Genomic DNA, 56,412 nt, shown 5'->3' with positions numbered 1-56,412 from the left:
ATCCGTGTCCTGTACGTCACAGCGGGACATCGGTTGAATGACGTACATTGCCAATATGATCGGGATGTGATTACTACGCGCTCCGGCGTCGAGCATTCGGCTCCGCCGCACAGGAGAGAGACGATGACTGCGATCATCCGTTGCTCCGCCAGGAGCCGCCGGGACTGATCCTCGCGTGAGGCGAGGCTTGGTCTGGCATGCGTGCGTCCGCGCGCGCTGATCGTCCCTGACCAGTTCTCCCTATCTTTCTCCAAGGTATTTACATGGGCAATTCCCATCGCGTGGACGGCCGTGCGCCGGTCCACGGCTTCTACTCGTCCAGCTCCTGGATCGAGGGCGCCGCTGCGCGCCAGCTCGAAACGGTGGCTGACATCTGTGGCGTGCGTGCTGTCGCCGGCATGCCGGACCTGCATCCCGGCAAGTTCGGTCCCGTCGGCTGCGCCATCCTCGCCGACCATATCCACCCGGCCTTCGTCGGCTCCGATGCGGGCTGCGGCATGGCGCTGTATCAGCTCGACCTCGCTTCGCGCCGGATTCGCGTCGACAAGGCGGCCGACCGGCTGCGCGACGTCGCCACACCCTATGACGGCGACATCGTGAGCGAGCTCGCAGCTCATCAGCTTGCGCCGTCCGACTTCGATGCGTCGCTCGGCACGATCGGCGGCGGCAATCACTTCTGTGAGCTGCAGGCGGTCGAGGAGGTGTTCGATCCGTCCTGCGGCATCGATCGCGACCGCGCTCATCTGCTGGTGCATTCGGGCTCGCGCGGCCTCGGCCATGCGCTGCTCGAACGGCACGTTGCGGAGGATCTCAAGCCGCTCGCGCCGGACAGTGAGGCTGGCCACGCCTATCTCGCAGCACATGATCACGCGCTGCGCTGGGCGTCGCTGAACCGGCAGGTCATCGCGCAGCGGGCCGCGACGGCCTTGCGCTGTGAGGCCGATCCGGTCTGTGCGTGCTCGCACAATTGCATCGAGCATCGCGCAGACGGCGTGTTGCACCGAAAGGGGGCTGCGCCGTCCGACCAGGGTCTCGTCGTCGTGCCGGGCTCGCGCGGCGCGCTGTCCTATCTGGTCGCGCCGCTCGCGTCAGCGCCAAAGGAGGCGTTGTGGTCGATCGCGCATGGCGCCGGTCGCAAGTTCGACCGGAGCTCGATGATCGGCCGTGTCGGCGCCACGCGATCGGATCGCGAGCGTCTCGCGCGCAATCCGTTCGGCGGCCGCGTGATCTGCGAGGACCGCGCGCTGCTCGCCGAGGAAGCGCCGGAGGCCTACAAGCCGATCGTCGGCGTGATCGCCGATCTCGAAGCATTCGGGCTGGCGCGCGTCGTCGCCAGCTTCCGCCCGCTGGTGACGGTGAAGAAGATCGCCGTCCAGCGGCCGCGCAGGGAGGACCGGCGATGAGACGGCTGCTCCTCACGGCGGGGCGCGGTCCGGCCGAATGCCGGCTCGCGGTCGCGCATGCGCTGCAGCGGCTCGCCGACGAGGCCGAGGCGGCGGACTGCGAATGCGCGATCGCGCGAGAGCAGACCGACCGGCATGGGCCGGCCAGCGCGATCGTCGTGCTGGACGGGCCGACGGCGGCCGACCTCGCGCGGCGCTGGACGCAGGGCTCGCTGCTCTGGGTGTGCCGCAGTCCGCTGCGGCCGCATCACGGCCGCAAGAACTGGTTCGTCGGCATCGTCGATCTGCCCCCGTCGGAGCGGATGGCGGCGTTGGCGGCCACCGACGTCCGGTTCGAGAGCTTTCGTGCCGGCGGTCCCGGCGGCCAGCACCAGAACAAGACCGAGAGCGCGGTGCGCGCGGTTCACATGCCGACGGGGCTGGTCGCGGTCGCGCGCGACGGCCGCTCCCAGCATCGCAACAAGGCGCTGGCGCTCGCGCGTCTCGCCGCATTGCTGGACGGCCGCGCGCGCCTAGCCGACGCCGGCGAGGCGCGCCTCATCCACGCGGCGCATGACCGCGTCGAACGTGGCGCAGCCGGGCTGCGCTTCGAGGGACCTGCGTTCAGGCCGGCGGGATGATCACCGGACAGCGGGGGCGTCATCGCCCCCGGCTGCACCTTCGACAGGCAGGATGCACAGTCATCTCTCCGCCAGACGACTGCCATGCGCGCCGCTCCGCACATTGGCGGATGACATCGCGCCGCCGAACGGCTAAGCGGACCGCCCCCCGGACGGAAACGAGACGAGCATGGCGGCAGCGGCCCATTGTGGCATCGACTTCGGCACTTCGAACACCACGGTCGGCCTCAGCAATTCCGCCTCCGCAGAGCTCATCCCCCTGGAGGGCGAGCAGCGGACCTTGCCGAGTGCGATGTTCTTCGATTTCGAGGATCACGGCACCCAGTTCGGGCGCAGCGCGATCGAGCGCTATCTGACCGGCCACGACGGCCGCTTCATGCGCGCGCTGAAGAGCATCCTCGGCACCGCGCTGATCCACGAGAAGACCTATATTCGGCAGAAGGCGGTGCCGTTTGCAGGTATCCTCGGCTTCTTCTTCGCGCATCTGAAGACGCGGATCGAGACGCGGCTCGGCAGGGAGATCAATCAAGTCGTGCTCGGCCGTCCCGTCCGCTTCGTCGACAAGGATGATGCGGCCGACGCGGAGGCGCAGAGCGCGCTGGAGGGCATCGCGCGGGACCAGGGTTTCAAGCACATCGCGTTCCAATACGAGCCGATCGCCGCCGCGCTCGACTACGAGCAGCAGGTCGCCCGCGAGGAGCTGGTGCTGATCGTCGACATCGGCGGCGGCACCTCGGACTTCTCGATCGTGCGCGTCTCGCCCGAGCGGCGCGGCAAGGCGCAGCGCGAGGACGACATCCTCGCCAATGGCGGCATCCACATCGGCGGCACCGATTTCGACCGGCTGCTCAGCCTGAAAAGCGTCATGCCGCATCTCGGCTACGGCAGCCTGACCGCCGACGGCAAGCGCAACCTGCCGACGCTGTACTATCACGAGCTCGCCACCTGGCACCGCATCAACCAGCTCTACAAGAAGGGCGTGATCGGCGAGCTGCGCCAGATCCGCTACGAGGCCGAGCGGCGCGATCTGGTCGACCGCTTCATCAAGGTGGTGGAGGAGCATCGCGGCCATACGCTCGCGATCGGCGTCGAGCAGGCCAAGATCGCGCTGACCGCGGCGAAGTCGCTGACCTCGGTGCTGTCGGAGAAGGACGACTGGGCGCGCATCAAGTTCACGCGCAAGGATTTCGACCGCGCCATCGGCGATTCCGTCGAACGCGTCGTCGGCACGGTGACGCAGCTGCTCGACGATGCCGGCGTCGGGGCCGCTTCCATCAACACCATCTTCCTCACCGGCGGCTCGAGCATGGTGCCGGCGCTGCGTCAGGCAATCCTGGCGCTGTTTCCGGCGGCGCGTATCGCCGAGACCGACCTGCTCGGCAGCGTCGGCATCGGGCTCGCGCTCGACGCGCGGCGCAAGTTCGGCTGAGCCTGCTCAGCGCGGTTCCGACACCGAGGGCTGCGGATCCTCCACCCGGGGCGTCCGCGGCCGTGGCGCGGCGCGCGGCGGGGCCGGTACTGATCCGGGAACGCGGGCTTGGCTGCGCTTCGCCCGAGCCGGCGGCGAGCCGGTCGCCGCCGTTCCTGCACCCGCCTGCTGTCCGTCGCGGATGATGCGCCAGGGTTCGGGATCGATCGGACGCGATTGCGGAGCAACGACCGCGGGCCGGCTGGCGCGGCGCCGCCGCGGCGGCTCGCTTGGCGCCGGCCGCGCGACCGGACGGACTACGTCGGATGTCGTCTCGGCGGCCGGCGACGCATCGGCGGGCAATTCGATCGGGACTGCCGCCACGGCCGGCTCGGCCGCAACAGGCTCGGCTGGAACGGCGGGCTCAGGTTGAGGCGGCCTCTCCGCCTGCACGATCGATCCCGTGGTCTCCTCGACCGGCCCCGACTGGAACAAGTCATTCGGCAGCAGCACGCCCGCAATCGCGAGTGCGGCGGCGAGGCTTCTGCCGAGCGAGATCCGCGCAGGACGCTCGGGCGGCAGCGCGGCGCGGCTGATGATCCGGCGGCCAGCATCGACGCCGACCACCGCGACGAAGGCTGCGAAGCCGAGGCTGCCGCCGACGCTTGGCAGAACCGCCGCCGCCTGGACCAGCAACGCGGTCAGCGCCACCGCGGCGACCAGCGGCTGGACCACACCCCGCAAACGCTGCGGCGACGACATGCCGACGAAACAACCGGCAAAATACGCGTCGGACAGGCGGGCATCGTCCGGCGCGAGCTGCTGCAGGATGACGAGACCGGCACAGGCCAGTGCTGCCGAGACGAAGATGCGCGCCGGCCGCCCTGCGGCCGCAACCCGCGGCAGCCTCAGCGCCGCCATCGTTGCGACCATTCCGACGCCGCACAGCGCCAGCATGAGCACCGAATGATTGAGACCCCTGTCGAAGCCCTGAAGGCTGGCGACGCGCACCGGTGCGCCGTCGGCGCCGAGCAGCGGCGCGAGGCTGAGGAACAGAAACGAGCCGATCGCCGCGAGCGCGCCGAAGCGGCCGCCATAGCCGCGCAACAGCACGACGCGCAGCCGCATTTCGATCGCGCAGACGCTGCAGAACACGAGGCCGCAAAACAGCGACAGCAGCAGGAAGGATCTGTCGACCGGAAGCCCCGACCGCGCCACGCTCTCGCTCAACGCAACGATCGGCGTCATCCCGCTGAAGCTGCCGCCATAGACCGAGGAGGAGAAGGTCGTCGGCAGCAGATCTCTGGTTCTTGCCGTGATCAGGCCAGCGCAGAGCAGCAGGGTGGCGGTGACCGACGCGAGCGCCGGGGACAGGCCCGACGTGCACAGGTGCAGCGTCGCCAGACAACCGAGAAAAGCGCCGGCGAACGAGGCCAGCGGCACGACATTCAGCGACCGGCGCGGCCAGCGGTGAGAGCCGGGCTCGGACGGCCGGTCGAGCGCGTCATCGCGGTCCGCTGTCACGGCCCCGCCAATGTCGATGGGTCCGGCCGCCACTCCGGCGCGGGCTGCACCTCATGGCGGGCCACGATGCGCGGTCGCGCCGTCGCGTGCGGCACCGCCCGTGCCTGTTGGCGCCTCAGCCGGGCAGCCAGCACGCCCGCTGGCCGACCATCGCGACCGATCCGCCGGGACGGCTCCGCGGACGCGGGCGACGCGGACTGCTGGACCGGCTCACTCGAGGGCCGCGGGGCGAGCGGATTGGCGCCCCCCGGATCAAGGATCTGAAGCGGCAGATCCGGCGCTGTGTCAGCGGCCGAGGCCGGCTCGCCGGGCGCCGTGCCGTCGCGCCGATCCTCGTCGTGTGAGGTCATCGTGGTCCGCGCCGGCGCAGCGGCTTTGTCCGCGTTCACCAACGGACCGTCGGGCTCCGCCGCCGGCGGCTGAAACATCAGCTCGCTGGTGAGCAGCACCGCGAAGATAGCGAGTGTGGCGACGAGTCCCCGCGTCCAGGCGAGGACGGTCTGCCACGGCGATTCCCCTGCCTCGACGAACAGACGAACCGCAGCATCCACGAAAATGACCGAGACGAAGGCGATGTATCCGAGGCTGCCGCCGACGCTCGGCAGGATGGGACCGGTGAGGATCAGCAGGCACGTCAGCAGCACCACCGCGGCCATCGCCTGCGGCAGGCTGCGGAGCCGCCGCAACGACGACATGCCGACGAAGCAACCGGCGGAATAGGCGTCGAGATCAGGGACCTTGCTGGGCAGAAGCTGCAGCACCACGAGGCCGGCAAAGGCCACCGTCGCCGCAACGAAGATGCGTACCGCGCGGCGCGACCCAGCCACGGGCGCCCAGCGCAAGGCGGCCATCGTCGCCAGCATGCCGACCGTGCACAACGCGAAGGTGAGCGCGGTGCCGCCGAGCCCCTGCTCCAGCGCGCCGCGGCGCGCGATCGGAAACAGCTCGCCCTCGGCGCCGAGCAGCGGCGCGAGACCGACGAACAGGAACGAAGCGACCGCCGCCAGCGCGCCCAGTCGTCCGCCATAGCCACGCGCGAGCCCCCCGCGCAGCCACATGTCGAGCGCACAGCCCAGACAGAACACCAGTCCACAGAACAGCGAGAGCAGAACGAAGGCGGCGTCGAGCGGCAGGCCGGCGCGAATGACGCTTGCGTTCAACAGCGCCACGGGTGTCATGCCGACGAAGCTGCCGCCATAGGCCGACGAGAAGAACGTGCTCGGCACCAGATCCGCGGTCCGTGTCAGGATCAGCGAGGCGCACAGCAGCAAAGCCGCCGCGGCCGAGGCAATCAGCGGCGACAGCCCGGTTGCACTCAGATGCAGGGTCATCAGACAGCCGAGGAACGCGGCGATGAACGACGCCAGCGGCGGGCAGCCGAGCTGGAACAGCTCCGAGCCGTAGAACGGCGCGGCCCGGCCGAGCTGCCGATCGCGCCATGTGCGCGGATCGAAGCTCTGCTCTGCCTGCAGACGACGTAACTGACGATCCGCCGTTTTGCGCTTCATATCCACGACACCCCGAATCGCGCCCGCCCAAGATCTGCGTGATGATCTCGCGGCAGACGAATGGTTGACGTTCGGGCGCAACCCTGAGCCCGAGCCGGCGCAGTTTCCTGCGACGGTTGTACGCGCGCTGCATTCGTGCAGGCTGCGTGTGCTCGATTCATGCACTGCAATGCAACGTTGTGGAAGTATCGGGCTCCAGTCCGGGCGTGAAAGTTCCTGGCAACCTTAATGGCGGAGCGCGATGCGAAGTATCAATGACATGCGAGTTAGACGGCGTAGCAACCCCGGCTTGCAAACGAGCTTGGTAAACGACAGCATGGCGTCATGCTCACGCCCACGTTGCATACCGCCCGTCTGATCCTGCGGCCGCTGGCCCTCGCCGATGCGCCGGCGATCCCGCGTCAGTTCAACAACTGGAACGTTGTCCGCAACCTCGCGGCCGTCGTTCCGTGGCCCTATCCTCCCGACGGCGCCGAGACCTTCGTCAGGCTGCAGCTCGACAGGATCGCGGCCGGCGAGGAGCTGTATCAATGGGTGCTGGCGCTGCGCGACGGTGACGGCGAGGCCATCGGCAATATTCACTTCCGGCCGCGCATGGAGTCGATGAAGGGCCATCGCGGCTTCTGGCTCGCTGAGCCCTATTGGAATCGAGGGCTGATGAGCGAGGCGATCGCCGCTGTGAACGACTTCGCCTTCGGTCCGCTCGGGCTCGATCAGTTCACCGTCTGCAACGTCGCGAGCAACATCGCATCACGGCGGGTCAAGCAGAAGACGGGCGCCGAGTTCGTCGGCTTCATCGAGGTCGCGCACCACAATGGCGAGACCCGCTCCGAGCAATGGATCGTGCGGCGGGAGACGTGGCTGCAACGCCGAGAAAAGCAACGCGCTCCCGCCTGAGATCGTCGGCGCTACGCGCTCGCCGTCACGTCGAGCACCGCCTGCGCAAACGCCTGCGGCGCCTCCTGCGGCAGGTTGTGGCCGATGCCGCCAGTGATCAGCCGGTGCTCGTAGCGGCCGGTGAACTTCCTGGCGTAGGCCTCGGGCGCTGGATGCGGCGCGCCGTTGGCATCGCCCTCCATCGTGATGGTGGGCACGGTGATGTCGGGAAAGGTCGCGAGCCTCGCCTCCAGCGCATCGTATTTCGCCTCGCCCTGCGCGAGGCCGAGCCGCCAGCGATAGTTGTGCACGACGATGTCGACGTGATCGGGATTGTCGAAGGCGGCGGCGCTGCGCGCGAACGTGGCGTCGTCGAACGCCCATTTCGGCGAGGCCGTCTGCCAGATCAGCCTGGCGAAGTCGCGCCGGTTCTTGTCGTAGCCCTCGCGGCCGCGCTCGGTCGCGAAGTAGAACTGGTACCACCATTGCAGCTCGGCGGCCGGCGGCAGCGGCATGCGGCCGGCCTGCTGGCTGCCGATCAGATAGCCGCTGACCGAGACCATCGCCTTGCACCGCTCCGGCCACAGCGCCGCGATGATGTTGGCGGTGCGCGCGCCCCAATCATAGCCGGCGAGGGTCGCGGTCCTGATCGAAAGCGCGTCCATCAGCGCGACGATGTCGGCGGCGACGGCAACCGGCTGGCCGCTGCGCAACGCGGTGGGCGACAGCAGCCGCGTCGTGCCGTAGCCGCGCAGATGCGGAATGATGACGCGATGGCCGGACGCGGCCAGCGCCGGCGCGACGTCGGCGAAGCTGTGGATGTCGTATGGCCAGCCGTGCAGCAGGATGACGACGGGGCCGTCGGCCGGACCTGTCTCGGCATAGCCGATGCTGATCTCGCCGGCCTTGACCTGCTTGATCGGTCCGAGCGACGTCCCAGCCCCCGGCCGGATCGCCGGCAGCTTCGACGCCGACTTGAAGCTCTGCGCCTGCCCGGCGCTGGAGCCGAGTTGAAGGGCCGCGACGGCGGTTCCGGCAAGGGTGAGGAAACGGCGGCGGCTGGGGTGAAGGATGGTCGGCATGGCGGAGGCTCCTGGTTCCGAGGTGCGGTCGTTGTGCGCCTTGCGCCCGCGCGGCGCTTGGAGGAGGCATTGATTTTTCCTTGAGGCCGGCTTGATTTTGCCGATCGCGTGACGCGAAGGTGAAACCGGCGGCCAGGACGGTGCCTGTGGTATATTGCTTCGACGATTTCGTGCTCGATCCCGGCCGCCGCGAGCTGCGCCGCGGCGACGACCTGGTCGCGATGGAGCCGCAGGTGTTCGACCTGCTCGCGTTCCTGATCAGGACGCGCGAGCGCGTCGTCAGCCGCGACGACATCCTCGCCGAGGTGTGGGGCGGCCGCATCGTCTCCGAGGCGACGCTGGCGAGCCGCATCAGCGCGGCGCGGAGCGCGATCGGCGACAGCGGCGAGGCGCAGCGGCTGATCCGCACCATTCCGCGCAAGGGCGTCCGCTTCGTCGGGGCGGTCCGTGAGCAGGCCGACGCGGTGCAGACGCCGGCCGTATCAGCCGCACCCGCCTTCGACGGCCCCGCCATCGCCGTCCTGCCCTTCACCAACATGAGCGGCGATCCCGAGCAGGACTATTTCGCCGATGGGATGGCCGAGGACATCATCACCGCGCTGTCCCGCTGCAGCGGCCTCGCCGTGATCGCCCGCAACTCCTCCTTCATCTACAAGGGCAAGGCCGTCGATATCCGTACGGTCGGACGCGAGCTCGGCGTCGGCTACGTGCTCGAAGGCAGCGTGCGCCGCGCAGGGTCCCGCCTGCGCATCAACGGGCAGCTGATCGATGCGGCGTCCGGCGCGCATCTGTGGGCGGAGCGCTTCGACGGCCAGCTGGACGATGTGTTCGCGCTGCAGGACCGCATCACCGAGAGCATCGTGGCGGCGATCGAGCCGACGCTCGAGCTGGCGGAAGGCGAGCGGCGCCGCGCCACGCCGCCGCTGCATCCGGACGCCTACGATCTGCTGCTGCGCGCCGCCAGCCTGCGCGACGCCTTCACGTCCGACAGCCTCGCGGCGGCGACCGCGTGTCTGGACCAGGCGCTGGCGATCGATCCCGCCTGCGCGCCCGCGATGGCGGCTTGGGCCTATTGCCAGGCGCTGCGCCACTTCCAGGGCTGGAGCGCGCCGGACGAGACCTATCGCACGGCCGCCGTGGCGCGGGCGTGGCAGGCGTGCGAGCATGCGCCCGGTGACGCGCAGGTGCTGTGGATGGCGGCCTTCGCGATCTGGAACATGGCCGAGGACATCGCCCCAGCACGGGAGCTGTTCCGCCGCTCGCTTGCCATCAACCCGAACTCGGCGATGGCGCTGACCTTGAGCGGCTGGATCGAGATCATGGCCGGACACACGGCTGCGGGACGCGCGATGATCGAACGGGCGCGGCGGCTGAACCCGCGCGATCCGCGGGGCTGGTTCGCAGCCGGAGCGCTGGCGATCTGTGCGGTGGCCGAGGACGATCTCGCTGGCGCCGTTCAATGGGCGGAGATCGCGCTGGCGCAGAACCGGCGTTTCGCCGTCGCGCTCCGCGTCCTGATCGTGGCCCTGGTCAGGACCGGAGAGATGTCGCGCGCCGGCGAGGTCGCGTGTCAGCTTCTGAGCCTCGAACCGCATCTCACCGTGTCCGAGTTCCTCGAACGGATCCCGTTTCCGGCCGGGACGCTCGCCACAACCTACGCGGAGGCACTGCGCGCAGCCGGTGTGCCGCCATGAACCCGTTCGCGTGCAGTGGACCATGTTGCAACTGAAATTTTCGACATAAACGGCAAAATTGCGAAACTTGGCTAGACCTCGTTCATACTACCTTAGGTTCCATTCCGTAGTTTCGCGGGCATCGTTCGGCGGTCATATCGCCGGGCGGCGGAGGGAATTGATGAAGAAATTGCTTCTCAAATTTTACGAGGATGAATCGGGCGCAACCGCGATCGAGTACGGCCTGATTGCGGCCGGCATCGCGCTTGCGATCATCACCATACTCAACAAGCTCGGACTCACCCTGGAAGGCATCTTCACGACCCTGACCACGAAGCTGAACGGCGGCTGATCGATCGATTGTCTGCGATGGCGTTCTCAGGACCGGAGCAATCCGGTCGCCATGGTCGGACTGGCCGGGCCTCGCGCCCGGCCTTTGTCTCTTGATGAGCTCCATTCTTCGATGGAGCGGCGCCGCAACCGACCTATCAGTGGGTCGTGCTGCGTCCAGCCTCCTCGCACGCGTTCATGCAGCGCCGGCAGGACTCGGCGCAGATCCGGCAATGGGCATGCATCTTCGCGTGCCTATCGCACTCCTCGGCACATAGCCGGCACGCCGCCGCGCAGGCCTCGAGCATGCGGCTGATCATCTCCTGGTCGGAGCCCGTGCGCCGCGTGGCAAGACGGCCGGTGACGTTGCAGACGTCCGCGCAATCGAGATTGAGCCGGATGCACTGCGTCAGCCTGGCGACGCTATTCTCTCCGAGACACGCATCGGCGCAGGAGGTGCAGATCTGAGCGCAGGAGTAGCACTCCTCGATGCAGCGGACGAGTGCGTCGTCAACTCGACCGCGGACGTGCGGGTGGGTTTCGATCATCTGTTGAGCGTGCATGGGAGCTCCTGTCCGTTGGCCCCCGCGAGCGACAATGAAGATCGGCTGCAAAGGTTCTTATCGCCGCGCCGTTCGGTGCCTGACCTGTTCCCGTGGCGCGACCTCGATCGTCTTACGATCCGCGTGACGGAATTATCAGTCCACCTAGCGTCACGGCTCCCCAGCCTTTCAGTCCTGCCTCGGGCTCATCAGCGCCATTTCGCAGAACTGCCATCCGAAACCTGGCGGCGCGCGCGTATGGACGACCCGGTTCGGTTGAGGCACAACACCTCTCGTCACTGACGTCGGCGGCCGAAGCCGCGGACCAAGAATGGGCGCCCGTGCGAGGCAGCCGACGATGCGGAGGAATGGATGCTGATTCCGATGGCCGACGTGCCGCGCTGGTATGCGGAGCGCAAACCCGGGGACAGCGTCGCGCTCCGGCATGGCACCGATGTCCTGACCTGGGAGCAGCTCGAGCGCCGCGCCAATGCGCGTGCGCGCGCCTTCGCGGCCAAGGGCGTCAAGCCCGGCGACTTCGTCGCGATCGGCCTGCCCAACGGCAATGCGCTGTTCGAGACCAGCTTCGCGGTGTGGAAATGCGGCGCGACGCCGACGTCGCTGTCGTGGCGGCTGCCGCGCGGCGAGGCCGCCGCGGTGCTCGAGATCCTCAAGCCGTCACTGGTGGTCGGAGGCGAGGCCGACTGGAATGCGCCGAACGCGCTGCCGGCCGATTTCACGCCCGAGGGCTTTTCCGACGCGCCGCTCGCCGCGCCGGTGTCGCGCTATTGGAAAGCAATGACCTCGGGCGGCTCGACCGGACGGCCGAAGGTGATCCTCGATCACCAGCCTGCGGTGACCGACACCGCCGCCGAGCCGCCGCTTGACATTCCGAAGGGCGCATCGCTGCTCAATCCCGGCCCACTCTATCACAACGCGCCCTTCATCGTGTCGCATTACGCGCTGTTCGCCGGCGGCAGCCTGACCGGGATGGTGAAGTTCGACGCCGAAGAGACGCTGCGGCTGATCCAGGCGCAGCACATTCAGTGGGTCAACTTCGTGCCGACGATGATGCACCGGATCTGGGCGCTGCCGGAGGCGGTGCGCAACAGCTACGATCTGTCGAGCCTGAAGATGGTGTTCCACATGGCCGCGCCGATGCCGCCATGGCTCAAGGAAAGATGGATCGAGTGGCTCGGGCCCGAGCGCGTCTACGAGCTCTATGGCGGCACCGAGCGCCAGGGCCGCACCATCATCTCCGGCACTGAATGGCTGCAGCACAAGGGCTCGGTCGGCAAGATCGACGAGTCCTGCAAATTGCGCATCCTCGATCCCCAAGGCAATGACGTCGCGCCGGGCGAAAGTGGCGAGATCTACTTCCTGCCTGCGGATGGTCCCGGCAGCACCTATCACTATCTCGGCGCCGAGCCGAAGCGCCGCGCCGACGGCTGGGAGTCGCTCGGTGACATCGGCCGGCTCGATGCCGACGGCTATCTCTATCTCGGCGATCGCCTCGCCGACATGATCCTGCGCGGCGGCGCCAACATCTATCCGGCCGAGGTCGAGGCGGCGCTGATGGCGCATCCAGACATCCGCTCCTGCGTCGTGGTCGGCCTGCCCGATCCGGAGCTCGGCCAGCGCGTGCATGCGATCGTGGAGATCGACCGCTCCAGGAATGCGCAGGGAATCGTCGACGGCATGAGCGCGTTCCTTGCCGACCGGCTCAGCCGCTACAAGCACCCCGAAAGCTATGAGCTGGTCGACATGATGCTGCGCGACGATTCCGGCAAGGTGCGCCGCACCTTGCTGCGCGACGAGCGCGCGGAGTGGGTGAAGGATGGCCGCGACTTCCGTCTCGTGCCCACGCGGGCGCGCCCGGCGGCAGACTGACGGCACGGAAATTTTTCGAACGTTTACGATGCTGGCGTAGACTCCGTGAAGGGAAGGAGAGTCCGCGCCATGATGTCGAGACGACGGTTTCTGCGCGCCGCGGGTACGGCCGCGGCGCTGCCCTTGGCGCGGATGCCGCGGGCGCGGGCCGAGCTGCGCACCATCCTCAACGACGCCAGCCGGCTCAACCCGACGCCGGTCGCCAGGCATGTGGTGATCAGCAAGCCCACGACCGACGACCTGATCGCGCGGCTGCGCGCCGAGCTCAAGGAGGCGGCCGCGGCGAAACGCCCGGTGACCGCGGCCGTGGCCCGGCATTCGATGGGCGGCCAGAGCCTGCCGCGCGACGGCACGGCGATCACGCTCGACGGCGGCGCGATCGAGCTCGACACGGCGGCGAAGACCTATCGCACCGCGGCCGGCAACCGCTGGTGGGACGTGATCGCCGCGCTCGATCCCAAAGGCTTCTCGCCGGCCGTGATGCAGTCCAACAGCGATTTCGGCGTCGGCAGCACGTTCTGCGTCAATGCCCATGGCTGGCCGGTGCCGTATGGCCCGTTCGGCTCCACGGTGAAATCGATCCGCATGCTGCTCGCCGACGGCACCTTGGTGCAGTGCTCGCGCAACGAGAATGCCGAGCTGTTCGGGCTCGCGATGGGTGGCTACGGCCTGTTCGGCATCGTCGTCGATCTCGAGGTCGGGATGGTGCCGAACCTGCTGCTCGAGCCGCGCTTCGAGCGCATGGCGCCGGAGAAATTCGCCGAGCAGTTCACACGCAACATCGACGGCGACGCCAATGTGAAGATGGCCTATGGCCGGATGTCGGTGTCCCGCAAGGCGTTCTTCGACGACGCCCTGCTCGTCACCTTCCGCCCCGCCCCCGATGCTCCGGCGACCCTGCCCGCGGCAGTCAGCTCCGGCAAGCTCACCGGCGTCGCCAACACGATCTATCGCGCCCAGACCGGATGGGAGGTCGCCAAGGGCCTGCGGTGGTTCATGGAGACCCGGCTCGGCCCCGCCATCTCCGACAGTCGCTACACCCGCAACTCGCTGATGGCCGAGCCGGTCGCCAATCTGGCGCAGAAGGACATGCACCGCACCGACATCCTGCACGAATATTTCGTCGCGCCGGAGCGGTTCGGCGAGTTCCTCACCGCCTGCCGCGAGATCATTCCCAAGGCGCGCGCCGAATTCCTCAACGTCACCCTGCGCTACGTCGCCGAGGACAAGACACCCGCGCTCACGATCGCACCGGTGCGCCGGATCGCGGCCGTCATGTCGTTCTCGCAGGCGACCTCGCCCGAAGGCGAGATCGACATGCTGCGGACGACGGAAGCGCTGATCGACCGCATCACGGCGATTGGCGGCGCGTTCTATCTGCCCTATCGTCTGCACGCGCGCCGCGACCAGGTCGAGAAGGCCTATCCGGCGGCCGCGCGTTTCGTCGCCGCCAAGCGGCAGTATGATCCGAACCTCCTGTTCCGCAACGCGATGTGGGACGCCTATTTCGCATGAATACATCAGCAGCAGATGGCTTCGCATTGGACCGCTATCGCATCGCCGCGCTGGCGCTCGCCATGGCGCTCCTGTTCGCCGCCGCGACCGACTACATCCCGACCTTTATCGATGCGCAGGGCCGCGTGTTCGGCCTGTTCCAGCTCGACATCTACAAGGATGCGCTGCATGTCGCCTCCGGCCTGTGGGCGCTGGCGGCGATGCTGACCCGCCGCAGCGCGGTGTTCTTCCTGCGCGTGTTCGGCTCGCTGTATTTCCTCGACGGCGTGATGGGCGTGTTCACCGGCTCGGGCTATCTCGACCTCTCGATCGTCATCGACGGCATCCGCGACACCTCGTGGCTGGTGAAGGTCCTCTCCAGCCTGCCGCATCTCGCACTCGGCGCGATCGGCATCGCGGTCGGCTGGTCGCCGTGGCGTAGACAGGCTGCCCTCGCATGAGCCTGCGTCGTAAAGCGCTGTATCTTCTCGGCGTCGTTTTGGCAGCCGCGGCGATCGGCGTTGCCACCACCGTGATCAGCGTCGAGACGGTCTGCGTGGCCGACGTCCCGACCCCGATGGTGACCTCCGACTTCGGCATCACCGATCCCGCATATGCGCGATCACAGGGTGACAGCTTCCTGACCTTTCCTGAATGGTACATCGTCCACGCCTATGCCGACCTCGCTGCGGTGACCGGGCAGGCCTCGGAGTCCGACTTCCACTATCTATCGAGCGTCTCCGGCTTCTGGCGCAGCCTGTGCCGGGCCACGCGCCAGGCCGCAGGCTCCGGTCCCGCTACCTCGGAGCAGAAGCTGACGAACTACATCATCGGCTTCAGCTTCACCGCCGAGATGGCGCTCCAGGGCGCTTACGAGAAGAGCATCGGGGCGATCAGCTGGGAGACCACGGACGGCGCCAAGACCGCGGAGGACGCCTTCAACCTTGCCCTGCTGAAGGACTACGCTGCGTTCCTGTATCAGACGCCCTGGTATCGGTATCCCTTCGTCGCCAAGCTCGATCAGTTCTGGCGCGAGACGCCCTTCGTGCCATCGTTCCGCGCCGTGGAGCGGCGCGTCTCGCTCAGCCTGCAATATGCCGGGCGCGCCGCCTATGCGGCCGTCATCGGCTATGTGGCGGGCTACGATCCGGCCGTGCTGACCATCCAGAGCGTCGTCACCGGCCTGCCTGCCGCCGAGCTTGCAGTCATTCCGGGCGTGAAGGTGATCCGCGAGGTCGCGGACTCCAAAGGCATGAAGGGCGTGCTGGTGGAGACCGAGCGCTACGCCAAGTTCGATTCCTTCGCCAAGGAGCTCGGCCGTCATGACGGCGCCGCGTTCGGCGAAATCGCAGGCAATCATCGTATCCTGGTCACGATCGTGGTCCCTCCGGGCGACGGACGGCTGGCAGCTTTCGATGGGCTGCCTATATTCAGTGTCCCGATCCAGTCGCGCCCCGGTGCCCGTCGCATCGGCGTCGACGTACCGGTCCGGTCTTTGGTTCAGGACATCGGCCGTTTCGAAGCCGCGGGATATACGTTCGAGCATGCCTACGACTATTGACCGGCATCCCCCGTCCCACGCCCTTCCCTTGAAGGGCGTGCTGGCCGTTGCCCTCGTCTGGTTTGCGGGCATGGCTGCCATGGCCCTGGTGATCAAGCCGGATGCGGTGGTCGTGTTCGGCCCGTCCGACCGTATGATCTCGGCGATCGTCGCCTCCGATGGAGCCTTGCTCGATGCCGGACGTTTCCACATCGCGGCCAAAACCGGAGCCACGACTGTCGGCAGCCTGTATGCTGCCGGAGCGTGGCTGGTCTGGCCCGTGATCGGCAGGGGCTGCGGCCGCGGGTAGTTGGGAAGCCAGTTCCTCCCGACGCCGATGCGGAGCCGGCGGAACTGGCGCAGCCGCCCAAAGATGTTAAGCTCGCGTTCACGCTGTGGCCGTCACGCGACACGAAGCAGAAGCTTGGTCGATGCACCCGGGGGTATCGACAGAGCAGGAGAACGAAATGCCTTCTTTGACCGAATGGAAAGTGCCATCCGCCTTCCAGCCTCGCGCCGAAGACTATCAATATGATCTCGATCAAGCGCTGTCCTCGATCGTGGGCCTGCATGCCATCATTCCGTCCGACGCCTTCAGCGCGGAAACGCTGGGGACCGAACGTGCCGGCAATGCCGTCGTCATCGACGACGGGCTGGTGCTGACCATCGGCTACCTGATCACCGAGGCCGAATCCGTCTGGCTGCACCCCAATGACGGACGCGTGGTCGAGGGCCATGTGCTCGGGTTCGACTTCACGACCGGCTTCGGCCTGGTGCAGGCGCTCGGATCGCTCGACCTGCCGGCGCTGCCGCTCGGCTCGTCGGCGGCAACCAAGGTCGGCGATCATGTCGTGCTCGGCGGCGCCGGCGGACGCACGCGATCGGTCGCGAGCCAGATCATCGCCAAGCAGGAATTCGCCGGCTATTGGGAATATCTGCTGGACGAGGCGATCTTCACCCACCCCGCCCATCCGAATTGGGGCGGCACCGGCCTGCTCTCGGCCAAGGGCGAACTGATCGGCATCGGGTCGCTGCAGCTGGAGCGCGAGCGCGACAGCAAGGACGAGCACGTCAACATGATCGTGCCGATCGACCTGTTGAAGCCGATCATCGATGATCTCAGGCGCTTCGGCCGTGTCAACAAGCCGGCACGCCCCTGGCTCGGCATGTACGCGACGGAGGTCGACGATCGCGTCGTCGTGATCGGCGTCTCCGACAACGGCCCGGCGGCCCGCGCCGAGCTCAAGGCGGGCGACGTGATCCTCGGCATCAACGGCGACAAGGTGACGAGCCAGAGCGAGTTCTATCGCAAGCTCTGGGCGCTCGGCGCAGCCGGCGTCGACGTGCCGCTGACGGTGCACCATGAGGGCGTCACCTTCGACGTCACCATCGCCTCGACCGACCGCGCCAAGCTGCTCAAGGCGCCGCGGCTGCACTGAGGCGGCCGCGGGCCTGCGTTCACGCGTTGACGTGCCAGGCCGCCGCAATCTGGTCGTGCAGTTGCGCATCCGTCGGCAACTGTGATGCCACCGTGGGATCGAAACCCGGATGCGCCTGGGCGTAGGTCGCCATGGCCTGCACGAGTTGCGAAACCTGGGTATCGATCTCGAGACCGCCGGCCTTGATCTCCTGCAGCTGATAGGAACCGCCAAGGAACCAGTCGGCGACGGTGACCTGCTGATGGGTACCGAGAATGTCGATCTTGAGATCGTTGCCCGATTTGACGAACCAGAAATTGTCGGCCGTGTAGGTCGTTCCGAAATCGAGCGTGCCGGTCGGCTTCGACAGCGACGCTACGCCGTTGATGATGACGTCGTTGCCGTCGCCTTGCGCATAGACGTAGGTGGCGCCGACGCCGCCGACCAGGATGTTGTCGCCGGCCCCGCCCTTGAGCACGTCGCTGCCGCCGCCGCCGATCAGCAGGTCGTCATTGGCGGTGCCGAACAGCGTGTCGTTGCCGCCGCCCGCGATCAGCAGCGCACCGTCGGACGCAGCAATGATCGCGCCCGGCACCGGATCGAGCGCGACCGTGGTCGCCGCATCGCTCAGTGTTGCGCTGAGCCAGTCGAGATTGTCGGTCTTGCCGCCCCACAGCACGCCGATCGCCAGGTCGATCAGGCCAGCGTCCTCACTGTCGAAACTCGCGACGGCATCGATCAGCGCGAGCTTGCCCAGGACGTCGACAGCCGATCCGGTGTCGGCGCGCGACCACAGGTCGGACGACAGGTCCGAGACCAGCAGGTTGTTGGCCGTGTCCTGATAAAGGATGCCGTGCTCATGGCCGATCACGCCCGGCGTCGCGGTCACCTCGTCGTGGTTCTGCGCCAGCAGCGCCGAATATTCCACCACGATCTCGCCCAGCGCCTTCTCGACCCCGCCGTTCTTCAGGTAGGTCGCCGCAGTGTCGGCGCTGACGCTGTTGCCGAGCACGCCACCGCCGTTGAACAGGGCCTGCACGGCGCTGTTGCCGTAGCCGCTGGCGTCGGTCACCGTCGAATAGGCGATCATGTCCTTCATCTTGTCGGACGGCGCGCCTTCGCCGCTCACACCGGCCGCGGGAATGCCGACGGCCGAGGCAATGGCGTCATCCTGCAGCGGCGCCAGCAGCACAGCCGCCGCCTTCTTCCAATCCTGGGCACCGTTGTCGCTCGCCCACTGCATCATCGTCAGCAGCGCGATCGAGTGCAGGCTGACCGGATCCAGACCGAGATCCGTGCCGGCGCCGAGCACGGTCTTCTGCTCTGACGAGATGCCGATCGCAGCATGGGCGATGGCGAGCGCGCCGGCGACCGGTCCGAGCTGCAGCAGCGCCAGCGGCGCTTCCAGCACCGGCGCCGCAGCCCGCACATATTGCAGGATCTCGCCGGACAGGGAGACCATGTGAATGTCGGAATAGCGGTCGACCGGGTGCGACGTCAGCGCGCCCCAGAAGCCGTGCAACTGATCGTAGCGGACCTCAGCGGCGAATTCGAACGGCATCGCGTCATACGCATAGGCCACCTTGTCGTTGAGCGCCGCGATGTAGCCGGCAAGTCCGCCGCCGAGCGAATGTCCGGTCAGCGAGACGTTCGATGTCGCCCATGTCTTGTAGTAGGACTCCGCATCCGGGAACTGCGTCGGCCAGCCGGCCAGACCGGCACCGCCAAGCCACGATGGCACGTCGGCGAGACTGTCGGTGCCGCGAAACGAAATGATCCGTGTCGATGGATCGCCCGCGAGCTGATAGGTCGCGGCCTCGAAATTGTCGGCGGTCGAGGTCACGCTCGCCGCCACCAGCTCATAGCTCCCGATACGGTTGAAATTGACCACAAGCGTCGGGTTGACGCCTCTGTTGTAGACGTCCATGGCGAGCACCGCGTTGATCAACGCGGCCGACGGCGATTTGGTCATGATGCGAATCCCCCCTCGGCAACCGATCGGCAGTTTTGACCCAAAGCGGTGATCCACGAGGAACCCTCCGCTGCGCCGCCGGCTCTCACCAAGTGCGACATCGCGCCCGAATTTTGTCAATCAACTATCGTCTGCGCGTGTATTCGCGCGCGACTCACCTGCCGCGCGCGACGGCAGCGTCCGCGCCGTGTTGACTTGCAGGAGCCGCATCGCGAGATTGCGGCTTCGCGGAGCGAACACGCGTTCGGAAAATGGTCATTGCCCGGACGCCCGATTTTGCGTTGCATGACAGGCAAGCAGACGAGACGGCCAGCCCCGCGTATCGCGTATCAAGGAGACCTGCATGACGGATGCCGTGGTGGATGACATTCTCATCGTGTTGCCGCCACTGCTGCAGACGCTCGAAGCCCTGTCCCACGTTGCACGCTATCTGAACCCGCCGGATTTCGATCGCGTGATGGCTGACGTCGGCGATCCCGAGCAGGTGCTGCACACGGCGCGGATTCATCTCACGTCGTGGCCGGCGGACTTCGCCCATATCCGTATCGCCTTCGACACCGCAGCGGACGCAGCGCTGATGTCGTTTGCCGGCCTGCGCGCCGTTCAGCGCGGCGAGGGCGACCTGGTCGACGTGTTCAGGGCCCTCCGTCAATTGCCCCGCGCACTCGAGGCGCTGTTTCCATTGGCCGCGACGCTGCCGCCGCTGAGCGAATTCTTCCTCGATCCCGCCGTCGACGGTGACGACGGGCTGCGCCAGCTGCTGGCCGCGTCCTCTGCAGGCAAGGACACCGTGTTTCACGACCATAACGAGATCGGCAATCGCGGCGGCTTTTCGCTGTATGTGCCGGAATACTACACGGCGGACCGAGACTGGCCGCTGGTCATGGCGCTGCATGGCGGCAGCGGCAACGGCCGCGACTTTCTCTGGAGCTGGCTGCGCGCCGCGCGCAGCCTCGGCGCGATCCTGGTTGCCCCCACCGCGGCAGGACCGACCTGGGCGCTGATGGGCGACGACGCCGATACGCCGAACCTCCTGCGCATTCTCGACCTCGTCCGCAGTCGCGTCGCGATCGATCCCGCCCGCATGCTCCTGACCGGGATGAGCGACGGCGGCACGTTCTGCTACGTCAGCGGACTGGCCGCAGGCTCGCCGTTCACGCATCTTGCGCCGGTGGCCGCGACGTTCCATCCGCTGATGGCCGAGATCGCCGACCGGGACCGTCTGCGCGGCCTGCCGATCCAGATCGTGCACGGCCGGCTCGACTGGATGTTTCCGGTCGAGATCGCGCGGCATACGGCGGACGCCCTGGCCAAGGCCGGCGCCAACGTCGCCTATCGCGAGATCGACGATCTCAGCCACTGCTATCCGCGCGAGGCGAATGTCGAGCTGCTGCGCTGGCTGATGCGCTGAGCTTGATTCCCTTGCTAAGAGATGGCTGATCGGCAATGCCGCCGACACAATGTCGGCGGATTTTGTCCGCATTGGTTCTGCTCGGTCATACAGCGGGGGCGCTGCACACGGGCGGCCATGACGCCGCCGAAGGTCTGCTCATGCCCTCGCCGCTGATGCCCTCGCCTGCCGCGTCCGTCGCGCAAGTCTCGTCCGCCCGCTCCTCCACCTCCGTCGTGCTCGCCAATGGCGTCAACCGTCTCGAGGTCACGCTGAAGCTCACGACCGCGATCCTGGCGCTGGCCGCCGGCGTCTACACCTATCTTGGCGTCCGCGAGCTGCTCAACGGCAGTCCGACCACGGTGTTCTTTGCGGCGGTCATCTACTCGGTCGCGGTCTCGGTCGGCATCTACGCCTTCTGGGTGTTCATGATGCAGTTCATGCCGCACGTCACCAGCGCGATCGGGCGCTTGATGATGGCCGGCTGCATGCTGCTGGGCTCGCTGATGATCGTCGCGATGTCGTCCTGGCTGAATGCGTCGGCCCTGGCCGGCGCCGCAGCGATCCAGCAGCATCTCGCCATCACCGTGCAGAACTACACGCGCGACCTCGACAGGGCCAACAGCCAGGCCATCGCTGCGCAAAGCCTGCTGCCGGACATCCAGCTCGCCTCCTCCCGCTTCGCCAAGCTGGCGGACGCCGAACGCGCGGGCTCGCTCACCGGCACCTCCGGATCGGGCACCGTGGTCCAGCTCCTCGCGCAGATGTCGACGCAGCTCGACGGACTGGGACAACAGGTCCAGGAGTCCGGCAAGCGCGTCTCTGCTCTCTACGAGCAGGGCGGCAAGAGCCTCGCCAAGATGCGCGAGCTGATCTCCGACCGCGGGCCGATCGCAACGCGTAGCGATGCCTTCGCCACGGAGTCGTTGAACCTGATGGGCGTGATCGCCAATCTGCAGCAGACCTCGGTGGCACCTGCGGTGAGGCGCGCCGCGACGTCGCTTTCGGCCGGATTCATCGCGCCTGCCGCAGGCGGACGCAGCGGCGACCTGGCCGAGCGCCAGACCGCCGTCGTCGGCAAGGTCGAGGGCGCGATCGCCACCCAGGCCGCCTCGCTCGCCGACGCCGCCGACAAGATCCTGGCGCTGCCGCGCATCGAGCCGACCCGGTTCCAGACGCTGTCGCCCGCTGAAGCCGTGCTGCGCTACGCTGGCGACTTCATCCCGAGCTGGGCCGGCGCAATCTCGATCGACCTGATGCCGGCGGTGCTGGTGCTGATCCTCTGCGTCGTCCATGCCGCCATCCGCCGCGAGGGCCTGCCCGCCGTGAGCGCCTCCAGCCTGACCGCCGCCGATCTCGTCACCGCATTGCAGATTGCGCGCGAGGTGGAGGACGCCAGGCGGGCGGCCGAGCGACGGCCAGCCGAAACGCCCACGGAGGAGCCTTCTGCACCGGCCATTGAGCCGGCGCCGGCCGCGGTGGATGAGAACGTGACGTCGCTGTCATCGGCTCGAATCGGAAAGTAGTCCCGTGGCTTCGGCGCTGAACCGACGCGTCCATGCCTGGCTCGCGGACAATCCCGATGAGAGCATTCTGCGTTGGGTCTTCCGCAGCATCCTCGTCGTCACCGTCGCAGTTCTCGCGGCGGACCTGCTCGAGTTGAATGCTCCGCAAGTGCCATCGGATGCGGCCCCGCCTCAGCTCGACATTCGGCGCGACGCGCCGGACCTGCCGGAGGAATCACCATCCGTGCTGGCGCCCCTGATGAAGCGGCTGATGCCGCTGCCGCAGGGCGATCGTGCCTTGCAGCAGCCGATTCAGTTCGAGCTGCGCGGCGGCGGCCGGCTGTTCGCGACCGGCACGATTACACCCGGCAGCGCGCGCAGCTTTGCGGACGCAGTCGAACGTCATGGCGAATATATCAGGACGATCGTGCTGAACTCGCCCGGCGGCTCCGTCGCCGACGCGTTGGCGATGGGGCGACTGATCCGCGCGCGGAAATTCGCAACCGAAGTGGAGGCGGGAAAATATTGCGCCTCGTCGTGCCCGCTGGTGTTCGCCGGGGGTCTCGAGCGCCGGGCCGGCGAGCGGGCGATCATCGGCGTGCATCAGATCGCCGCAGTCCCCACGTCCGGGACCGCCGTGAGGTCCGGCGACGACATGAGCCTTGCGCAGAACATCTCGGCGCGATGCCAGCGCCACCTCGCCGAGATGGGCATCGATCTGAAGGTCTGGGTGCATGCGATGGAGACGCCGCATGACCAGCTGTTCACGTTCAAGCCCGACGAGATGAAAACACTCAATCTCGTCACCTCGCTGCCGGAATCGCGGCCTGAAAAATCGCGCAGTTAGGATGTTCTGATCGCGGTGGACCGGGACCGCGGCGGGCGCGGAACCAAGTTTCGACCGCGGCGTTATTGGCCGTCACACTGGAGAACATGACATGCGGACATTCGTGGGAATGATCCTGGGGGCTCTCATTCTGGGGTTCGGCGTCTACATCCATGATTCGATGCAGACCTCCGAGGTCGCCAACGGGCCGACCGCGCAGACGCGCCGGACGATCGTGAACTGGGACGTCGCGGCGGACAGCTGGAATTCACTCAAGACCCGCGCGCATGACGACTGGGTTCGCATCTCGTCGAAGTGACGCGCCCGACGCTGCTGTTTTCAGGGCGCCTCGGCCGTTGGTCGAGGCGCCTTTGCTTTGCCAATCAGTTGGCCGCCCTGGCCTTGCGCGCGTCGGCGATGACCTGCTCGAACTGCGCCATGGTCAGCACGCCCGGTACCCTGAACTTGCCGACGATGAAGGACGGCGTACCGCGGAAACGCAATCCCCGCGCCTGCTTGTCGTTGCGCGCCAGCATGTCATCGATGGCCTTGGCGTTGGCGGCGAGGTCGCGCTTGGCGCGGTCGACGTCGACGCCTGCTCCCGCGAGCAACTCGTCGATGCGCGGTTCGGTGAGCTTCGAGCTGACGCCGATCAGCGCCTCATGCGCCTTGGCATATTTGTCCTGATATTTGCAGGCCAGCGCCATCCGCGCTGCAACCACCGAAGTCGGCCCGAGAATCGGCCACTCCTTGAGAACCCAGCGCACCTTGCCATCATCATGGATGACCTGCTGCAGCTCGGGATCGAGCTTGCGGCAATACGGACAATTGTAGTCGAACCATTCGACGATCGCGATGTCGCCCGAAGGATTGCCGAGCACCGGCGCATCGGGGTCGCGCAGCACCGCGCCCTCGTCGGGCTCGTCGGCATCCTCGGCGCGACTGTCGCGGGGCCACAAGGAAAGCGCCGCGCCTGCGCCAAAAAGCGTCAACACGTCACGCCGGCTGCTGGCGGAGGTGATCGCAGTCGAGGGGACGCGCTTCATTGAGGTCAGCTCCAGATATGCAGCAGGCTGCGCGTCAGCATATACAGCGCCACCACCGCGATCACGACGGAAAACACCACGTTCAATGCGCCGCGCCGTCCAGAGAGATGGCGCGCCAGGCGCGTGCCGGCAAGGCCACCCGCGATCCCGCCGGCGATGAACAGTCCGGCGAGATCCCAGGCGACGAGCCCGGACCAGGCATAGCTCGCCGCGGTGGTGAGCCCGAAGGTCGTCACCGCGACCAGCGACGAGCTGACCGCATTCATGATCGGCATGCCCGTCGCAGCCATCAGCGCCGGCACGATCAGGAAGCCGCCGCCGATGCCGAAGAAACCGGACAGCGTGCCGGTGGCGAGGCCGAAGCCGACGATCGCCGGGACGTTGGCCATGCTCATCTTCACATCGGGGGTGCCGATGCGGGCGCGCGTCTTCAGCATCAGCATGGCGATGACCATCATCACCAGCGCGAACAGCGCCAGCAGCTTCTGGCCGTCGACCATCTTGCCGAGCAGCGAGCCGGTGAAGGCGCCGACGATGCCCGCCGTTGCGAACAGCGCCGCGATCGGCCAGATCACGGTGCCGCCGCGCGCATGATTGGCGAGATTGATGGCCGCGTTGGTGGCGACCGCGATGGCGCTCGAGCCGATCGCGATGTGCGGCTCGGGCACGCCGACGACATAGACCATCAGCGGCACCGCCAGCACCGAGCCACCGCCGCCGACGAGGCCGAGCGAGAACCCGACCATCGCGCCGCAAAACAGGCTGAGCACACCTTGGACAGCAGAGATCATGGCGAGAGCAGGGTCATTTCCCGCACGGGAAGGCAAGCCCCAAAACCACCGGAGCAGCAATTCCGCCGCCACCGGCGCGCACCGCCGCGCGACCGGCGCCGAGCCGAGTCGGACCGGCGGTCGCGCGGCGATGCGCGGCGTCGAGAGCGGCGGCCGAACGCATGATGCCTCCGGCCGCCGGCAACGTCTCGTCAACCCGGATCAGGCAGCGCCCTTCAGCTTCTTGGTGCATTCGCTGTAGTAGCCGCCGCCCTTCTGGATCCACTTCAGGCCGCCATTGGCGTTGGTCGCCTTGTTGGCATTGTACTGATCGACGCAGGTCTGCAGCCGCGCCTTGCCGGGCTTCTCCTTGGCGTATTTCGGGTCCACCGCGTTGGGGAACACGGCGGGGCCGGTCGGCGCGGGAGCGGCCTCCTTGGCGTCGGATTTCGCCGCCTTGGCCGGCTTGGCCTCGGCCGCAGGCGCGGCCGGAGCCGCCGGTGCCGCGGCAGCGGTGGCATCGCTGCCGCACTGGGCCTTGCGGAAGTCGTTCCACTTCTGGCCGCCCAGCGTGCCGGCCTCCTTCGCCTGCTTGTACTTGGCGCTGCATTCCTGCGCGGTCAGCGCCTTCGCCGGCGCGGCGGCGAACGTCGCGAGCCCGATCACGGCCAGCGTAGCGAGTGACGAAGCAACCAATGATTTTGCGTGAAAACTCATCCTCGATCTCCCTGTGGAGCATGGTGGAATGGGACGGTAATTCTAGCGAGACGCCCGCGACCGACAAAGCAGGCGGGAGCATGGCCGCGCGAAAATATAATTTGCGTCGCGCGGCGATCCGGCTCATTCCATTCACTGCGGGTTCAGCATCGCCGGACATCGCAGCGTGCCTTTCGTTCGAGGACTTCAGCATGAGATTCACTGCCCGGGCGGCGATTGCGGCGATCGCAATGGCCACCCTGTCGGCCGCGGGCCCCGCCCGCTCGCAACCCGGATTGACGCTGCCGTCGCGGCCCGATGCCGCCACCGACAAGTTCGCCACCCTCGACAAGGCGGCGCGGCGGACGATTTCCATCGCCTGCTCCAAGGAGGCCGACGAGCAGGGGCTGAAGGGCAAGGCACGCGGCAAATTCCGCTCGGCCTGCAAGCGCAACAAGGCGGCGGCCGCCGCGACCATACCCGTGCCCGCTCCCTTGCCGACGCCCGACAAGCCGAAATGACCGGCCCCTGCGGGCGCATGCGCGCATGGCGCCTGCGCAGCGGCGGGAATTGTTCGCGCAGGCAGGTTTTGGCATAAGGCGCCGTGCGCCAGATCATCTCCTCCCTCCCCTTTGACCTGCCGAGCCGCGCCAAGACCCTGAGCGCGATCGAGACCCTCGTGCTCGGCACGGCCGGCGGCCTGATCTTCCTCGTCGCCCATCTGCCGGGCGGGCTGATCTCCGGCGCGATGATCGCGACCGCGATCGCCGCGATCGCCGGCCGCCCGCTGGCGATGCCGCCGATCCTGACCCAGACCGTGCTGCTGCTGCTCGGCATCTCGATCGGCGCCGTCGTCTCGCGCGAGCTGATCAACCATGTCAGCGCCTATCCGGTGACCATCGGCCTCCTGGCGCTCGCGACGTTCTGCTCGACCTTCGGCTCCAGCCTCTATCTGCAGCGCGTCCATGGCTGGGACCGCACCTCGGCGCTGCTCGCCGGCAGTCCCGGCGCGCTGTCGCAGATCACGATGCTCGCGGTCGAGCGCGGCGCCGACCTGCCGGCGATCGCCGTGGTGCAGACGCTGCGGGTGATCATCCTGACGGCGGCGCTGCCGCTGGTGCTGGCAGTGGCCGGCGTCGCACCGGCGGCGCCGATCTCGCTCGGCCAGAGCGTCGCCTCGCCGCTCGGCCTGCTCGCACTGCTGGTGGCCTCGCTGGTCGCGGCGATGCTGATGCAGCTGATCAGGTTTCCGGCGAGCTGGCTGTTCGGCGCGATGGTCGCCAGCGGCGTCCTGCACGGCACCGGCCTCGTCGAGGGCGGCCTGCCGGAATGGATGCGTGGCGTGGCGCTGGTCGGCATCGGCGCCCTGATCGGCAGCCGCTTCGCCCGGATGCGGGTGAAGACCCTGGTCGGCCATATCAGGGCCGCGCTCGGCTCGTTCGCGATCGCGGTGGCGATCTCGGCGCTGTTCGTCACCGTGATCGTGCTGGTGACGCATGTGCGCTTTTCCGACACCATTGTCGCGTTCGCGCCCGGCGCCATGGACGCGATGATGGCCCTGGCGCTGACGCTGCACATCGACCCGATCTTCGTCGGCGCGCATCACCTGTCGCGCTTCGTGTTCGTCACGATCGCCACCCCCGGCATCGTCCATCTGTTCGGACGGCCGCAGGAGGATGTCGACGACTAGGCGCGCTTCCGGGTGATGCCCCAGCCGGCGATGGCGGCGATGGCGAGCGAGATCAGCACGCTGTAGCCGGCGAGCGACAGGCCGAGGAAGCGGAATTGCACCTCGTCGCAGCGTACGACCTTGACGCTGTCGAGCCGCTCCAAGAGGCTGCCGGCGCTGCCGAGATTGCCGATCGGCCCGGTGCATTCGGTCGGCCCCGGCCAGAAGCCCCATTCGACGCCGGAGTGATAGACGCCGAGCCCGGCATTGCCGAGCGCGGCCAGCGCGACCACGCCGAGCCCCGCGAGCACCAGCCCGCGCGGCGCGCCGCCTTTGGCGGCGAGCACGATCAGCAGCCCGAGCGGCACGATCGCATAATAGGCCCAGCGCTGCTTCAGGCAGAGCTCGCAGGGCTGCAGGCCCCAGACCAGCTGCATGTACCAGGCGCCGGCCAAGGCCGCCGCCGCGATGCCGGCCGCGAGCAGCGCCGCCGCCACCGCCGGGCTCATGGCTCCCGCCGCGGGGCGCGCCATCACAGAAGTATTGGTCATCGGTCCTCCCGAACGGGGCTGCATCCGGTCCCATGCCGGGCCGTTCCGGCTCCTACTCCGGCCCGCGAAAGCTGTCGAGATGCGCGCCCATCACGTCCGTGCGGGTTGACCCGGCCCGGCCGCCCGCTATAGTCCGCCCGCTTCGCTATGGTTCCTGCACAGGCCCGGCGAATGCCCCTGTGGCGGAACTGGTAGACGCGCTCGACTCAAAATCGAGTTCCGCAAGGAGTGCTGGTTCGATTCCGGCCAGGGGCACCAACTAGGCTGTTCAAGCCCGTTCTAAAGCGTTCGCAGCCGTCCGCGCAGTGCTAGGAAACCCTTGAAAAGCAGGCGCTTCCGCGTACATCGGTGTTCGTCACCGTTTGTTCTCGTCCGATCCCAGCCGTCCGATTTGTTGGTATTTTTGTTGGTATCGGGAGAACAAACGTTCACGGCGACTTTCGCTATTCCGAACAACGGAATTGAGCAGATGGCTCTCAAGAACCACAGCGCGTGCGCCAACCCCGAGCAGATCAGGACCGACGTCGACTGCCGCGCCGCCCGACCGAAATTCGACAAGGGCGTGTGGAGCCCCGCCAAGATTTCCGACGTGACCGGCGGCGGTCTCTATCTCTTCGTCACGCCGGACAAGAGCAGACCAGGCAACGCTGCCTCCAAGCTCTGGCGGATGGGCTACCGCTTCCACAGCCGTCAGAAAACCTATTCCATCGGCCCTTACGGCAACGGCAAGGATGGCACGTTCTCGCTCGCCGACGCGCGGCGCGAGCGCGACAAGGCGAAAGACCTGCTCAAGGAGGGCAAAGACCCGAGCACGGAGAAGCAACTCGACAAGCACAGGCAGGCGGCCGCCCGGCCTTTCGAGCAATGGGCCGACGAGTGGCTCGCGAAGAAGAAGGTGGAGAAAGTCAAACGCGGCAGGATCGTCGCGGTGCGCGACCCCAAGACCATCGAGGTCCTTGAACTGCGCGTCGGCTACGTCAAGGACCGCTTCGGCAAGCTGTGCAGGCAGGACATCAAGCGTCCGGACGTGCTCGCTTTCATGCGTTCATACGAAGCCGAGGGAAAGCTGGAAACCCGCGACCGCGTGCGCAGCATCGGTGAGCAAATCTGCGACTATGCCGATGTCGAAGGCTACGGCTACAATCCATTCCGCAACCTGAATGGGCAGATGGTTGCCAACATTTCGACGCCGCGTCCCGGCGTCACCGAACCACGCGACGTGACGCGCGTCTTCAAACTCATCAGCGCACCGTGGACGAGAGCGAGGTTTGGTGATGTTGTTGGCCTTGCCTTGCGCTTCGATGCGCTGACCATTCCCCGCCCCGGCATGGTCAATGAAATGGAGTGGAGCGAGGTCGATTGGGATGCCGAACGCTGGACTGTTCCAGCCGCCAAAATGAAGACCGGTTGGGACCATGTCGTGCCTTTGTCACGGCAGGCACTCGCAATCCTGCGCAGCGTTCAGAAGCTGACCGGCCATCGCCGGTACGCGTTTTCCTGCTCGAAAGACGCGCCGCTATCAAACAACACGCTCAACAGGCACTTGCGGCTGCTTGGCATTGACACCAAGACTGATCATTGTGCCCACGGGTTCCGGACCACCTTCTCGACGCTGTCTCATCACGAAGAGATCAAGGATGCCAAGGCTTGGGATGGCGATGTCGTCGAGCTGCAGCTCGCGCATCTCGATAATTCGACTGTGGAAGGGCTTTACAAGAAGCACGGACCGCTCGCGCTGATCGGCTCCCGCACGAAGCTAATGCAGCATTGGGCTGATCGGATCGACCACTGGCTCGATCCCAACAAGGTGATGCCGATCAAGCGCGACACGCAGGCCTGAGTCACCTATCTTCAGGCATGGTTGATGCTGCCCGGTTCGATCCGTGGCGAGCTCATGTGATAGTCGTCGACGCTTTTGCATTTCGTGCTGAACGGATCGATTTGTCGCGGATCTCGACGAACGCGCTCCTCGCGGCCAATTACGCGCTCTGGAGACCCGTCAGACCGAAGCGCGACAGGCGAGCTTCGCCGTGGCGGAGCGACGCCAGATGCTTCGGCTCAGCGGCCTTTCGGACGAGGCGATCTCGAAGCTGACCAGCGAGGCAGCGCGAGAAGACGAGCCGATCTAGCGCTCAACGGACTTGCGCAACGATCAGAGCTTTCGCACAAGTTGACGCCTAACGGCGTTGCATTTGCTTTGATTTTGCAACACTACCTTCGGGAGCGGCATTCAAGCCATTCGCGCACATCACGGAAGCAGGGCAAGCGGGGGAAGGACATGGAGTGGGGCGTCATTGTCATTGTCGCTGCTGGGGCGTATTTCCTGGGGCGGAGCTCGCGCTCTCAAAAGGTGCCGGGTATCGCACCGTCCCGCTCGGGCATAGCTGCGGCAACAGACCGTGAGGTTATGCTCAGCACCTTTCGCCGCGAGATCGCCAATTACCTGGTGCGTCTCGACCCGGACCGTTACCTGCGGCTCTATCGCAAGGCACGCTCAACCGAAACCGCGATTGAAAAGGCCGATAAGGAAGAGCGTGAGGCCCAGCTCTTACTGCTGACGAAGCGCTACCCGCAATATGAGGATTTTGACCTGGTCAATACCCGGGCTCACGTGCTGTACGCAGATGGTTTGGACATGCACTCACTCGAAGAGATCGAGGAACACTTCCTGAACCTGGTCAAGTTTCAAGCGCTACAGCGAACCTTCGATGAGGATTGGAAATTCAGAGGCCCTGCAACCAGCGACCGCGACCTGGAACACCTGCAGGATTACGTCAAAAAGATCAAAGACACGCGCTTTCTGCAGCGGCTCAAGAACGCGGTGCAGGAGTTTTACGTGCACAGGCGCGACAGCCAGGAGCTTGGTCCAGGCGAGCCCGATTTTGAGACCAACACGCTCGCAGTTTTCCGACGGCCCCACTATGCGGAGATTCGCTACGGGTTTCATTTCAAAGACACCGACGAGTACGGCCTCTATGGCGCTTTCTTTGCCGACGATCGCGACAGACCTTACGAAAGCTATTATCGTTCAGATCGCATGTTTGAAGCTGAAACCGGCTTAGACCACCTGCGCCTCAACGAACCCATCTAAGCGGGCGTACGGCGGATACTTCAAACATGAACTCGGCGCCGATAATCGATGTCTGGAACGTGGCGACCTTTGACCCGACGCTGCTGCGCATGCTTGAGAAAGAGGCGGCGCTCATACGCAACTACCTGACCACATCACGTCAGCAATTTCTTGAGCGGGAGGCGTCCGACCACACCGGGCCATACCTGACCAACCCCTATGCAGGCGACCATCAAGCTTTCGTCGAAGCCGTAGGCCGGGAAATGAACAGCCGGACGATAAGGGCCTGGCATTACACGCGCCTGACTGATGATGAGGTCCACAATATTCAAGAGAACGGCATTTGTCCGGGCACCCTTGATACGCTGCGGCAAAGGCTCGAGGCGCAGGTAAAGACCGGCCGCCTGTCAACGGAAGACGTAGAAGCGCTCTATGCCGCAAGTCCTTGCCACCATCAGGAGCAACAACCTGGTCGACTGGGCAAGTTCTGGATGACATCTGATCCGGTTGAAATTGACGATGGCGGCGTGGAGCTGCTGCTTGCGAATTGGGGAGGCGAATCGACATACTTCTGGCTGGAGGACGAGAGGCTGGAGAAGCTTGTCGCCGGCATCGGACGGCCTCGTGTCCTCGAAATAGCCGTTCCTATCGAGAAGACCCGCCATTGGCTTAATGCAGGCCGCGCTGTGGTCCGCACATTTGCGCGGATGCTTCGCTGCCAGCCCGATCGTGGCGCATTCGACCTCTATACTTTTGAGCCGCTAGACGCAGACGCGATACTGGGCATTCATAGCGACGGCGAGCCGAATTTCCAGAACATGGGCAAAGGCTACCCCATCGGATATGTCGCGCCCTCTTAGGGCCGGCGCATCTAGTCCATCTTGGTGGTCGGGTCGATGTGCAGGCTGTAGGCGTGTGCCGCATCGCAAGGCTTGCTGCCTGCACGCCCGCAACCTGGCCAGCAACGATAGCGCTCATGCGGGCCTGGATGGCCTGCTGCTGAACTCGGACATGCCCCTACCCCGTTCAGCGCCAAATCCATGGCGCCGCGATCAGTGCGACAATGATGATGGCGGCAACGATAGCCATCCATCCCTGGGCGTCAAAGTCGAAGCTGGGGCCTTTGAATTTCAGTTGGTGGTCGGGCATGACATCATCTATGCGACGGCCTTCTTCTTTGCCACCTTCAGCGGTCTAATCGGGAGCTTCTTCGCAACAGCCTTTTTCGGCACGGCCTTTTTCGCGGCCCGAGCTGGTGCTGTCGGCGCCGGCGCGGCGGCGGTCGCCTCTTCTTCCTCGGCGTCATCGAGATAATCGCCATCGAGGTCGGTTGCCGCAATCTCATGGGCGCGATCCTCGAGGCCCCGATACTTCTCCTTAGAGAGCCCCGGCTGCCCGTCCTCGTGCATCTTTTTGATGACCAGGTACGGGTTCATGATCAAGGCATGAGACAGCGGGCCCGCCTGCCCCGACTGGAGCTTGATGAAGCCCAGGTCGGCCAGCTTGCGGATTTTCTCGGCCCAGGTGCGCTCGGCCAGCTATCCAATGAGAATGGTCGTTGCTGAACAAGTGTGCACTCATCGCCAACCGCTCGCGGCGACAGGTGCCGGGGCGCTCGGAAACCCAGAGCCTGGCTCACGCACGCTCTTAGAGTTTCCTTGCTCTCACTTCATCTCGATTGCAGGAATGCCTTGTGAAGGTCGATACCACAATCATATGTACCGCCACATCCGGAGCATGCTTGGGCAGTCCATGTTACCTCAACTTGCTCATCGTCGTTTATCGTTCCCAGGGGCTGGTCAAGACTTGGATAAGCGCTCGGGCTACAGTATCCTTTACCCGCCATCCTGTTTGACCACTTGTAATCACCTCGTTTGAACTCCTGAGCGTTTTGGAAATCAAGCTGTCCGGTATCGGCGGCTTTCCAGCCCTCTTGAAGTTGCTGAGTTTTAACTGCGCGCAAAAAACCCTTGCCACTCTTCATATGAGGACAAGCCAATGTTCGCTCGGTACCTTGCGAGCCTCTAGCGGACCACAAGTCCCAGTAGCAAGCTAGGCATCTGCCATTGCCATCCGTCTGCACGCAGGGCGAAATCGGCTTGGGGAGCTTCGGCGGGATGTAGAGATGAGCGGAATATGTCGCGCTAGATGGCGTCACCGTCACTGCCCTTGCGATAATCTTGCTGGGCAACGCCTTGTCCTTCCGCTTAATCGCGAACTCACCGGCTTTCTTCGCTGCTGCACTCAGCTGGATTGGACTATCAAGTTTTGACCCGGGCGCCACATTGTCTGTTTCAATTTCAAGAGTGACTTTGTCGAGCCCGTCGGGATTGTTCCACACAAACTCTATAGATGCGCCGAGTTCGTCCAGACTCACGAGCTGTACAATCAGGCCGATTTTGTCTCGATTGATGCAACTGCTCCAGGCCTTGACCGCTTCGTCAGGCAGATAGACCAAGAGCTCTGCGCCTGACTGATACGTATCTCTATTGTAGCTTGAGAGATTGAACAGCTTCTCCCTGCTGCTCTTGAATTCATCAGCAGAGCCGCTGAAGTACTCGGGAACATCAGCCTTGTAGTTCTTCTGCTCTTCACTCCATTTGCTGGTGTCTACCAGATTTAAGGTCGCTAGCCTTTCAGTGAAAGTCTTTTGGGTCCAACTCGTGTTGTACGCCTTCAGCACATCTCTGCACTCGGACGGAGATGGCGCTTCTGCTAAGGCACATCCGGCAAAACTCGCCAAGAAAAATATTGATGCTAGAATTCGATGGTACGTCATTGGCACCTCCCGCCTGCCGTTAACTCTCTTAGTAATACAATCTCGCGGAACACAATCAACAACCTTCATGCGCGTTGAGGTGAGGCGGAAGGGACTTTGCCCGGTACGTTCGCCCATGAGAAATGATGGATCGACCGCCTCGATGACGCCGCCGTGAAAGCCCTGCACGTAGGGCGCGATTGCTCCGGCCGACACGCTATCCGAAAATCCCCGACTTGCGCTCGCGCCGGCCATTTGCTGGCCATTATTAAACCCAAGATTGTGCGCCACACAATCATCTTGTCGACCAACAATCCGTTTCTACTAGCGACGCCGGCTTCTCCAACTGGCCGCTTTGCGAATCCGGCTGCCACAAATCTTTCGATTCGAAGTTTCTCCTTCGCCGCCAAGTACATTCCGCGTGATTTCAACACGCTTAATGCAGTCTCTTATGACATTTCAGCATGATAGATAATAAGCACTCCACCGGAACGGCACTTCACAGCCGGATGTCGGCTTTTGACCTGCAGCATCTCCGCTACGCTGTAGCAGCTGCCGACTACGGAAGCTTTCGACAAGCGGCCGAAGCACTATTGCTTCAGCAGTCCACGCTCAGCCGCTGCATTCGGCAGCTCGAACACTCGATTGGCGTTGTGATCTTCGATCGCTCGAGCGGTGGGGTGAAGCCAACGCCCGCCGGCCGGAGCGTTCTCAGGATGGCAAGAACGATCCTTGAGGAATTTGAGACGCTGATAGCAACAGCAATATCGACCCGAAATGGTGAGACCGGCCGGCTTGCTGTTGGCTTCTGTACATCGCTTTCGGCGGGCAACCTGAGAGCGTCTTTGCTCGATTTCCGGCAGAGATTTCCGCAGATCGAACTCGCTACGGTTGAGCGAAGGCGCACACGTTTAGCCCGCGGGGGCGGTCTTGTAGCACGCGAACATGTCGTCAGCAGCTGCCGTCTCGGCTGCGGCCTGCGCCGCAAGGATGCCGCCCGCGACGGCGACGGCGAGACTGGCGAGGCTCATGCGCTTCATCGGTACCTTCCTTCATGTGATGGACTGGATCCCGCCGGTGCCCGCCTCAGTTTCCGGCGGCGCGGACCTTCTGGTAGATCAGCGTCACGATATCCTTCACCAGTTCGCAGCCGGCGAACTCACTCGGCGTGTAGCTGGCGCGGCGCCACCCCCGCAGATGCCGGCCGATGTCGTAGATGTCATAGGCATCCAGGCCGAGATCGCCGGCGAGCGAGGTGGCCTCGGTCGCCGAGGGCCACTGGCGATGGAAATAGTCGAGGACGTATTGCTCCACTCTGTCGCGCGTCGTCGTCATGGCTTCCTCCGGGATTGAGGGATTGGGACCGCGCGCTGACGGACGAAACCTGCAGGACGCGGCCTGCAGGTTTCATCTGCCGCTCGCCGCATCACTTGCCGAACAGAGGACCGACGGACGGAAGAATGACCGCCGTGACCGTTCCCTTCGCGCCGTCCGCAGACGGCTTGCCGAAGCCGAGGTTTGCAGGCGACGGGAAATTGCCTGGCGACCCTCCGCCTGTGCCCTTGCACCAGCCATTGGCCGGCGCGCCCTGGCCTCCGGGGCCCGGATTGCCCGGGCTGCCGCCCCGACCTGGGAGTCCGGCCCTCCCGCCGACATTGTTGATCCGCGAATAGCTCAGGACTTCGTAGGCAGGTCTGGTCGTGACGAAGATGAGATCGGCACCTTGTCCCCCAGCGCCGGCGTCACCGCCGCGTCCTCCGGGACCGGCAGCGCCTCCCGTCCCGCCGGGGCCGCCACCCTCCTTGCAGTCGAACAGGCTCGTAGCGCCCTCCTTGCCGTTTCCGGCCCGGCCGCCGTTGCCGCCTTTCCCCCCGGTCCCACCATCGCCGCCGTCAATGCCGCGGAAGAGAAGGACGAGGTTGAGAAGACCAGCCGGGATCGGCCCTTTCGGATCGGAGAGTTCTCCGGCGACCAGATAGACGTCGGGCAGTTGCCGGGTCTGTCCGGCCACGGCAGGCCCGCCAGGGCCGCCGGGGTAACCGGGATTGCCAGTCCGGTTGGTCTCGCCGGGATTGTCGGCGCCATTGGGACCTGCGGGGCCGTCACTGCCGACGGCGGCCACGGCCTGCGGATCGCGCTGGATGATGCTGTAGGTGTCCGGGTTGGCGAACTTGATGCGTTGCGCGGCCACCACGATGTAGGGATAGTTCAATCCGGTCAGCGTCAGCTTTGCCCCCGCCGCGAAGGAAATCTCATCCGCCTTGATGATCTGCTGCGCGAATTTCTCCTCGCCGCTGATCGGAATCAGCGTCTGCGTCAGCGGAGCCGCCTTGATCGCGGCCGCGATGTCGGGCGGCAGTGAGCCTGTCGGAATCTGCTGTTGCGCCAGAGCGACGCTGGGCAACAGCATGGCGGAGCAGGCCATCAGTCGAAGACTCTTCATCTGCAATCTCCTCACGTCATCATGATTGTTTGAAGCAGCGTCCCGCTTTCGAGACGCCGCGCCTGGACGGCGAGCAGTCATCCATGTCGCCGAACAGCGCCTAGCGAGATCCCGGAATCGGGAAGCGGACGTTTCCCTCGGCGCTGTTCCGGGTCACGTTGCCGCCGAGCGAGACATCGCGGTTGACGTTGAGCCGCGGCTCGTTGGTGGAAGGATCACGGCTGATGTTCGGATAGTTGGTCGGAGGCGGGGCTGGAGCGCGGAAGTTCTGCAACCGCTCGCTGTCGGTCTGTTGATGCGGCTGATAGGTCGGCACCAGGTCCTTGAGGTTCTGACCGGAGGCCTGGGACATCAGCAAGGGCGAGATGATCAAGCCCATCACGATACGGATATTGGATCTGCGCATTGAATCCTCCTGTGTCTCGTTTGCACGGGAGGAACTATGCCGAGGCGGTGTGAGACGATCGTCAGGACATCGCAAGAGCATCGTCAAAAATGCATCGGAACGACGCCATCTGCACTCACGCACTTGCGCTATCGCGCGCGTCGGCAAGGGCGCAGCGCAAGAGGCATCGGATCCGGGCTGGGAGTCGAGGCGCGCGCCTGTGCTGGCTCACTGTCTGCCAGCATGCTGCAATTGCGCGGCGGCGAACCAGGGAGTCGGGCTCAGCGCAAGTTTGGGCTGCGCGGATAGGTCCGCGGCGGCAGGCCGGGGTGGCCGCTCGCACGCAGGATGAAACTGCCGATACGGGCATGGTCACACGGCGAAGCGGCCACCGCGTCCTGCTTGATCGGCTCGAGCACGGCGGCGCCCGGCGGCGGGACGTCGGAGCTGGCCACGGGACCGTCGGTCACCGCAAGCGACGCAAGCACCGGGCCCGGTTGCAGCGATGCGAGATAATCTGCGAGCCGACGCACGAGTTGCGGCGCTGCCACGCTGGTGCCGCGCATCGCCACCACCGAACCGCTCCGGGTACCGGCCGCGAGCACGCCCCAATGCGCGGGCCCCTGGTCGGCGATGGCAGCACAATCGGGCTCGGCGCGCCCCGGCGTCGGACCGCTCGCCGTATAATCCGTCGGCTGGCCCGCGGCATCGACGGCTCCGACCACGAGCGCGCCCGCACCGGTCGCGAGCGCCGACAGTGTGTCCTCGCGAGTCATGGGGCAGCCGCTGCTGTCCGGATCGCTGTAGCTGCCATCCAGCGCCGCACGCTGATAGCCCCCTGCATGATCGAAATAGGACTGACGTCCATGCTGCACGTAGCCCAGCGGGGTATCGTCGCGCTGGATGTAGAGATGTGCGGTCAGCGGCGCCTCCGATCCGTTGGTGACGGAAAGCCGCCAGCGTCCGGCCGGCGCTGGATGCCTCACGCTCCAGCGCGCGGTGGTCGGATTGACCGACAGATGAAAGCGGACGCGGTCGGGCTGGCCGGCCACCTTGGCCAGGTGGCCATTGATGGCGGCGATCGGCTTGCCGTCATCCTCCAGCACCTGCACATCGCCATCACCGAATCCATCGATCATGCGCGGCACATCGCCGGGCGGCGTCAGGCTGACGCCGACGCGCGGCCATTGCTGCGCGATCGCTTCGCCGTCGAGCCAGATCTCGAGATGATTGGACGTACCGTCATCCGGCAGCATGATCCAATCGATCTGATCGGAGGCGCCGGGCTGCACAACCATCCGGCCCGTCGTCCGCTCGCGATAGCTGTTGCCGGCCGGCAGCACCAGATAGGTCGGGCCGCCGCGTTGGTTGCGACGCTCGATCATCCGCGACAGAGCCTGCTCGATCTCGTGGCTGCCGTTCTTGGGGCCGGCCGCGATGCCATAGCTGAAATTGATGACGAGCGGCAGCTTCGGGTTGATCCGGTCGGCCCACAGCATGATCTGGCGCGCCCCCTGCAGCACGTAGCTCGCCATGGTAACGCCGGTCGTATCGCCGGACACCGGCGACGGCAGCTGCACCGCCAACAGAGGCCGCTTGCTGGCGATATCTTCCGCGGTCGGATCGTAGCCGCCGGAGAGATCGAGAATGTGTGTGCCGTGCGAGACGCGTTGCGCCAGCGGCTTGCGTTGCTCATTGCCGAAATCGGTCATGCCGAACGCGCGATAGATGTCGGCCTCGCTCGCATTCGCCGCAAACAGCACGTCGAGCTCCTCGCCGGTGAGCCGCTGCCCGGCGGCGACGCCGAAATCCTTGGTCCGGCGCTCGACATCCTGTAGCCAGATCGCCCGGATGCGCGATCTGCCGCCCCTGCTGCGAAAACGGCGGTTGGCAAAGGCGATGCCGTCATCGATGACGCCGATAGCGACCTGCCGCGTCAAATCCGTCAACGGCTTGCCGAGATCGGTCGGCGCGGCGATGACAGAGTCGAAGCGCAGGCCTGGAATCGGCGGGCCGACATGGATCGCGGTGAAGAGACCGTTGGCGGCAGTGCGATTGGCGATGTCTTCGGGCCGGTAGATGAAGAACTGCACATCGCGCGGATCGTCCGGCGGCGGGACGCGACCGATGCGGATGTCGTCGATCAGCTTCGTCAGCAGATCGAATTCGTCGGCCGACATGCGGATGGTCAGCGCGTCAGCAGGCTCGTCCGGCTCGTGGCCGGCGGCCACGATGGCGGCCAACTGGCCGAGATGGGCCACATAGCTGCCGTTGGCCTCCGGCAGCAGTTGGATCTGCACGCTGCACCAGTCCAGCCTCTTGCCGAGTGGCCTGTTGCGCAACTCCCAGTCCAGATAGGGATTGGCTCGTTCGGCCCGATCTCCTCGCCAGTCTCTCATGCGCCTGTCCTTTCGTGTCAGCCGACGATCAGGCGGCACTCGGCGAGCGCCTGCGTCCAGAGATGCTGCAAGATCGGCGAGGCTGGAACGGTCGATGGCGTGCCGGCCTCGATGATCGCGCCGCCGCCACCCTGCTCGCTGGCGACGTTCGCAGCGGCCGATCGCCTGTAGGACATCGCCAGCACATCGTCGTAGCGGAAATCGTCGTTGAACCCCCGCCCGTCGAACTTGCGCATCGTGACCTGGCCGCAGCCAGAGCAGCGCGCAATGAACAGCTCCGCCAAGGTCCAGCCCAGCACCATACCGGCCACGCTGTCGACCGGAAAATGCACGCCGGCGACCGTCCGGTTGATGGCAATGCGCTCGGCGTGGCGCATCAGCTGCACGAACACTGGATCGGTCGCATCGACATCGTCTCGCCCGGTCCTCGCCTTGCGCATGAGCGCGTTGATCACGAAGGCCGCAGCAAAGGATTCCGTGGCATGGCCGCTCGGCAGCGACCCATGCCCCGGCGTCTGGATCATCGGCTGTATCTGCGGTGAATATTCGATTGGGCGCCGGCAGGTGAGCGCATGCTTGACCCGCATTTCGATCGTGGTCGTCACCTGCAGGATCAGCGCCAGCAGCTCGGCAGTGTACGGGCTGCGGCTCGGATTCCAGTATCCGACCAGGCCCAAGAAGCTGGTGAAATCGTGCAGCTCGGCCAGGATCTCGCTGCTGCGTTCCATCCGCAGCGCGGCATAGTTGAACACCCAAGCCGCTTGTTCGGCGAAGTCCGAGGCATTGGGACGGATCATGTGCACGATCGGCGTGAACGTCTCATCGCTGCGGCCACGGTACTGAAGCGAGATCGAGGTCTCGCCTTCGTCATAGACAAGGCCCGACAACAGCTCGCCAGCGAAGATGCGCAGTCGCACGTCGCGCGACCAGCGATCGAGCGCCTCTGGCCCGGCAGTATAGTGATCAGGCGTGTGTGACGGCTGGTTCCAGTAGCCGACGACGCCCTCCCGGCTGGTAATCAGCGCGCGTGCGCGCGATGAGGCGCGGACACGGCGGCCCTCGCCGCTCTCACCGCTTTCGCCGCTTTCGCCGCTCTCACCACTTTCGCCGCTTTCTCCGCTCTCACCGCTTAGCCATGCCATCTGCCGCCTCCCTGCCTGGCCCGGCGGACTTGCTCCGCCCGTTACCACTGAATGGTCGTTTTGACGGCACGCGCGGTCAAGCCGCCCGCCTTCGAAATGACGGCGTTTCACGGATTTTTCACGTTGACAGCAAGGGTGTTGGAGACTTCACTACTCAATCATTGGTTTCCGTATTTTCACGACTGATTACATCATGGTTGTGGGCGACGAATGTGAGCTCAGATCCAAAATTGCTGATCAAGCTTCTTGGTCCGTTTCGCGTGGTCAAGGCTTCTGGCGAGGATTGCACGCCTAGAGGACGCAAGGCTTGCGCCCTCATTGCGATGTTGGCGCTGGCGCGGGAGCACAAGCGATCGCGGGTCTGGATCCAGGACAGGCTCTGGGGGAGCCGCGGCAAGGAGCAGGGCGCGGCTAGCCTTCGCCAAAGCCTGACCGAAATCCGCAAGGCGCTGGCCGACTGCCGCTCCCTGCTGTGCGCCGACAGCTTCGTCATTTCGCTCGATCCAAAGCTATTTGAGACCGACATCGCCCGTTACGCTACCGCGTCACCACTGCAGGAGATGGCGCCTCCCCAAGGTGAGCTTCTTGAAGGCTTTGACATTGCAGAGGAGGAGTTCGAGGATTGGCTGCGCGAGGAGCGTGCGCGATTCCAGATGCACGTCGCACCTTCGCCGGACCTCCGCCACGTCGTCAATCTCGCGACCGACCTTGCAGCGCACCTGCAGCCCGCCGAGGAGCGGCCCTCGCGAAACCGAATCGTCCTGATCCCCGGCTGCCGGACAGGTCCGTCGGATACTGCGGTCGTGACCGACAGCCTCGTCGATTCCATCGCCAAGACGATCAAGGAACTGGGCGTAGCCACGATCCAAGACCGGCGCGACATGAGCGCGTCGGCGGCCTGGCCGGCGGACACTTTGCCTGGCGATGGCTCGATCGGTGACGATGGCTCCTCGGCCGGCACGCTCTCCCTGCGTTCTGATGTGTTCGGGTCTGACACGAGCAAGATCGTTCGGCTCGCGCTGCTGCAGCGCCCCGCCAACACGCTGGCATGGTCGTCGACATTGCAGATCAACGGCGAGGGTACGCTCGACCTGAACGACACCAATGTGATGAGAACCATCAACCTGGTGGTCAACTTCGCCGTCGATCAACTCGCTCATATCAAGGATGGCGCTCCGAGGTCTGCCTCCCATCTATGCTATGCTGGTATCCTGCGCCTGTTTCGACTTGGCAGAGCCAACTTCGAGTCCGCCGACAAGCTGTTCGCGGCTGCTTTCGCGGCCGAGCCCCGCGGCATCTATCTCGCGTGGCGCGCCTATTTGCGCACCTTCATGCTCGCCGAGCGTCAATTCAACTGCCGCCAGACGCTTGAGGCGGAGGCTTTCGATCTGATGTACCGGGCGCTGGAGCTCGAACCCTACAACTCCTATGTTGCTGGCCTGAGCGCGCATGTCCATTCCATGATGCGACGCTCGTACGTTGCCGCCTATGAGCTGGCCGAGCGAGCCATTCAACTGAACCACGCCAACCCGATCGCCTGGGCCTGCCTGGGAATCGCAAAGAGCTATCTCGGCAAACCAGAGGACGGCTTCCAGCACACATTGCTTGCCCGTACGATCGCTGGTGCGGCGCCTTTCCGTTTTCAGCTCGATGCCCTGAGCTGCATTGCGGGGACCATGGCGGGAGAACTCGACAAGGCCGTCCATCTTGCAGAAGCCAGCCATGCTCTTGCTCCGACCTTTGCTCCACCCTTGCGATATTTGTCCGCTCTCTATGCCCATAATGGGCACCGGGAGCTTTCTTTCGAGATGGTTCGCAAGCTGCAGACAACGGAGCCGGACTTCTCATACGACAAGCTGAGGGATAAAGCCTACCCCGCGGCTGGCCTGCATCGAACATCAATCATCAACTCGTTGCCAGCCCGACAGTTCTAGCGGCGTCACACTTCATCCGAGAGGTCAGGGAGCGGCAATCCACGAGCGCCTGACGGTCTAGAGGAGCCTCGCGTTGAGGCAATCAGCTCCGCTGGCGTGCTCAATCCGCGTCCCGTTCCCGCAAACCCGAACATGCATCGTCGCTGAAAGCGATTCATTTCGCTGCCGCATTTCACGGCTTTTGGCTCTCGCCAGCTTGCAGGAATGCTCGCGAAACAGGGCCTTGAAACCTTCCGGCGGCCGCTCTTAGACTACCTCCAGTCTGGCTGACTGCAATGGGGTTGCCGCGGGTGAGTACCCATGACCAAGAATAGTTGTGTCAACCTCGCGCTATTCGCGACGCAGCAAAAGCTTCTTTTTGCGGACTTCTTCAAGCTTTACCAGACTGTCGCACAGCCCTGCCGGATCTTCGTGATCGCGGCGGACGTCAACGCGGTCGCGCGGGTCGAGAAGCTCGCAAAGCGCATCAACAAGACCGGATTCGTCGAGGGCAAGAGCTTTGTCGAGATGGCGCTGCTGCGGGTGCCGATCTCGTTTCGAGATGTCGCAGGCCGAATCGAGAGGTGGGTGGCACCAACCCGCAAACAAGGGCCTGCCCTGCTCGTCGTCGACATGAGCTGGGGCCTCGAGACCAACTCGGCGACGGCCAATTTCGAGGGTTGGCCCGCACTTGCGGAAACGCTCACCCAGCAGTCCAAGGTCTCGATCGCCTCTCTCTATAACCGCCGGGTGCTGATCGACGAGCAGTTGCTCGTCGCACTGCGCGGCCATCCGCAGATCCTCACCAGCGCCGGACTGGTGGACAATCCGCATTGGCTGCCGTCGCGGCTGCAGACGCGCGGCGCATTGCGCGAGCAGGTCGATTTCTGGCTCGGCGCGATCGCGCCGGAGTTGCGGATCGGGACATCGGCGGCCGCGCTGCACGCGGCCGAAGGCGCCGACCCCATGTGGCTGTTGCGGCGATCGGCGGAAGAGCCCAGTACAGTTCATCTCGACAGCCGCGACCGCTGGAAGATCCGCTGCTTCGGACGCTTGCGGATCTATCGCAACGACGGCAGCCAGGTGAACTGGGACCCGCCCGGCGGAGCGACCCGCAAGACTAAGACCCTGTTCGCCTATCTGCTGCAGAAGGGCGGCCATGGCGCAGCCACCGACGAGCTTGCGGATCTGCTCTGGCCCAACGCCGAGGACATTGAGGCTGCGCGCAACCGCCTCTATCACACCGTGCGCTATCTGCGGCTGGCGCTCGGCCAGCCCAACGGACGCGACGAGACGCGCAACTATGTCCGGCGCGAGGGATCGCGCTACGTGCTGGTGCCCCCGGAGCGCAGCTGGCTCGACATCTCGACCTTCGAACAGCTCTGCCGCCAGTCCCAGGGTCACATCAAGGCCGGCGCCAGCGACGAGGCGCTGATCTGTCTGCAGGCGGCGGACCGTCTGTACACCGGAGACCTGTTCGAGGACATTCCGGTCGAGTACGCCGACGATGGCGAGCGCGACTGGTGCTGGAGCAAGCGCTATTGGCTGCGCGACATGTTCTTCAAGGTGCAACGCGACGCGGCACGGATCTATCTCGAACGCAACGACCACTCGGCCGCGCTCGCGCATTGCCAGAAGGCGCTGGCGATCGACCCCTTGTGCGAGATGGCGCATGCCGAGGCAATGCAGGTGTTCAAGGCGCAAGGCCGACGCGAGGCGATCGACCGCCAGTTCAAGCTGTACCTCGACTCGCTCAAGCATTTCGACAACCGGCCGAAGAGCGCCTCGCTTCAGGAGCTGCACCGCAAGCTCACGGCGTGAGGCCGCTCGCTCGCGACCGGCTCGGTCACGCGACCTTTGCCGGCCAAGCCATGCGCCATGGGAGTGCCGCCGCCAGCAGAATTGACGATTTATCTCAATTTGTCATACAGTTAAGGGCTAAAGAAAACCCAAAGGCCGCCGCTTAGAGTGAGCCCATGACAACGTCGCCAGCAAGGGCGGCGAATGGGAGGACGACATGCCCGGTTCGGCAGCTCAGCTGGCGCGGTGCCCCTATAGCGACGCCGCCAAAGACTTCGATCCCTTCGAGATGCGCGATCCGTTCCCGTTCTATGAATGGGCCCGCGCCGAGGCGCCGGTCTTCTTCTCCGACGAGCTGAAATACTACGTCGTCGCGCGCCACGCCGACATCAAGGCCGTGTTCGACGACTGGCGCACATTCTCCTCGGAGAACGCCCAGGCCCCGCTTCGCCCGATGTGCGAGGAAGGCAAGCGCATCATGCGCGAGGGCGGCTTCACCGCCTATTCCGGCCTGTCGGCGCGGGTACCGCCCGATCACACCCGCATCCGCAAGCTGGTACAGGGCTGCTTCGGGCCGCGTCGGTTCAGGGCGATCGAGCCGGAGATCAAGGCGATCGTCAACCAGGCGATCGATGCCTTCGCCGATCGCGGACATGCCGACTTCTTCCGCGAGTTTGCCTATGATGTGCCGGCGCTGGTGCTGTTCAAGCTGGTCGGCATTCCCAATATGGACGTGCCGCGCGTGAAGTCCTGGGCGGTGAGCCGCGCGCTGCTGACCTGGGGCGACCTCAGCGACGACGAGCAGATCGTGCATGCGCGCAACATGGTCGAATACTGGACCTACTGCCGCGCGCTGGTGCGTCAGCGCCACGACGATCCGACCGACGATCTGCCGGGCGATCTGGTCCGACTGCAGAAGGACGGCGCCGAGATCAGCGACGAGGAGATCGCCGGCGTTCTCTACAGCGCACTGTTCGCCGGCCACGAGACCACGACGACCTTGATGGCCAACGGCATGCGCGAGTTGCTGCAGCGGCGCGACAACTGGGAAGCCATCATCGCCGAGCCGCAGCTCATTCCGAATGCGGTCGAGGAGTGCTTGCGCTTCAGCCCGTCGATCGTGGCCTGGCGCCGACGCGCCCTGAAGGACACCCAGATCGGCGGCGTGCCGGTGCCGAAGGATTCCAATATCCTCCTGCTCATCGGCTCCGCCAATCGCGACGAGGCGGTGTTCTCCGCGCCGACCCGTTTCGACGTCCGGCGCACCGACGCGAGAAGCCATCTGGCCTTCGGCTACGGCATTCACACCTGCGTCGGCCAGCAGCTGGCCCGCATCGAGTTCGCGATCGCGCTCGGCGAGCTGACCTGCAGGCTTCCTGGTCTCCGGCTCGCTGCCGACCAGACCATCGACTTCGTTCACAACATCTCGTTCCGCGTGCCGACGGCGCTTCGGATCGAGTGGGACGTGGCCTGACACGTCGATCGTCATTGGGCCGCGTTTCACAAGCAACAACAAGTCCGGAGCCGATCCGGGCCATAAGGTGGGGAACAGACGCATGGGCGCCAACGCAGCCGCATCCTTCATCGTGCCATTCGAAGCCGCACGCGAGGACGACTTCCCGCGCATCGGCGGCAAATGCGCGAGCCTGGCGCGCATGATCGCACAGGGCGTGCGCGTTCCCGCGGGATTTGCGGTCGCGACCGACGCCTACGCCCTTCATCTTCGAAGCAACGGACTCGAGACGACGATCAGCGAGCGCCTCTCGCGGATCGTGCTCGACGATGTCGATGACGAAGAGAAGTTGTCGCACGAGATCCGCGACGCAATCATGGCACAGCCGATGCCGGGCGCGGTCGAGCAGGCGATCCGCGAGGCGTATCGCCGGATGTCGCCCGACGGTCAGTTGCCGGTGGCGGTGCGCTCGTCGGCAACCGCCGAGGATCTGCCCGACGCCAGCTTCGCCGGCCAGCAGGATACCTATCTCTGGGTGGTCGGCGAGGACGCCGTGGTCGAGAAGGTCAAGGCGTGCTGGGCCAGCCTCTTCAACGCGCGCGCGATCTCCTACCGTGCCGAGAACGGGCTCGGCCAGATCGACGTGCTGATGTCGGTCGGCGTCCAGAAGATGGTCAACGCCGCCGCCGCGGGCGTGGCGATGACGCTGGATCCGATCAACGGCGACCGCACCAAGATCGTGATCGATTCCGCCTTCGGGCTCGGTGAGCCGGTGGTCTCCGGCGAAATCACGCCCGACAATTTCGTCGTCGAGAAGGTGCTTCTGCAGGTCATCAAGCACCGCATCGCCGAGAAGGATTTCGAACTCGTCGCCGATCGCGCCGAGCGCCGGACCGTCGAGCGCGTAATCGCGCCGGAGCGCCGCACCCTGCCCTCCCTGACCAATGCCCAGGTGCTCGCCGTCGCCAGGCTCGCCAAGTCGCTCGAGCGCAGCATGGGCTGTCCGCAGGACGTCGAATGGGCGATCGACGCCGATCTCCCTGAAGATGAGAACCTCGTGGCGCTGCAGAGCCGGCCGGAGACCGTCTGGAGCCAGAAGAAGAAGCAGTCGACCGCGATCTACGAGACCGGGATTGCGGGTGTACTTGGAACGCTGCTGGCCCCGGTCCAGGCCAAGCGGTGAGCATCACGACAACAAGCAACAGAGAAACCGAGGGGAAACGACAATGACGGCGCATGCGAAATTCCCAAGTCCCTATGACCTGAAGACGCCGGTCGGCGCCGAGGGCTGGGAGAAGCTCTATCCCTATTATCTCCAGTTCCAGAACAGCCTGCGCGACAAGGAGGACGGCAAGTTCTGGTTCTGCGACTCGCAGCACTGGCCGAGCCCGTTCAAGCCGTTCGACGCCGTCACCGTCGAGTTCGCGGTCAAGTGTCTCGGCCAGTACAACACGCGGCACTATCTGATCCCGCCGGCGAACGGCGTCGAGTACCGCATCCACAATGGCTATTGCTACATGAGCCCGGTGGCGGTGGCGCCCGAGCTGATCGCTGGTCGCGTACCGCATTTCTTGGAGCGCGCCGGCTACTACTTCCAGAACTGGGACCGCCTGCTGGCGAACTGGGACAAGAAGGTCCGCGCCAACATCGCCGATCTCGAGGCGCTCAATTTCGAGCCGCTGCCCGAAGCCGTGCCGCTGGAGTGGATCACGGCGGGTGTCGGCCTCGACAACACCTACGCGCTGATGGAGACCTACGACCGGGCGATCCAGCTGCTCTACAAGACCTGGCAGTACCATTTCGAGTTCCTGAATCTCGGCTACGCGGCCTATCTCGACTTCTTCAGCTTCATGAAGGGGCAATTCCCCACCATTCCCGATCAGGCGATCGCCAAGATGGTGCAGGGCGTGGAAGTCGACCTGTTCCGTCCGGACGACGAGTTGAAGAAGCTCGCCAAGCTCGCCGTGAAGCTCGGTGTCGCCGATGCCCTGAAGAGCGGATCGGTCGACGAGGCGCTGGCCGCGGTCGGCCGTGCGCCGAACGGCGCCGAATGGCTGACGGCCTGGAACGAGGCGCAGGATCCCTGGTTCAACTTCACCTCCGGCAACGGCTTCTACTCGACCGACAAGTACTGGATCGAGCATCTCGACATCCCGCTCGGCTATGTCAGGGACTACGTCGTCCGCGTGCAGCGGGGAGAGGAGATCGACCGGCCGACGGAGGCCATTGCCAAAGAGCGCGACCGCATCACGTCCGAATATGCCGAGATGCTCGATGCCGACGCCCGCGCAGCCTTCGAGGGCAAGCTCGGGCTCGCCCGGACCGTGTTCCCCTATGTCGAGAACCACAATTTCTACATCGAGCATTGGTCGATGAGCGTATTCTGGCGCAAGATGCGTGAGCTCGGCGCCATCTTCCGCGATGCCGGCTTCTGGAAGGACGCCGACGACCTGTTCTATCTGAACCGTCAGGAAGTCCGCGACGCGCTGTTCGACTACGGCAATGGCTGGGCCGTCGGCGCACCGGCGATCGGTCCGACCTATTGGCCGCCCGAGATCGAGCGGCGGAAAAAGATCCTGGCTGCGCTCGCGACGACGCCGCCGCAGCCTGCGCTCAACAATCCGCCCGATGTCATCACCGAGCCGTTCACGATCATGCTGTGGGGCATCACCACGGAGAGCATCGGCCGCTGGCTCGATGGCGCCGCCAACACCACCAAGCTGTCCGGCATGGCCGCTTCCCCCGGCATCGTCGAGGGCCGCGCCCGCGTGGTGCGCTCCGCCGATGATCTCGGCCAGATCCAGCAGGGCGAAATCCTGGTCGCGCCGGTCACCGCGCCGAGCTGGGCGCCGATCTTCGGCAAGATCAACGCGATCGTCACCGACATCGGCGGCATGATGTCCCACGCCGCGATCGTGTGCCGCGAATACGGCCTGCCCGCCGTCACCGGCACGGGACGCGCCAGCTCCTCGATCAAGAACGGACAGATGCTGCGCGTCAACGGCTCGACCGGCGAAGTGACCATCCTGTCCTGACCCAATCGAGAGAGGCCGGCGGCGCCGGCCTCTCTCCGCATATGGAACATTGCAATGCTCGATAGGTCCGATGTCGGCAACCGCTATGACGAAGTCTGGCGCATCAGCGAGCCGTACATGCGCGCGCGCAAGAACGACGTCCACATTCCCCTGTCCTATGCGTATGCACGCAAGCTGCTCGCTCAATATCCGGACGCAGACGAGGACATCGTTTCGCTCGCAATCATCCTGCACGACATCGGCTGGTACACGATCGACATGAAGGACATCATCGAGAAGGGATTCGGTCCCAACATGATGCAGTCCGATGTGCGCTTTCTCCACGAAAGCGAAGGCGTCCGCATGTCACGCGACGTCCTCGAACAGGCCGATTGGCCGGAGAACATCATCGTCGCGGTCGGCGAGATCATCGACGGCCACGACACTCGCCCCTACCCGCGCTCGCTGAACGACCGGATCGTGCGCGACGCCGACAAGCTGTGGCGCTACACGACCACCGGCGTTGCGGTGGCCTGCGACTGGTTCAAGATGACGCCGCGCCAATATGCGTCGCGCCTGACGGCGCAGCTCGCCGTGCTCGAGACCGAAGCCGGACGACTGATGGCCGAGGAGGCGTTGGGCGAGACCCGTGCCGCGCTGATGCTCGACCTGATCTGAACCTGGGGCCGCGGACATGGACATGTTCATCGACGGCCGCTGGGTTGCAGCCCAAAGCGGCGCGACCTTCGACGTCGTCGATCCGGCAACGGGCGAGACGGTCGACAGCGTTCCGGAGGCCGGGCGCGCGGATGTCGATGCCGCCATCAACGCGGCCGACATCGCATTCCAATCGTGGAAAACAACGCCCGTGGCAGAGCGCGCCCGCCTGCAGAGGAACGCGGCGCGGCTGATGCGCGAGAGTGCCGGTGAGCTCGGTCGCCTGCTGACCAGGGAGCTCGGCCGTCCGCTGGCGGGAGCCGTCAGCGAAATTCAGCGCTCGGCCGAACTGCTCGACGTCTATGCCGAGGAAGGCCTGCGCCTGCACGCCGAGATGCCGCTGACGGGTGTGGCCGGCGAAAAGATCATCATCACACGCGAGCCGGTCGGCGTCGTGGTCGCGATCACGCCCTTCAACTATCCGGTGACGCTGCTCTGCTTCAAGCTCGGCGCCGCGCTGATGGCCGGTTGCACCGTCGTCGCCAAGCCCGCCGAGGACACGCCGCTGTCGACCTTGCGGCTCGCTGAACTCTTTCGGGCCGCTGGGTTTCCGGACGGCTGCTTCAATGCCGTGACCGGTCGCGGCCCTGACCTCGGCATGCAGATGATCGCGCATCCGACGCCGCGCAAGATTGCGTTCACCGGCGGCACCAGGGCCGGCAAGGCGATCGCTGCTGCTGCAGCCGGAACGATGAAGCGCGTCACCCTCGAGCTCGGCGGCCAGTGTCCGGCCATCGTCTGCGCCGACGCCGATATCGGCGCAGCGGCTGCTGCGATCGCCCGTCACGCCTTCGCCAATTCCGGCCAGTTTTGCTACCGCGTCAATCGCGTCTATGTCGAGCGCCCCATCTACGCGGCCTTTCTCGCTGCGCTCGCCGACAAGGTCGCGCAGCTCGACGTCGGCAACGGCCTGACCTCGAATTGCGCGCTGGGACCGCTCATCAACGAGAAGATCTACCGCAACAGCGAGCGGCAGATCGCCGATGCCCGTGCCAATGGCGCAACCGTGCTGACCGGCGGCGTCCGGTTGACGGGCGGACTCTACGACAAGGGCTGGTTCCTGCCGCCGACCGTGATCGCCGATGCGCCCCCCTCCGCGCTCGTCATGACCGAGGAAACGTTCGGCCCCGTGCTTGGTGTCGCCCCGTTCGACGATCGCACCGAGGCGCTGCGGCTCGCGAATGCGACGGTCTATGGACTGGCCGCCTTCGTGTTCTCGCGCAACCTGGCGACAGGACTGACCCTGGCCGAGCGCCTCGAAGCCGGCTCCGTGTGGGTCAACGACATCCAGCGCTCGAACCAGCGCGCTCCGTTCGGAGGCATGAAGCAGAGCGGAATCGGCCGCGAGAAGGGTCGCTACGGCATCGAGGACTATCTCGAATACAAGACCATCTATCTCACCTACGACGCGGAGCTGCGATGATGCATTTCCTGCGCGAACAGGATCTGCCGATCTGGCTCGCAGCGCGGCCGTGGCTGGACGTCCGCTCCAACGACGAGCATACGCTGATCTCCTATCGTCTCGGCCAGGCGCTGCTGCGGATCCATCCCGACGCGGACGCCGCCGTGGTGCTGCCGGCGATCCTCATGCACGACGTCGGCTGGAAGAAATTCCCGCCCGAGCAGCTCGCCGCCGCCGTCGGCCCCAATCCCAGATATCCCGAGCTGCAACGTGCCCACGAAATCGAAGGCGTGAAGATCGCAGCCGAGGCATTCGCACGGCTGGCGATCCCTGGGCTAAGAGTCGAGACCATCCTGGCGATCATCGACGGCCACGACACCCGAAAGACGGCGATCTCGCATGAGGATGCGCTGATGAAAGACGCCGACAAGCTGTGGCGCTTCACCGGCCATGGGGTCGCGACGATCGGCGGCTGGTTCGATACGCCGCCGAAGGAGACGCTCGCGATGCTGGAAAGCTTCGTGCTGCCGTCGATGCTGACCGAGGCCGGCACCACCATGGCCCGGGCGCTGATCGCCGAGGGCACGGCGTCTGCGTTCATGGCGGATCTGCTGCACATCGAGGTTGCCACATGAGTCCGATCCAACTGCAAGGCAAGCGCGTCATCGTCACCGGCGCGGCCGGCGGGCTGGGCCGCGGATTCGCGCTCGCCTTTGCTGCGGCCGGCGCCGAGATCGTCGCCGCCGACATCCGTCTCGGCGGCGCCGACGACACCGCGCGGCTGATCCGCGACCGCGGCGGCAAGGCGCACGCGGCGGAGGTCGACGTCGCGAACGAGACGTCCACCGCGGCGCTGGCGCAATTCGCGCTGGCGCGCATGAGCGGCCTCGACGTGCTGGTCAACAATGCCGCGATCTATGCCGGGCTCGAACGCCGCGGCTTCGAGGCAATCCCGGAGGCCGAGTGGGACCGGGTGATGCGCGTCAACATCAAGGGCGTATGGATGATGAGCAAGGCGGCCGCGCCACTGCTGCGACGCGCCGGCGGTGGCGCGATCGTCAACGTCTCGTCGGCCACCGTCATGAGCGGCTCGCCGATGTGGCTGCACTACGTCACGTCGAAAGGCGCCGTCATTGCGATGACGCGTGCGCTGGCGCGCGAGCTCGGCGACGACAGGATCACGGTCAACGTCATCGCGCCCGGCTTCACGCTCACCGAGGCCAGCCTCGGCCTGATGGAGAACGCCGCCGAATATGGCGTGTCCCGCGGTGCCCTGAAGCGCGCCGCCGACGTCGACGACATGGTCGGCGGCGCGCTGTTCTTCGCGTCGCCGGCCGCGGCCTTCATCACCGGTCAGACCCTGATCATCGACGGCGGCCGGCAGTTCATCTAAGGACACGCAACGACCCATGCCCAGAATCACCTTCATCGAGCCCGACGGCACCGTGCGCCTTGTCGAGGCCGAGCCCGGCGAGAGCGCCATGCAGGCGGCGAAGCGCAATGGTGTCGATGGCATCATCGGCGAATGCGGCGGGTCCTGCATCTGCGCCACGTGCCATTGCCACGTCGACAAGGCATGGCTGGAGCGCGTCGGCCCCGCCGGCGACATCGAGGCCGACCTGCTCGAGTTCGAGGCCGCGGACGTCCGGCCGGAGAGCCGCCTAGCCTGCCAGATCCCGATCACCGATGCGCTGGACGGCCTCCTGCTGCACGTCGTCGGCCGCAGCCGCTGATCTGCGGCGGGCGTCCCCTGGCTTCGCCTCCCCTGCATCGATCCGTCGCCGACTCCGGTCCGCCGAAATGCGGCGCGTTCATGCGCCCCGTCATGACCGTCGCTCGCGTCGCTTGAACCGGCCTCGCATCAGCGAGCCGACGCATTGACGCGCGACATCGTCGATTTTCGCCCCACGCCGCAATCCATCATCTGCATGCTGACGCAGCGGCAGGAATGCATCCGCATGCGATCATGAGCCAACATGCGAGCCATCAATTCGCACGCGATGATGACCAAAGAAAAACCAAAGAACGCCCCCTAGACTGGCCATCAATGCATCGAGCGACGATCTCTCGGCCTCTATTACTGAGGATCGTCCGTCATCGACACGAGCCGCGCAAAGTCCGCTCATCCAAGGGCGGCGGCGCGGAACGCAACCAAGAACAACGATCACATCGCTCGGGAGGAGCAACGCATGCCGAAGCTGCAGCGGCGGGACTATTACGACACAGCCCGCGACATGAACTGGGCCTTCTCCTATGTCAGCGAGGACGAGGTCTTTCCCGAGGAGCTTTCAAAGAGCTTCGGCATCCACGGCGAGCAATGGTGGGGCTGGGACGAGCCGTACAAGCTGACCTACCGCGAGTACGTCCACAACCAGGCCGGCAAGGACGACGGCATCTACTCGATCCGCTCGACGATCGCGCGCTCCAATCTGTACGACAATCTCGATGCCGGCTGGAAGTCGGCGATCAAGGCGCATTACGGCGCCATTCCGGTTCCGGAATATTTCGCCTCGATCGGCGAGGCGCGCATGGCGCGGTTCGGCCGCGCCGCTGCCTGGCGCAACATGGCGACCTTCGGCACCCTCGACGAATGCCGCCACGGCCAGGCGCAGATCTACTTCCCCTATTGCCTGCTGGCGAAGGATCCGCAATTCGACTGGGCCCACAAGGCGATGCACACCAATGAGTGGGGCGTGATCGCGGCGCGCAGCCTGTTCGACGACATGTTCACCGCCAATGATGCGGTGTCGACGGCGATCCAGCTGACCTTCACCTTCGAGACCGGCTTCACCAACCTGCAGTTCCTCGGCATGGCCTCGGATGCGCTGCATGTCGGCGACATCGAGTTCGGTGCGCTGATTTCCTCGATCCAGACCGACGAGGCGCGGCATTCGCAGCAGGGCGAGCCGACCTTGAAGATCATGATCAACAACGGCAAGAAGGCCGAGGCGCAGAAGATGGTCGACCAGATGTTCTGGCGGTCGTGGAAGCTGTTCGCGCTGCTGACCGGCATCTCCATGGACTACTACACGCCGCTGGAAAGCCGGACGATGTCGTTCAAGGAGTTCATGCAGGACTGGATCTGCCGGCAGTTCATGGACCAGTTCAAGGACCTCGGCATGAACGTGCCGTGGTATTGGGAAAAGCACTTCCTGCCCGAGCTCGACTGGGTCCATCACGCCTATCACATGGGCGTCTGGTTCTGGCGGCCGACGGTGTGGTGGAATCCCGATGCGGGCGTGTCCGCGGCCGAGCGTGACTGGCTCGAGCAGAAATATCCCGGCTGGAACGACCGCTTCGGCAAGCTGTGGGACGTGATCGGCGACAATGTCCGCACCGGCCAGATCGAAAAGACCTATCCGGCGACGCTGCCGGTCGTCTGCAACTGTTGCCACATTCCGATCTGCAGCCCGAGCATCGGCCAGGCGCCGCGGATCACCACGCACAACGGTCGCAAGCTGAACTTCTGCTGCGAAGTCTGCGAATGGGTGTGGAAGAGCCAGCCCGAGCGCTACGACACCCATCTCTCGATCGTGGACCGTTTCCTGGCCGGACACATCCAGCCGCCGACCCTGGAAGGCGCGCTGCAATATATGGGCATCACGCCCGATGTCGCCGGCAATGACGCGCAGAGCTACGCCTGGAATGGCGCGTCTCGCCTCGCGGCCGAATGATCCGCCCAGCATGAATTGACAGGCGCCGCTTACGAGCGACGCACCACCCGACACGACCACAGATATAACAACAAATCTGGGAGGTAAGCGTGGCCCTGTTCCCGCTCCAAGCCAACTTCCGCGGCGACTTCGTCGTCCTGCTGATCCCCGTCGACGACGGCGATAGCATGAGCATCGTGGCCGACAAGGTCGCCCAGCACGCGGTCGGACTGCGCGTCGCCGAGAAGAACGCCTCGAAATGCGTCTACTACAACGGTCGCGAGCTGCCGTCCGCGATGACGGTGGCGCAGTCCGGAATCCAGCCGATGGATTGGATCGAGGTGGCCTATGTCTGACGATGCCGACGTGACGTGGAGGCAGGTCGCGACCTTGGACGACCTTTGGGAAGGTGATTTCATCGGCGTCGAGGTCGACGGCGAGGAAGTGATCGTGATGCAGCTTCCTGGCGGCGAGTTGCGTTGCTTCCAGGGCATGTGCCCGCACCAGGAGATCCTGCTGGCGGACGGCAAGGTCGATTTCGAAGCCGGCACCATCACCTGCTCGGCCCATGAGTGGGAGTTCAGCATGGATGACGGCCGCGGCCTCAACCCGCGCGACTGCCGCCTCTTCCGCTACGCGGTGAAGAAGGACGGCGAAGCGATTCTGGTCGGCGTGCCCAACGACGGACGGCTGCGCCGCCTCCGCCACAAGACCGAGCAGGACGCATAGGACAAGCCCATGACCACGACAGCAGCACCGAAACTGGTCGGCCCCGTCATCAGGGGCGTCGACGAGGACATCATCGACGCCGTGATCGCGGCGAGCGAGCAGGACAATCCGGACGTCGAGATCGTCATCGAGGACCGCGGCGGCTATGTCCGCGTCCAGGCCGACCGGAATTTCCGCCTGACGCAGAAGAGCATGCAGGCGGCGCTGGGGCGGCCATTCCGGCTTGCCGAGATCGAGCCGAGCCTGGTGTCGTTCGGCGGACGGCTCGAGTCGATGGACGACGAATGGGTCTGGACCATCCACACATAACAAATTCCGGGAGGATATGTCATGACCGCGATGACCGCGAAGCCGGCTGCGCGCAAGCAGAAGAAGACCTGGAGCCTGTGGACCGAGCGCCGGCTGCCGTCGGAATACGAGGCCGTCACCTACAAGTTCCACAGTCACTTCCGCCGCGCGCCGGCACCGTTCGAGCTGTCCGAGAACTGGTCGATCAACCAGTTCTATCTCAGGCATCGCGAAGGCTCGAAATTCGCGCTGGACGACTGGGAGGGCTATCGCGATCCCCTCACCTACACCTATCGCCGCTATGTCACTGACCAGAAGGATCGCGAGGTCTATTGCGACAACCTGATCGACGAGTTCGAGCGCCAGGAGAGTTATCGCAAACTGTCCGCGCCGTGGCTCGACTTCCTCGGCCAGGCCTATCTGCCGGTGCGTTTCCCGGGACACGCGATGCAGATGAGCGCGGCCTATGTCGCGCAGATGGCGCCGTCGGCGTTCGTGACCAACACCTTCTACTTCCAGATGGGCAACGAGATGCGGCGGGTGCAGCGCCAGGCCTATCTGGCCAAGGCGCTGGCGCTCGACACCGGCCGCCCGGAGCTCGCCGACAGCAACATTGCCCGTACCGTCTGGACGCAGGCGCCGCAATGGCAGGGCCTGCGCGAGCTGATCGAGAAGCAGCTGATCGCCTACGATTGGGGCGAAGCGTTCGTGTCCCGCAATCTGGTGCTGCGGCCGATCTTCGATCACGTCTTCAATCGCGAGATCGCCGATCTGGCGCGCACGAACGACGACGACCTGCTGGCGCTGCTGCACGACGACTTCCGCAACTACGACGAAGCCTATGCGGTCGAGACCACCAAGGCCCTGGTGCGCTACGCCACCGGCAAGGTCCCGGAGCACGCGGTTCTGCTGCGGGAGTGGGTCGCGAAGTGGATGCCGCTCGGCGAACGCGCCGCGCGCGGCCTCAGCGAGGCACTTTCGACCGCGCCCGGCGCCGACGATGCACGGGCGATCCTGGAGCGGACCATGACGGCCCAGGCGAGGCTGATCGCGGATTGCGGCTTGTAGTCTGGCAGACGCGGTCGGCATGCTGCACCGACCGCCCAAGCCGAAAGGATGGCGTGGATGACCCGGCAACTCCGCATCGAGCCCGACGGTGTCGCGATCGACGCGGCCGGCCATGACACCATCCTTCAGGCAGCGCGACGCGGGGGCGTCGCGCTGCCTTACGAATGCGGCTGGGGCAGTTGCGGTGCCTGCAAGGTGACGCTCATCGATGGGCAGGTCGATCTGATCTTTCCCGGCGCGCCGGCGGTCAATCCGCGCGACGCACGACGCAACCGCATCCTGGCCTGTCAGTCCCGCGCGATCTCGGACGTCACGATCGGCCGCGGTCCCGGCGACTGGTCCGCACCGACGCCGCGATGCGTCGAGCAACAGGCGACCTTGCGCGGCGTCGACGATCTCGCGCCGGAGACCCGCCAGTTCAGCTTCGAGACGGCCGAACCGATCG

55 protein-coding genes, 1 tRNA gene and 2 pseudogenes (1 of these 58 only partly in view) are annotated in these 56,412 nt (G+C 65.4%); 40 read left to right on the top strand and 18 right to left on the bottom strand.

The annotated features are described in order from the left end of the window. Positions 1-263 precede the first annotated feature (263 nt). From QW863_RS28505 to QW863_RS28495, 3 genes are all read left to right on the top strand, one after another. Positions 264-1,403, top strand: coding sequence for an RNA ligase RtcB family protein (locus tag QW863_RS28505; protein ID WP_315716203.1), 1,140 nt, complete (start codon positions 264-266; stop codon positions 1,401-1,403). Further along, a complete protein-coding gene (gene prfH / locus QW863_RS28500; RefSeq protein ID WP_315716205.1) occupies positions 1,400-2,023 on the top strand; it encodes a peptide chain release factor H in 624 nt (207 codons plus the stop codon). Before QW863_RS28505 ends, prfH begins: the two co-directional genes overlap by 4 nt. 169 nt (positions 2,024-2,192) lie before the next feature. Continuing rightward, positions 2,193-3,452: an Hsp70 family protein gene (locus QW863_RS28495; protein ID WP_315716206.1), complete on the top strand. Its 1,260-nt coding sequence runs from the start codon at positions 2,193-2,195 to the stop codon at positions 3,450-3,452. A gap of 6 nt (positions 3,453-3,458) precedes the next feature. Here the strand turns inward: QW863_RS28495 and QW863_RS28490 are convergent, their stop codons facing one another. Together QW863_RS28490 and QW863_RS28485 are read right to left on the bottom strand one after the other, a co-directional pair. Beyond that, on the bottom strand, positions 3,459-4,955 hold the full coding sequence (locus QW863_RS28490) for a hypothetical protein (RefSeq protein ID WP_315716207.1): 1,497 nt from the start codon (positions 4,953-4,955) through the stop codon (positions 3,459-3,461). After that, positions 4,952-6,463: a hypothetical protein gene (locus QW863_RS28485; RefSeq protein ID WP_315716208.1), complete on the bottom strand. Its 1,512-nt coding sequence runs from the start codon at positions 6,461-6,463 to the stop codon at positions 4,952-4,954. The genes QW863_RS28490 and QW863_RS28485 overlap by 4 nt, the downstream gene beginning before the upstream one ends. Before the next feature lie 324 nt (positions 6,464-6,787). On the opposite strand from QW863_RS28485, the gene QW863_RS28480 reads away from it, so the two are divergent. Then, positions 6,788-7,360 carry a GNAT family N-acetyltransferase gene (locus QW863_RS28480; RefSeq protein ID WP_315716209.1) on the top strand — a complete coding sequence of 191 codons (573 nt, stop codon included), beginning with the start codon at positions 6,788-6,790 and terminating at the stop codon, positions 7,358-7,360. An 11-nt stretch (positions 7,361-7,371) separates the two neighbouring features. Here the strand turns inward: QW863_RS28480 and QW863_RS28475 are convergent, their stop codons facing one another. After that, positions 7,372-8,421: an alpha/beta hydrolase gene (locus QW863_RS28475; RefSeq protein WP_315716210.1), complete on the bottom strand. Its 1,050-nt coding sequence runs from the start codon at positions 8,419-8,421 to the stop codon at positions 7,372-7,374. A 146-nt stretch (positions 8,422-8,567) separates the two neighbouring features. On the opposite strand from QW863_RS28475, the gene QW863_RS28470 reads away from it, so the two are divergent. After that, positions 8,568-10,115, top strand: coding sequence for a winged helix-turn-helix domain-containing protein (locus QW863_RS28470; protein WP_315716454.1), 1,548 nt, complete (start codon positions 8,568-8,570; stop codon positions 10,113-10,115). Positions 10,116-10,275: 160 nt separating this feature from the next. Next, positions 10,276-10,446, top strand: coding sequence for a Flp family type IVb pilin (locus tag QW863_RS28465; RefSeq protein WP_284418181.1), 171 nt, complete (start codon positions 10,276-10,278; stop codon positions 10,444-10,446). 136 nt (positions 10,447-10,582) lie between these two features. On the opposite strand, the gene QW863_RS28460 is transcribed toward QW863_RS28465, so the two are convergent. Next, on the bottom strand, positions 10,583-10,987 hold the full coding sequence (locus QW863_RS28460; protein ID WP_315716211.1) for a four-helix bundle copper-binding protein: 405 nt from the start codon (positions 10,985-10,987) through the stop codon (positions 10,583-10,585). 351 nt (positions 10,988-11,338) lie between these two features. On the opposite strand from QW863_RS28460, the gene QW863_RS28455 reads away from it, so the two are divergent. The 6 genes from QW863_RS28455 to QW863_RS28430 all read left to right on the top strand — a co-directional run bounded on the left by QW863_RS28455 (position 11,339) and on the right by QW863_RS28430 (position 17,329). Then, positions 11,339-12,856 (top strand): AMP-binding protein, encoded by a 1,518-nt coding sequence (locus QW863_RS28455; protein ID WP_315716212.1) that lies wholly within the window; start codon positions 11,339-11,341, stop codon positions 12,854-12,856. A gap of 69 nt (positions 12,857-12,925) precedes the next feature. After that, complete coding sequence (locus tag QW863_RS28450) at positions 12,926-14,371, top strand: FAD-binding oxidoreductase (RefSeq protein WP_315716213.1); 1,446 nt, start codon at positions 12,926-12,928, stop codon at positions 14,369-14,371. Next, positions 14,368-14,811 carry a DUF4383 domain-containing protein gene (locus QW863_RS28445; RefSeq protein WP_315716214.1) on the top strand — a complete coding sequence of 148 codons (444 nt, stop codon included), beginning with the start codon at positions 14,368-14,370 and terminating at the stop codon, positions 14,809-14,811. The genes QW863_RS28450 and QW863_RS28445 overlap by 4 nt, the downstream gene beginning before the upstream one ends. Beyond that, entirely contained in the window at positions 14,808-15,911 is a 1,104-nt protein-coding gene (locus QW863_RS28440; RefSeq protein ID WP_315716215.1) for a hypothetical protein, read from the top strand. The genes QW863_RS28445 and QW863_RS28440 overlap by 4 nt, the downstream gene beginning before the upstream one ends. Next, entirely contained in the window at positions 15,895-16,200 is a 306-nt protein-coding gene (locus QW863_RS28435; protein WP_315716216.1) for a hypothetical protein, read from the top strand. The genes QW863_RS28440 and QW863_RS28435 overlap by 17 nt, the downstream gene beginning before the upstream one ends. 157 nt (positions 16,201-16,357) lie before the next feature. Further along, positions 16,358-17,329 carry a S1C family serine protease gene (locus tag QW863_RS28430; protein WP_315716217.1) on the top strand — a complete coding sequence of 324 codons (972 nt, stop codon included), beginning with the start codon at positions 16,358-16,360 and terminating at the stop codon, positions 17,327-17,329. 19 nt (positions 17,330-17,348) lie between these two features. On the opposite strand, the gene QW863_RS28425 is transcribed toward QW863_RS28430, so the two are convergent. Further along, the gene (locus tag QW863_RS28425) at positions 17,349-19,280 is read right to left on the bottom strand and encodes an Mbeg1-like protein (protein ID WP_315716218.1); all 1,932 of its coding nucleotides are present in this window, start codon (positions 19,278-19,280) and stop codon (positions 17,349-17,351) included. Between the two features lie 343 nt (positions 19,281-19,623). Between QW863_RS28425 and QW863_RS28420 the strand changes: the two genes are divergently transcribed. The 4 genes from QW863_RS28420 to QW863_RS28405 all read left to right on the top strand — a co-directional run bounded on the left by QW863_RS28420 (position 19,624) and on the right by QW863_RS28405 (position 23,320). Next, positions 19,624-20,691: a phospholipase gene (locus tag QW863_RS28420; RefSeq protein WP_315716219.1), complete on the top strand. Its 1,068-nt coding sequence runs from the start codon at positions 19,624-19,626 to the stop codon at positions 20,689-20,691. Between the two features lie 155 nt (positions 20,692-20,846). After that, positions 20,847-22,196 (top strand): hypothetical protein, encoded by a 1,350-nt coding sequence (locus QW863_RS28415; RefSeq protein WP_315716455.1) that lies wholly within the window; start codon positions 20,847-20,849, stop codon positions 22,194-22,196. Between the two features lie 4 nt (positions 22,197-22,200). Then, the gene (locus tag QW863_RS28410; protein ID WP_315716220.1) at positions 22,201-23,022 is read left to right on the top strand and encodes a hypothetical protein; all 822 of its coding nucleotides are present in this window, start codon (positions 22,201-22,203) and stop codon (positions 23,020-23,022) included. A gap of 91 nt (positions 23,023-23,113) precedes the next feature. After that, positions 23,114-23,320, top strand: a complete 207-nt coding sequence (locus tag QW863_RS28405) for a hypothetical protein (RefSeq protein WP_172111383.1) — start codon at positions 23,114-23,116, stop codon at positions 23,318-23,320. Between the two features lie 64 nt (positions 23,321-23,384). Here the strand turns inward: QW863_RS28405 and QW863_RS28400 are convergent, their stop codons facing one another. The 3 genes from QW863_RS28400 to QW863_RS28390 form a co-directional block, all read right to left on the bottom strand. Then, entirely contained in the window at positions 23,385-24,047 is a 663-nt protein-coding gene (locus QW863_RS28400) for a DsbA family protein (protein WP_315716222.1), read from the bottom strand. Positions 24,048-24,052: 5 nt separating this feature from the next. After that, entirely contained in the window at positions 24,053-24,838 is a 786-nt protein-coding gene (locus QW863_RS28395; protein WP_315716223.1) for a sulfite exporter TauE/SafE family protein, read from the bottom strand. A gap of 201 nt (positions 24,839-25,039) precedes the next feature. Further along, complete coding sequence (locus QW863_RS28390; protein ID WP_315716224.1) at positions 25,040-25,534, bottom strand: hypothetical protein; 495 nt, start codon at positions 25,532-25,534, stop codon at positions 25,040-25,042. Between QW863_RS28390 and QW863_RS36035 the strand changes: the two genes are divergently transcribed. Both QW863_RS36035 and QW863_RS28380 read left to right on the top strand, forming a co-directional pair. Then, a complete protein-coding gene (locus QW863_RS36035) occupies positions 25,513-26,034 on the top strand; it encodes a hypothetical protein (protein ID WP_409977978.1) in 522 nt (173 codons plus the stop codon). The two genes, QW863_RS28390 and QW863_RS36035, sit on opposite strands and share 22 nt — an antisense overlap. A gap of 83 nt (positions 26,035-26,117) precedes the next feature. After that, positions 26,118-27,203 (top strand): AbrB family transcriptional regulator, encoded by a 1,086-nt coding sequence (locus tag QW863_RS28380; RefSeq protein ID WP_315716226.1) that lies wholly within the window; start codon positions 26,118-26,120, stop codon positions 27,201-27,203. On the opposite strand, the gene QW863_RS28375 is transcribed toward QW863_RS28380, so the two are convergent. Continuing rightward, a complete protein-coding gene (locus tag QW863_RS28375) occupies positions 27,200-27,733 on the bottom strand; it encodes a disulfide bond formation protein B (RefSeq protein WP_315716227.1) in 534 nt (177 codons plus the stop codon). The two genes, QW863_RS28380 and QW863_RS28375, sit on opposite strands and share 4 nt — an antisense overlap. A gap of 173 nt (positions 27,734-27,906) precedes the next feature. Here QW863_RS28375 and QW863_RS28370 point away from each other — a divergent pair. From QW863_RS28370 to QW863_RS28350, 5 genes and pseudogenes are all read left to right on the top strand, one after another. Continuing rightward, positions 27,907-27,991 (top strand) — tRNA-Leu (locus tag QW863_RS28370). 211 nt (positions 27,992-28,202) lie between these two features. Further along, positions 28,203-29,573: a tyrosine-type recombinase/integrase gene (locus QW863_RS28365; RefSeq protein WP_315716228.1), complete on the top strand. Its 1,371-nt coding sequence runs from the start codon at positions 28,203-28,205 to the stop codon at positions 29,571-29,573. A gap of 142 nt (positions 29,574-29,715) precedes the next feature. Continuing rightward, positions 29,716-29,841 (top strand): annotated as a pseudogene (locus tag QW863_RS28360) (efflux transporter periplasmic adaptor subunit); the annotation flags it as partial. Between the two features lie 170 nt (positions 29,842-30,011). After that, positions 30,012-30,824 carry a hypothetical protein gene (locus tag QW863_RS28355; RefSeq protein WP_315716229.1) on the top strand — a complete coding sequence of 271 codons (813 nt, stop codon included), beginning with the start codon at positions 30,012-30,014 and terminating at the stop codon, positions 30,822-30,824. 26 nt (positions 30,825-30,850) lie between these two features. Beyond that, complete coding sequence (locus QW863_RS28350) at positions 30,851-31,663, top strand: hypothetical protein (protein WP_315716230.1); 813 nt, start codon at positions 30,851-30,853, stop codon at positions 31,661-31,663. Positions 31,664-31,829: 166 nt separating this feature from the next. On the opposite strand, the gene QW863_RS28345 is transcribed toward QW863_RS28350, so the two are convergent. The 3 genes from QW863_RS28345 to QW863_RS28335 all read right to left on the bottom strand — a co-directional run bounded on the left by QW863_RS28345 (position 31,830) and on the right by QW863_RS28335 (position 33,777). Next, on the bottom strand, positions 31,830-31,952 hold the full coding sequence (locus tag QW863_RS28345) for a hypothetical protein (protein ID WP_315716231.1): 123 nt from the start codon (positions 31,950-31,952) through the stop codon (positions 31,830-31,832). A gap of 8 nt (positions 31,953-31,960) precedes the next feature. Continuing rightward, positions 31,961-32,239 carry a hypothetical protein gene (locus QW863_RS28340; RefSeq protein ID WP_315716232.1) on the bottom strand — a complete coding sequence of 93 codons (279 nt, stop codon included), beginning with the start codon at positions 32,237-32,239 and terminating at the stop codon, positions 31,961-31,963. Between the two features lie 233 nt (positions 32,240-32,472). Next, a complete protein-coding gene (locus QW863_RS28335) occupies positions 32,473-33,777 on the bottom strand; it encodes a hypothetical protein (RefSeq protein ID WP_315769374.1) in 1,305 nt (434 codons plus the stop codon). A 248-nt stretch (positions 33,778-34,025) separates the two neighbouring features. Between QW863_RS28335 and QW863_RS28330 the strand changes: the two are divergent. Then, positions 34,026-34,253, top strand: a pseudogene (locus tag QW863_RS28330) (LysR family transcriptional regulator); the annotation flags it as partial. 219 nt (positions 34,254-34,472) lie between these two features. On the opposite strand, the gene QW863_RS28325 reads toward QW863_RS28330, so the two are convergent. The 6 genes from QW863_RS28325 to QW863_RS28300 form a co-directional block, all read right to left on the bottom strand. Then, positions 34,473-34,601, bottom strand: coding sequence for a hypothetical protein (locus QW863_RS28325; RefSeq protein WP_315716234.1), 129 nt, complete (start codon positions 34,599-34,601; stop codon positions 34,473-34,475). A gap of 46 nt (positions 34,602-34,647) precedes the next feature. After that, positions 34,648-34,896, bottom strand: coding sequence for a hypothetical protein (locus QW863_RS28320; protein WP_315716235.1), 249 nt, complete (start codon positions 34,894-34,896; stop codon positions 34,648-34,650). Between the two features lie 91 nt (positions 34,897-34,987). Beyond that, positions 34,988-36,004: a hypothetical protein gene (locus QW863_RS28315; protein ID WP_315716236.1), complete on the bottom strand. Its 1,017-nt coding sequence runs from the start codon at positions 36,002-36,004 to the stop codon at positions 34,988-34,990. 100 nt (positions 36,005-36,104) lie between these two features. Next, the gene (locus tag QW863_RS28310) at positions 36,105-36,410 is read right to left on the bottom strand and encodes a hypothetical protein (protein ID WP_315716237.1); all 306 of its coding nucleotides are present in this window, start codon (positions 36,408-36,410) and stop codon (positions 36,105-36,107) included. Positions 36,411-36,670: 260 nt separating this feature from the next. Further along, positions 36,671-38,788 (bottom strand): S8 family serine peptidase, encoded by a 2,118-nt coding sequence (locus tag QW863_RS28305; protein WP_315716238.1) that lies wholly within the window; start codon positions 38,786-38,788, stop codon positions 36,671-36,673. Positions 38,789-38,805: 17 nt separating this feature from the next. Continuing rightward, positions 38,806-39,930 carry a phosphatase PAP2 family protein gene (locus QW863_RS28300; RefSeq protein ID WP_315716239.1) on the bottom strand — a complete coding sequence of 375 codons (1,125 nt, stop codon included), beginning with the start codon at positions 39,928-39,930 and terminating at the stop codon, positions 38,806-38,808. Between the two features lie 230 nt (positions 39,931-40,160). On the opposite strand from QW863_RS28300, the gene QW863_RS28295 reads away from it, so the two are divergent. The 16 genes from QW863_RS28295 to QW863_RS28220 form a co-directional block, all read left to right on the top strand. Continuing rightward, complete coding sequence (locus QW863_RS28295; protein WP_315716240.1) at positions 40,161-41,864, top strand: hypothetical protein; 1,704 nt, start codon at positions 40,161-40,163, stop codon at positions 41,862-41,864. Positions 41,865-42,164: 300 nt separating this feature from the next. Then, positions 42,165-43,664, top strand: a complete 1,500-nt coding sequence (locus QW863_RS28290; RefSeq protein WP_315716241.1) for a bacterial transcriptional activator domain-containing protein — start codon at positions 42,165-42,167, stop codon at positions 43,662-43,664. Between the two features lie 196 nt (positions 43,665-43,860). After that, positions 43,861-45,117 (top strand): cytochrome P450, encoded by a 1,257-nt coding sequence (locus QW863_RS28285; RefSeq protein WP_315716242.1) that lies wholly within the window; start codon positions 43,861-43,863, stop codon positions 45,115-45,117. 82 nt (positions 45,118-45,199) lie between these two features. Continuing rightward, a complete protein-coding gene (locus QW863_RS28280; RefSeq protein ID WP_315716243.1) occupies positions 45,200-46,279 on the top strand; it encodes a PEP/pyruvate-binding domain-containing protein in 1,080 nt (359 codons plus the stop codon). Between the two features lie 43 nt (positions 46,280-46,322). After that, complete coding sequence (locus QW863_RS28275; RefSeq protein WP_315716244.1) at positions 46,323-48,131, top strand: PEP-utilizing enzyme; 1,809 nt, start codon at positions 46,323-46,325, stop codon at positions 48,129-48,131. Between the two features lie 54 nt (positions 48,132-48,185). Beyond that, on the top strand, positions 48,186-48,788 hold the full coding sequence (locus QW863_RS28270; RefSeq protein WP_315716245.1) for an HD domain-containing protein: 603 nt from the start codon (positions 48,186-48,188) through the stop codon (positions 48,786-48,788). Positions 48,789-48,804: 16 nt separating this feature from the next. Further along, positions 48,805-50,250 (top strand): aldehyde dehydrogenase family protein, encoded by a 1,446-nt coding sequence (locus QW863_RS28265; protein ID WP_315716246.1) that lies wholly within the window; start codon positions 48,805-48,807, stop codon positions 50,248-50,250. Next, entirely contained in the window at positions 50,247-50,864 is a 618-nt protein-coding gene (locus tag QW863_RS28260) for an HD domain-containing protein (RefSeq protein ID WP_315716247.1), read from the top strand. Before QW863_RS28265 ends, QW863_RS28260 begins: the two co-directional genes overlap by 4 nt. After that, the gene (locus tag QW863_RS28255; protein ID WP_315716248.1) at positions 50,861-51,622 is read left to right on the top strand and encodes an SDR family NAD(P)-dependent oxidoreductase; all 762 of its coding nucleotides are present in this window, start codon (positions 50,861-50,863) and stop codon (positions 51,620-51,622) included. The genes QW863_RS28260 and QW863_RS28255 overlap by 4 nt, the downstream gene beginning before the upstream one ends. A 16-nt stretch (positions 51,623-51,638) precedes the next feature. After that, positions 51,639-51,962, top strand: coding sequence for a 2Fe-2S iron-sulfur cluster-binding protein (locus QW863_RS28250; protein ID WP_315716249.1), 324 nt, complete (start codon positions 51,639-51,641; stop codon positions 51,960-51,962). Between the two features lie 456 nt (positions 51,963-52,418). Beyond that, complete coding sequence (locus QW863_RS28245) at positions 52,419-53,903, top strand: aromatic/alkene/methane monooxygenase hydroxylase/oxygenase subunit alpha (RefSeq protein WP_315716250.1); 1,485 nt, start codon at positions 52,419-52,421, stop codon at positions 53,901-53,903. Positions 53,904-53,992: 89 nt separating this feature from the next. Next, complete coding sequence (locus QW863_RS28240) at positions 53,993-54,238, top strand: toluene-4-monooxygenase system B family protein (RefSeq protein ID WP_315716251.1); 246 nt, start codon at positions 53,993-53,995, stop codon at positions 54,236-54,238. Further along, the gene (locus QW863_RS28235; protein WP_315716252.1) at positions 54,231-54,611 is read left to right on the top strand and encodes a Rieske 2Fe-2S domain-containing protein; all 381 of its coding nucleotides are present in this window, start codon (positions 54,231-54,233) and stop codon (positions 54,609-54,611) included. The genes QW863_RS28240 and QW863_RS28235 overlap by 8 nt, the downstream gene beginning before the upstream one ends. A 9-nt stretch (positions 54,612-54,620) precedes the next feature. Continuing rightward, positions 54,621-54,920 carry an MmoB/DmpM family protein gene (locus QW863_RS28230; protein ID WP_315716254.1) on the top strand — a complete coding sequence of 100 codons (300 nt, stop codon included), beginning with the start codon at positions 54,621-54,623 and terminating at the stop codon, positions 54,918-54,920. A 21-nt stretch (positions 54,921-54,941) separates the two neighbouring features. After that, positions 54,942-55,967 (top strand): toluene hydroxylase, encoded by a 1,026-nt coding sequence (locus QW863_RS28225; protein ID WP_315716255.1) that lies wholly within the window; start codon positions 54,942-54,944, stop codon positions 55,965-55,967. 57 nt (positions 55,968-56,024) lie between these two features. Continuing rightward, positions 56,025-56,412, top strand: partial view of a 2Fe-2S iron-sulfur cluster binding domain-containing protein gene (locus QW863_RS28220; RefSeq protein ID WP_315716256.1) — the 5' portion only. 602 nt of this gene lie beyond the right edge of the window; only the first 388 of its 990 coding nucleotides appear in the window; its start codon is at positions 56,025-56,027; the stop codon falls past the right edge of the window.

It is taken from the genome of Bradyrhizobium sp. SZCCHNR1017, assembly GCF_032381375.1.
Lineage (GTDB): Bacteria > Pseudomonadota > Alphaproteobacteria > Rhizobiales > Xanthobacteraceae > Bradyrhizobium.
The sequence above is the reverse complement of the archived record's forward strand: the minus strand, read 5'-3'. Positions and strand labels throughout refer to the sequence as shown.

Bases quoted from the DNA above. Each gene is read 5' to 3' on its own strand.
- QW863_RS28300 (WP_315716239.1), bottom strand. From the start codon at position 39,930: ATGGCATGGCTAAGCGGTGAGAGCGGAGAAAGCGGCGAAAGTGGTGAG.
- QW863_RS28235 (WP_315716252.1), top strand. From the start codon at position 54,231: ATGTCTGACGATGCCGACGTGACGTGGAGGCAGGTCGCGACCTTGGAC.
- QW863_RS28340 (WP_315716232.1), bottom strand. From the start codon at position 32,239: ATGAACCCGTACCTGGTCATCAAAAAGATGCACGAGGACGGGCAGCCG.
- QW863_RS28250 (WP_315716249.1), top strand. From the start codon at position 51,639: ATGCCCAGAATCACCTTCATCGAGCCCGACGGCACCGTGCGCCTTGTC.
- QW863_RS28450 (WP_315716213.1), top strand. From the start codon at position 12,926: ATGATGTCGAGACGACGGTTTCTGCGCGCCGCGGGTACGGCCGCGGCG.
- QW863_RS28365 (WP_315716228.1), top strand. From the start codon at position 28,203: ATGGCTCTCAAGAACCACAGCGCGTGCGCCAACCCCGAGCAGATCAGG.
- QW863_RS28305 (WP_315716238.1), bottom strand. From the start codon at position 38,788: ATGAGAGACTGGCGAGGAGATCGGGCCGAACGAGCCAATCCCTATCTG.
- QW863_RS36035 (WP_409977978.1), top strand. From the start codon at position 25,513: ATGATTTTGCGTGAAAACTCATCCTCGATCTCCCTGTGGAGCATGGTG.
- QW863_RS28390 (WP_315716224.1), bottom strand. From the start codon at position 25,534: ATGAGTTTTCACGCAAAATCATTGGTTGCTTCGTCACTCGCTACGCTG.
- QW863_RS28280 (WP_315716243.1), top strand. From the start codon at position 45,200: ATGGGCGCCAACGCAGCCGCATCCTTCATCGTGCCATTCGAAGCCGCA.
- prfH (WP_315716205.1), top strand. From the start codon at position 1,400: ATGAGACGGCTGCTCCTCACGGCGGGGCGCGGTCCGGCCGAATGCCGG.
- QW863_RS28475 (WP_315716210.1), bottom strand. From the start codon at position 8,421: ATGCCGACCATCCTTCACCCCAGCCGCCGCCGTTTCCTCACCCTTGCC.
- QW863_RS28405 (WP_172111383.1), top strand. From the start codon at position 23,114: ATGCGGACATTCGTGGGAATGATCCTGGGGGCTCTCATTCTGGGGTTC.
- QW863_RS28400 (WP_315716222.1), bottom strand. From the start codon at position 24,047: ATGAAGCGCGTCCCCTCGACTGCGATCACCTCCGCCAGCAGCCGGCGT.
- QW863_RS28325 (WP_315716234.1), bottom strand. From the start codon at position 34,601: ATGAAGCGCATGAGCCTCGCCAGTCTCGCCGTCGCCGTCGCGGGCGGC.
- QW863_RS28350 (WP_315716230.1), top strand. From the start codon at position 30,851: ATGAACTCGGCGCCGATAATCGATGTCTGGAACGTGGCGACCTTTGAC.
- QW863_RS28345 (WP_315716231.1), bottom strand. From the start codon at position 31,952: ATGCCCGACCACCAACTGAAATTCAAAGGCCCCAGCTTCGACTTTGAC.
- QW863_RS28255 (WP_315716248.1), top strand. From the start codon at position 50,861: ATGAGTCCGATCCAACTGCAAGGCAAGCGCGTCATCGTCACCGGCGCG.
- QW863_RS28310 (WP_315716237.1), bottom strand. From the start codon at position 36,410: ATGCGCAGATCCAATATCCGTATCGTGATGGGCTTGATCATCTCGCCC.
- QW863_RS28225 (WP_315716255.1), top strand. From the start codon at position 54,942: ATGACCGCGATGACCGCGAAGCCGGCTGCGCGCAAGCAGAAGAAGACC.
- QW863_RS28315 (WP_315716236.1), bottom strand. From the start codon at position 36,004: ATGAAGAGTCTTCGACTGATGGCCTGCTCCGCCATGCTGTTGCCCAGC.
- QW863_RS28485 (WP_315716208.1), bottom strand. From the start codon at position 6,463: ATGAAGCGCAAAACGGCGGATCGTCAGTTACGTCGTCTGCAGGCAGAG.
- QW863_RS28440 (WP_315716215.1), top strand. From the start codon at position 14,808: ATGAGCCTGCGTCGTAAAGCGCTGTATCTTCTCGGCGTCGTTTTGGCA.
- QW863_RS28455 (WP_315716212.1), top strand. From the start codon at position 11,339: ATGCTGATTCCGATGGCCGACGTGCCGCGCTGGTATGCGGAGCGCAAA.
- QW863_RS28285 (WP_315716242.1), top strand. From the start codon at position 43,861: ATGCCCGGTTCGGCAGCTCAGCTGGCGCGGTGCCCCTATAGCGACGCC.
- QW863_RS28270 (WP_315716245.1), top strand. From the start codon at position 48,186: ATGCTCGATAGGTCCGATGTCGGCAACCGCTATGACGAAGTCTGGCGC.
- QW863_RS28430 (WP_315716217.1), top strand. From the start codon at position 16,358: ATGCCTTCTTTGACCGAATGGAAAGTGCCATCCGCCTTCCAGCCTCGC.
- QW863_RS28435 (WP_315716216.1), top strand. From the start codon at position 15,895: ATGCCTACGACTATTGACCGGCATCCCCCGTCCCACGCCCTTCCCTTG.
- QW863_RS28230 (WP_315716254.1), top strand. From the start codon at position 54,621: ATGACCACGACAGCAGCACCGAAACTGGTCGGCCCCGTCATCAGGGGC.
- QW863_RS28420 (WP_315716219.1), top strand. From the start codon at position 19,624: ATGACGGATGCCGTGGTGGATGACATTCTCATCGTGTTGCCGCCACTG.
- QW863_RS28460 (WP_315716211.1), bottom strand. From the start codon at position 10,987: ATGCACGCTCAACAGATGATCGAAACCCACCCGCACGTCCGCGGTCGA.
- QW863_RS28465 (WP_284418181.1), top strand. From the start codon at position 10,276: ATGAAGAAATTGCTTCTCAAATTTTACGAGGATGAATCGGGCGCAACC.
- QW863_RS28480 (WP_315716209.1), top strand. From the start codon at position 6,788: ATGCTCACGCCCACGTTGCATACCGCCCGTCTGATCCTGCGGCCGCTG.
- QW863_RS28320 (WP_315716235.1), bottom strand. From the start codon at position 34,896: ATGACGACGACGCGCGACAGAGTGGAGCAATACGTCCTCGACTATTTC.
- QW863_RS28445 (WP_315716214.1), top strand. From the start codon at position 14,368: ATGAATACATCAGCAGCAGATGGCTTCGCATTGGACCGCTATCGCATC.
- QW863_RS28415 (WP_315716455.1), top strand. From the start codon at position 20,847: ATGCCCTCGCCTGCCGCGTCCGTCGCGCAAGTCTCGTCCGCCCGCTCC.
- QW863_RS28265 (WP_315716246.1), top strand. From the start codon at position 48,805: ATGGACATGTTCATCGACGGCCGCTGGGTTGCAGCCCAAAGCGGCGCG.
- QW863_RS28395 (WP_315716223.1), bottom strand. From the start codon at position 24,838: ATGATCTCTGCTGTCCAAGGTGTGCTCAGCCTGTTTTGCGGCGCGATG.
- QW863_RS28505 (WP_315716203.1), top strand. From the start codon at position 264: ATGGGCAATTCCCATCGCGTGGACGGCCGTGCGCCGGTCCACGGCTTC.
- QW863_RS28260 (WP_315716247.1), top strand. From the start codon at position 50,247: ATGATGCATTTCCTGCGCGAACAGGATCTGCCGATCTGGCTCGCAGCG.
- QW863_RS28290 (WP_315716241.1), top strand. From the start codon at position 42,165: ATGACCAAGAATAGTTGTGTCAACCTCGCGCTATTCGCGACGCAGCAA.
- QW863_RS28245 (WP_315716250.1), top strand. From the start codon at position 52,419: ATGCCGAAGCTGCAGCGGCGGGACTATTACGACACAGCCCGCGACATG.
- QW863_RS28425 (WP_315716218.1), bottom strand. From the start codon at position 19,280: ATGACCAAATCGCCGTCGGCCGCGTTGATCAACGCGGTGCTCGCCATG.
- QW863_RS28495 (WP_315716206.1), top strand. From the start codon at position 2,193: ATGGCGGCAGCGGCCCATTGTGGCATCGACTTCGGCACTTCGAACACC.
- QW863_RS28275 (WP_315716244.1), top strand. From the start codon at position 46,323: ATGACGGCGCATGCGAAATTCCCAAGTCCCTATGACCTGAAGACGCCG.
- QW863_RS28355 (WP_315716229.1), top strand. From the start codon at position 30,012: ATGGAGTGGGGCGTCATTGTCATTGTCGCTGCTGGGGCGTATTTCCTG.
- QW863_RS28375 (WP_315716227.1), bottom strand. From the start codon at position 27,733: ATGACCAATACTTCTGTGATGGCGCGCCCCGCGGCGGGAGCCATGAGC.